We start from the raw sequence: 46,956 nt of genomic DNA on the forward strand, positions 1-46,956 counted from the left end.
CAGATCGTCGTATTTACGCATATGTACCAATGGATTGGTATGAGTGTCATATTCCTTATTCCATTACTCTTATTAATCAAAGTAAAAAAATAAGGCTTGGCTTAATTTAATAATAAACAAAAATCAATCTTTAATTTTCTTAAAAAATATAAAATGCGCATGTGAATGACAATCCAATAATAAATTAGTTGTTAGTATCTTCTTCGTTGATTGGCTAGAAACATCAACATGAAATTAACTAATTAAAAATAAGGAAACATGTTATGAAACATACAAAAAAATTACTTTTTGTAACGACACTACTGGCAAGTAATATTGCTTTCGCAGGAAGTATTATTAGTCAAGAGCAAGGTGATGGCTTAGTTCAGGCACTAACAAAAGATTACAACCAATCTGATTCAAGTTGTGGCGGAGATGGCAGTCCATCATTCCTTTGTACCGGCATTATGCTTCATGGTTCAGAACCAACGAAAAACCATGTATGGAACCCAACAAAGGCTGAAAAAAAATCAGATGGCGTATCATTCTCTTATCTGCGTCATGACTCCAAATACTCTGAATTGGCTTACCGCTTTGACAGTGGCTACATCGTATATCAAATCTTTGGCTCACCAAGTGATAAAATTGATTTAGAATATAACTGTTTCTTCCCTGTTGATGGCTCAACAGATGGACGTGAACTTGCAGGTTGTGGCGCTCATGAAAATTACCCAAGTGAGAGTGGTTCATGTGAATCACAAGGTATACATACAGCATATGAATGGAAAAAACATTACCAATCTACATCAGGTTCTAAGTCTGAGCACCAATGTTCATTTGATGTAAGAGACGGCTCTAGCAGTACCTCATACAACTTTGCACAAGGCTTAGCTGCAATGAAACTGATCTCTGATGAATCTATGCACATTCAAAATGAAGTTCGTGCTTCATTATGGCAGGACGATATCGGTGATGAACTTCCAATCCAAGCGTTTTTCTACCTTGAAGGTTCAAAGTCTGTTGGCTTAAAAGAAGCTAAAAGTTACCAAGAGGATTATTATAATACGACGGGAATCGCTATCCCAGTGATTAAACTAACGCTTCCTAACAAACCATCTGAAGATGCTAAGTTTAAGTTCTCACGTAAAGAACAAGCAATCTAATCGTCATCATTAAGTTTAGACCACGACAATTTGTTCGTGGTCTTTTTTTGTCAAAACAGTAATCTTACATTACTCACAAAGGCCATTAAATTCTGTTTTGTTTCCGATATGATGTTTTTATCAATAGTTAATGAATATTTTAGCCGGAGCCACGCATGAAAAAAATCGTCCCATTTATTTTACTCGCCTTTTTCAGCTTGCGTTTATTTGCTTCTGTCGGTCCTCATATTCAACAGCTAGAACATGATGGTTTTACTATTCTACGTTCAGCTCTTATTGTTGGGGCGGTCTGTTTTGCCATTTCATTAATCATTAAAAAGTTTAAAAAACCGACTCAGATAGAAACCAAATCAGAAGATAATCTAGATTAGAGTCCATAAAAAAAGAGTGACCATTTGGCCACTCTTTTTTGTTTCTGCAATTTATGCTTCGTGTTTATAAATATGCAGGTCACGTTGTGGGAATGGAATGCTCACACCTTCCGCATCCAAACGTTTTTTAACGGTTTCAGTTACTTCCCAGTACACATCCCAGTAATCATCAGTCTTAACCCAAGGACGAACAATAAAGTCCACAGATGATTCATTTAAAGTATGCAATTTAACCATAGGCTCTGGCGTTTTTAATACTGCTGGGTGGCTTTCTAAAATATCAGTAAAGATAGCTTTTGCTTTTTCAATATCGTCTTGATAACCAATACCAAACACCATGTCTACACGACGTTCAGTTTCAATAGTTACGTTCTTAATTACGTCACCCCAAATCTTATTATTAGGGAAAATTAAGTTTTGGTTATCAACGGTTTTAATCGTTGTTGATACCAAGTTCATGCGATTAACTTTACCGACAATACCACCGATATCAACCAAATCACCCACATCAAACGGACGATAAATCAGGATCATCATGCCAGATGCAAAGTTAGATAACGTGTCTTTTAATGCAAAACCAATAACAACACCAGCAACACCAAAACCAGTTAATAGTGGGCCTAAGTTAATACCAATTTGAGATAGAGCAATTAAGATACCAATCATCATGACGAACTTTGAGCCCATAGACACAAAGAACTCTTGCATTAGCTTACTGAATTTCATTTTTGAATGAGAAACACTTCTCTTAATTGCACTCTTCGCAAGACGAGAAAGGAAATTCGTAATCCAAAGAATAACGGCAAAAATGATTAACTTAACAATGATAGATGGTGCATTTTCTACCGCCCAATCTTTAAAGCGAGTAACCCACTCTTCAGTTAGACCATATGCTACGCTGATATCCAATACATCGCTGTTAATATCACCTGTCACAGAGAAGATAAGCTGTTTATACTCTGTAATATCAATGTTATTTTGTTCCATTAATGCGGTAGTTACTTCTAAACTCGCAATCATTAATGAAATACGTTCAGTCAAGTTAGTCGCATTTTGCGTAAGAAGCTCTTTCTTCTCAGCAGATGCATATTGCATACGCTTAGCAATATCTGACTTTTGTGACTCAAGGTAGTGAATAATATTAGACAGTAAATCAGCACGATTTGTTAACTCTTTTAAAATCGCTGTTTTTTCTTTAGTGAAATCAATATTTAGCGTTTCACCCCATGACAGTGTTTTGAATGCTTCTTCATAATATACATCCATAATGCCAAGGCGTTTTTGTGCAGCAAATTCTAGATCGTCTTTCTCTTCACCTTTTGCTTTACGAACCGCTTTAGTTAACTCAACCAGATCTTGATGGCTTAACTTCAATAGGTTCCCCATAAGCGTCATCTCAGAGCGAACAACACCGTCCAGCCCTTTAGCGCTTGGATCATCTTGAAGCTGTAGTTCAATATCAGCTCGGATCTTGTCATTTTTACGACGCAATACATCTTCAAAAAACAATTTATCAGCTGGATCAGCCGTTGATAGCTGAACTAATCTTTCTTTTAACTCTTGTTGAACCGTAACCATGCTATCAATAGATTGAGCATAGGCAGAAGCCATCATACTCATCATTAATAACAACGCGGCAAAATACTTTTTAATCATAAAAAACGTCCTATATAAATCATGACCATATAATAATTGATACCAAGCTATTCTCATCTATAACAATTACAAATAACAGTGACGAATGATGAAAGCTTGCTCATTTGTTGGAATTTTGTGAGATTAAAAGTATCTATTTGAATTTATAAATTAGTTTTTTTGTTTTCAATCTACGATTTTCTTGTATAAAAAAAGGCGCACCCATTAAATGGATACGCCTCTATTTTCATGAAAACTTATAATACTGACATGATTGTTTTTAACTCAGCAATCAATGCTTCATTACGCAGTTCGCCTTTTTCCATATCAAAGTTATCGTAAAAACTTGGAACAGATAGTGAACCTTTAACATCTGCTGCAAAGTAAGGCGCTGAGCCTGTAGCTGCTGCTAATACCGTTGCAGCACCACCAGGACCTGGAGATGTAGCTAACATCACAACAGGTTTACCTTGGTACACTTTCATATCAATACGAGAAGTCCAGTCAAACACATTCTTAAACGCTGTAGCATAAGAGCCATTATGTTCAGCATAAGAAATGATAACCGCATCCGCTTCACCAATTTTTTGGAAGAAGCGCTTCGCTTGCTCTGGTTGACCGATTTCTTTTTCTTTATCTTCACTAAAGATAGGCATTTCATAATCATTAATGTCTAACACTTCTACTTCAGCACCGGCAACCAAACCTGCTGCATACGTTGCTAGTTGTTTGTTAATTGATGTTGAACTGCTGCTTGCTGCTAATGCTAAAATTTTCATCGGGATACCTTCATATTCTATTTAAGTAAAAAGAGCAGTTAATGCTCTGCTCTTTTCAAATCTATTGTTCTTGTTTGCGATGGAATAACTATAATTCATTCACAAATATTGATTAATAGCCTAAATGTGCAATGATTGTTTCCATATGACTCTTAATAAACTTAAAGAAACGTAATATGGCATTTAATTCAGCATTGTTTGATGGCATGGTCATTTTCTCAGAAGTAGTGACCAGTGGTAGCTTTACTCAGGCCGCTCTTAATAGTGGGCACTCAACCTCTTACATCAGTAAAGAGATTGGAAAATTAGAAGAGCGCTTAGGTGTCCGCTTACTTCATCGCACCACTCGAACGTTACGATTGACTCCTGAAGGCGAACTTTATTTTCAGCAATGCCAACAGCTAATTGAAGATGCTCAAATGGCAGAAAATGCCATTACGGGACAACAAGAAAAACCTAAAGGTCGATTAAAAGTCAGCTGTCCTGTTGGCTTTGCACTTTCACGCTTACGTCCAATACTAGGGAAATTTAATGATTTATATCCAGATATCACACTGGAGTTAGATTTAAATGATAGAAAGATTGATATTGTTGCAGAAGGATTTGATATGGCGATCCGTGCATCGCATCAACTTGAAGATTCTAGTTTGATCAGCCGCCGATTTTTACGCTCAAAAGCCATCACCATTGCTTCACCAGATTATTTGAAAAAGCACGGGGCACCACTGCACCCTAATGAACTCTCAATGCATAAAACCATTGGTTATGCGTATGTAAAACAAGGAGCGATTTGGGATTTTGTAGATAAAGACAACCAACCTATTGCGGTTCCATTGCAATGTCAGGTCATCACTAATAATTCATTTATGGAGTTATCATTATGTTTGGCAGGACAAGGAATAACACGTATCCCTCATTTTCATTTAACCGATGAATTAGAAACCGGTAAGTTAGTTGAGTTGTTTGCGGATTATCCTAAATTAACCATTGATATCTTTATGGTTTATCCAAGCCGAAAACATATGTCAGCCAAGGTACGATGCTTTATGGATTTCATCTCTGAGCACCTTGGCGACTAATATTATACCAATGTAATTAGAGGATTACTGGAATGGGTATTACTCTTCTAATAGAGTTTCAAAGCGTTCTAAACCTCTTAGGGGATCAAAATCAGGCTCTTCTAATACAAGCTCACGCATAGACGTACTTGCTTCAATAGAACGCTGCAAATCATCAATGGCTTGTACCTCTGCCCCTAATTGCGCATACGCACACGCACGTTGGAATAATGCGTGTGCATTTTGATCATCCACTTCTAAAACACGATTACATAAATTCAGTGCCCAATGGAATTCACGCATCTCCATTGCCGCATCCGCTTTATACGTTAACGCTTCTAAATCACCCGGTCTTACTTTTAAAATCTCATCATAAATATCCATTTTTTGCTCAGGAATTTGTACACTTTGAGCACGAAGCCACAAATTATGCACTTCATTGATGATCTCAATTTCACGATTATTCTCAGTAATAATTCGCGTTTTACGTTTTAAATCACGCTCTAATGCTACGAATTTTTTCTCATAGTCTTGCGCTATTTTATTGAGCTGTTTATCTGCCATTTCTTTGGTGTTTTGTTTCATCTCTCTTAATGATTGCCAGCCAATCAACGCAATCAAAGACGCCACCGCCGCAATGACATAGAAAAAATAAGTTACGGTTGTATTAGAATAATTTAATGATTTATCTGCTACCGCAAGTTCGCGATCGGTAATTTGAATGGTTAAACGTCGCTCTAGATCTTGTTGCTCAGTTCTTAATGACTTCAACTCATCAAGAATATAACGCTCCATTAGTGGACGATCTAAATACTCTTGTTCGGAATACGTCACTTCTTCTGCTTGTAATGACAGTGAAGTAAAAAGAGTGAAGAGAAGTAAAAAGAGGTGTCGATACATAGGGATACCCTTGTTAATCGTGTATTTAGAAGTGATATACATAAAGATAACACATCCAAAGCAGCAACACCCAATTAACAAGAAAACCAATTAAAATCCCATCACCATAGAACCGACAAGTAAACCTGCCATACTGTAGTTAAAAAACTTTAAATGCTTCGGTGTTTTTAATCTCTTTTGTAATTCTTTACCTGCAACGGTCCAAAAACTCACAGTCGGAACATTAATACAAATAAAGACCAATGCGATTAAAAATACACTGACCATATCCGAGCTTGTTGCATAGATACTCATTACTGACAGTGCCATTGACCACCCTTTTGGGTTAACCCACTGAAAACTTGCCGCCGCTAAAAAAGACATGGGTTTATAATCGCTATTGTCACTGTTTATCGGTTCACTTCTCGCAATTTTATATGCTAAATAACTCAAATAAATCGCACTAAGAATCTGCAAAATAAATTCCAACTGAGGGTAAGTTTGGAAGATTTGAATTAACCCAAACCCGACCAATATCAGCATAAAAGCAAAGCCAAATATCACCCCAAGCATGTGAGGAATAGTACGAACAAATCCAACATTAGCTCCAGATGTCATCAACATAATGTTATTTGGCCCAGGAGTAAACGCGCCCACAAATGCAAAGGTAATTAACGCAAATAAGTAAGTGTAATCCATCATAACCATCTTAAAATTAAATTCTGCTTGTATCTTAATGCGAGACTGAGTAAATTTTCTGTCTATATTTGTTTAAAATTAAAATAATTCGCAAGGTATTGTCACTATGGATAGGTTTGACGAAAGAATATTGCAAGAGCTGAAATTAAATGGACGATTAACCAATGTTGAGTTATCTGAACGCATTGGATTATCACCTTCAGCAACATTACGTCGTGTACAAGAATTAGAGCGGAATGGAACGATTCAAGGCTATCGTGCGGTATTAAATCCAAATAAGTGTGGAATAGGATTTGTTGCTTATGTAACTATCGGGCTATCGGATCACAGTAAAAAATCACAAAAAGATTTCGAAGCACAGATAATGGAATCAAATGAAGTAACAGAATGCCATAATATTACGGGAGCGAATGAGTATCTATTGCGGGTTGAGACTGAGAGTCTATCCTCATATAAGCAGTTTCATTCAAACGTACTTGGAGAGATCTCTCAGGTCAACTCAATTGGCACCTTAGTGGTGATGGACACGCCTAAAGATGAACGAACTTAGGCGTGTGAATACTTTGCTAAAACACCATCTCGATTTAATTGGTGTAACTGTTTTGATGAACTAATAATCATTTTAACTGGCACAATAATAAAATAGATAGATGCCATTACAACCATGATTGGGTCAGCAAGTTGTGCATAATGCGCATATGATGTTAGTAGCAATACTTTTGCAATCATAAAGCCAACAAATACAGCAGCACTAATCACGGTATCCATTAACCATTGTTTTGCTTCTGCATCAACAAGAGCCGAGTTGACTTCACGACCTTGAGTTTTCATTACCCAATAACTTGTATAACAACCTATCATGCTAAAAACACCAAAGGCTAATGCGATACCGGTATTCACTTCTCGGCCACCTTCCATTATTGCTTGAACAGCTGCAACAAATGAAAGTACACACATTAAGGTAATTGCGATCCCTTTAAGCAAAATTACTGAAGATTCAATTACCTTAACACGCTTGATATTCTTCGAAACATCTTCTTTTCGAATATACAGCACTGTCACTAACGAAACTAGGGTTAAACCTAAACTCACTAATGAGTAAACACCATCAAAAATAATAACTAATGAATGAATCAGCGTACCTAATACAATACCTAACATTGCAAACAGTAAAGCTGAAAACGTTGAAACCAGTAATAATTGCCTTTCTTTTCTAATTGAATACGACATATTTTCCTCCATCGACTTATTTTTCGTCTTTTTTATGTATACAGATCATCATATAGAGAAAATTGGTGATAGGATAATCAGTCAGCGTCAATTAATTCGTCGCTTAACATTAAACAGCATAAATTAACGAGAAAAAGATCATGAAAACCAGTCAAATTGAAATGCTCTTATATACGGTTGAATTGGGTTCTATTGCAGAAGCAGCTCGTAAACTTCAAAAAAGTCGAACCACCGTCAGTGCTGCGTTAAGTACTCTTGAAGATGAACTTGGAGTGACTTTATTGGTCCGCACAGGTAACCGTATTACTCCAACAGAAATTGGCGAGTCGATTGTGAATGATTGCCAACGTATGATGGTCATTAGCAATGACATTGTTAGTAAGTGCTTACAATATAACGAAGGCATAGCTTCAACCATTCGCGTGGTTCGAGATGACTCACTGCCTGAACCCATTTGGCGTGATATTTTGACTCGCATGAACCGTAAATTCCCAAACACCAGTATTTCAATTTACGTCGCCCCATCACCAGAACTTGAAGAAATGGTAGAGCAAAACGTCGTTGATGTGGCTTATGGGATATTACCTATCAATAGTCAGCTTCTGCATGTTCAACAAAACGAGTTAGGCCAAATTCGCATGATGTCAGTAGCACATAGAGAACATCCATTAAGCCAGCTAAGAAAAGTAAGCCCTACAGATCTAGAAAGCCACACAGAAATCATTCTTAACTACATTGATGATGATGAATTAATGGTGTTTGAGCCAACATCCAGTAAGTACATTGCTCTTACATTTTATGAGCACCTACGTGATGCAGTCTTGGATAAAACAGGCTGGTCATCCGTTCCCGCATTATTAATCAATGAGCATTTACGCGATGGCACCTTAAAGGTTCTTAAACATAATCGAGCGATGAACTGGCAGTCTTTTGCAGAAATGACCAAAACTACTATGCCCCGTGGTGTGATCATTGATTGGTTATCAGAACAAGTTGAAGACTATTTATTAGAAGTCTCAGAATAATGATTTCTTTCGTTTAAAATAAACAGTAAATTACTCCTAACCCCATATGAAAAGGGCTTAATCATAGTCCTTAATATCAAATGCAGCAGTACATGGAATTATTTATGAGCATTGAAACTTACCTTCTTTTTATCGCAGGAATGTTCGCCTTTTGTGCGATGCCTGGCGCTGATTTCTTTTACGTTCTTTCAAGAGCCTTAGGCGGTGGTGCAAAAACAGGAATTTATGCCGCAGTGGGTATCGCCACTGGTGTTCTTTTTCATACCTTTTTAGCCGTTGTTGGCTTAAGTGCACTACTGCTCTCTTCTGCAACGGCTTTTATGGTAATTAAATACATAGGTGCCGCTTACCTGTGTTATATCGGATTTAAAATGTTCACAGCAAAAGGCGGTTTTGGCCAAGTAGAAACCACCAATCGTACATCTGATATAAAAGTTTTCCGTCAAGGTATTTTAACCAATGCCCTCAACCCAAAAGTGTGTTTGACCTTTGTTGCTTTTATTCCTCAATTTTTAACTCCAGAGACATCATCACCTTTAATGCTCGGAATGCTTGGTATCACAACCGCTATTATCGCTTTGCTATGGTTTACTTGCGTTGCCGTTTTCGCTGCAAAATTCAGAACGGTAATTGCGGAGAGCAAAGCATTCTCAAACCTCTTAAAATACGGTTTAAGCTCTTTATTAATGGGCTTTGGCGCTAAGTTAGCAATGACTAACTAATTACAAACCTAAAGCCTAAAAAGGGTTGAAGATATCGTATCTTCAACCCTTTTTTTAACTTAAAATCGTGAACGATAACTACGATGGCATCCATTACAGGTATCCTGCGCTTGCTCTAAACCCGCTTCTGCCGCCTCTTTGTCTTGTTGTTGGCTTGCTTGATATAGCAAAGCAAAACCACTATCCATCTCTTTCATCAGTTGATTAAACTTTTCCGGTTTATCCCACACCACTTTCTTTGCTTTACTGCCTTCTTGACTCCCTTCAGTAAAAGCCGTATTTAATAATTGACTATGTTGAACCAATTGTTGACTGATCGATTCAATTTCGCTCCAATGTAATACATTTTCATCCATCATCTCTTCTACTTGCTCTGATTGATTTTCAATATGTACAAAAGCCTGTTGTCTTGCGTTAATTAGGTCAGCACTCGCTTGAGCAAATGCAATATTTGGTAATAAAACACATAAACTAATTACTAATTTCTTCACTACGTTCTCTCTTAATAGATGTCTGTCTCGCTTCGAGTTGCATTTAATTTACATCACAATAGTTGCACGTGCAACTATTGTGATGTAAATTATTTCTCAGTTAGTTAAAACATCCATTAATTAGGAACAAGAAAATGAAGATTTGGGATTTACCAACACGCATATATCATTGGCTTCAAGCACTGCTTTTTATCGGATTAGCCGCAAGTGGTTTTAATGGAGAAGGACCACATATCTATTTAGGTTTGGCTCTTTTTACTCTTATTTTATGGCGTATTGTTTGGGGCTTTATCGGAAGTGACACGAGCCGTTTTAAACAATTTATTTCTTCTCCAAAACGTACTATTTCTTATTTATTAGGAAAAGAACCATCAAAAGCAGGTCATAATCCAGCGGGATCTTGGATGGTTATTGGGTTAATTTCCACCTTATTTATTCAATGCATTACTGGAATTGCATTAGCAGGATTATTCGATCACATCCCTTATGCCGATATTGTATTAAATGACAATGTCTTTGATGTTTTTGTTACTCTGCATGGAATATGTGCACACTTATTACCTGTATTAGTCGTATTGCATTTAGTCGCCATTCTCTTTTATAAATTACGCTCAAAGCCACTTGTTTGGGCAATGATCACTGGCGTGCAAAAGACACTTACAGAACATCAAATGTCATCAAATCTAGTGTTTGTATCAAATATACGTGCATTATTAGTGCTAATTGCAATAGGATTAGTTACCATTGCAATAGTTGTAAGTGCAGGAGTTTGAACACAATGGAAGAATTTGATCGTCAAAGTAGCTTTGGTTGGATGATAAATGTTATTGCTAATCAAGCATCAAAACATTTCGAAACGGAATTAAAACAGCACGGTTTAACCGTTGCGCTGTGGCCAACCATGATGTGCCTATGGGAAGAAGAAGGGGTAACTCAGCGTGATATTGCTGAAAAGTCAAAAGTGGAAAACTCCACAACCACTCGAACATTAGATAAGTTAGAAAAACTTGGCCTTGTTGAACGACAAGCTGATCCCAATAGTCGTCGTTCCTTTCGAATTTACTTAACTAATGAAGGTCGAGCATTAAAAGAAACCCTTTTGCCGATCCCTATTAAAGTAAATAAAGAAATACTTAGCTCTCTTGATCTAAATGAGCAAAAAGAGATGATTCGACTACTGCAAAAAATGGTCGCTGCTGTATAAATATTACTCTTTTAAACTAATAAATAGCCCAAATTATCATGGGCTATTTTTGTATCTACGCCACCTTCATATCCAAATCAAAGCCCTCACAGATACTAAGAGAACTAATCTATTTTTCTCTATTTATTATTTTAGCAATCGAACTTAAATGTGATTTAGATCGCATTTAATTAGACTTAATCGTCTTTTTTGCGCCATTAATTTGCTTTTCAACTGATAAAAATGCCCATAATAAAAAGGAATTTAATTAGAGTACAAAGGATATGTATTTACATATGGCTATCGCAGCGCCCAGAATCTTGTGTCCAGATATGGATTCTGACACAACAAAAAAATGGATTTTTCGAGAACCTTCGAGGACAGACGGTGACGATGTTTACGCATTGATCACCGAGTGTCCTCCTCTTGATATAAACTCTTCATACTGCAACTTTCTTCAAGCTACTCATTTCAGTAAAACCTGCGTTTTGGCAGAGAAAGATGGCGATCTCGCTGGCTTTATCTCTGGGTACCAAAAACCTGATGAACCGAATACGCTGTTCATATGGCAAGTCGCCGTCTCCCCACATTACCGAGGTAAAGGTTTAGCGTTTTCAATGCTAACCACGCTTTTAGAGCGAAAAAACCTTCTGCATATCGAATTTATAGAAACCACAATAACCAAGGCAAATAACGCCTCTTGGTCATTATTTAAAAAAATTGATGCCCAATATGGAAATCAAGGGCAAGTCACTACGTTTCTAGATAAAGAATCACACTTTAAAGGCAAGCACGATACAGAGTATTTGTATCGTATCCCTCTAAAATCTTCACAAAAATAGGAATCATAAACGGACTCATCATGAATATTTTCAAGAAGCAAGAATCACAAGTGCGCTCATACTCAAACAATTTCCCAGTTGTTTTTCAAAAAGCAAAAGGCAGCTGGCTAGAAACTGAAAATGGAGAGCGTTACCTAGACTTCCTTGCCGGAGCCGGATCACTTAACTACGGTCACAACAACCCAGTCTTAAAGCAAGCTTTACTTGAATACATCGAAAACGACGGTATCACTCATGGCTTAGACATGCACTCTAGTGCAAAAGCCACATTTTTAAATGCCCTGAGCCGTTATATTCTCGAACCAAGAAGCCTAGAATACAAGGTACAGTTCACGGGACCTACAGGTACCAATGCTGTTGAGGCCGCTTTAAAACTGGCACGAAAAGTCACTAACCGAACCAATATTGTCGCGTTCACTAATGGCTTTCATGGTTGTACAGCCGGAGCACTGGCGGCAACGGGGAATCAACACCATCGCCAAGGTGCCGGTGTTAGCTTAAGCAATATTACACGCATTCCTTTTGAAGGTTATGCTGATATCGATGGACTTAACCTGTTTGAGACCATGCTATCTGACAATTCAAGCGGTTTAGATAAACCCGCTGCGGTACTTTTAGAAACCGTACAAGGTGAAGGCGGTTTAAACGTCGCTTCAAATGAATGGCTACAACGTCTAAGTAAGATCTGTAAAGCCAACGACATTCTAATGATTGTTGATGATATTCAAGCGGGTTGTGGACGTACTGGTACTTTCTTTAGTTTTGAGTCATCTGGCATTAAACCAGACATGGTAACTCTATCAAAATCCATTGGTGGCTACGGCTTACCAATGGCAGTTGTCTTACTAAAACCTGAATTAGATGAATGGAAACCTGGTGAACATAACGGTACTTTCCGTGGTAACAACCATGCCTTTATTACTGCAGCAAAAGCGCTTGAAATTTATTGGGCGAACGATAACTTTGAAAACCACATAAAACAATCGTCTAGCAAAGTAAGCGACGTAATTCTTCGCACCATTAAACGTCACCCTAAATTATTTGTTCAACAAAAAGGCCGTGGCATGATGATTGGCATTAAATGTAAAGACGGCATCATCTCAAGTGATATCGCAAAAACCTGCTTTGAAAACGGAATGGTAATTGAAACCGCGGGTCCTGATGACGAAGTAGTTAAATTCTTCTGTCCATTAACCATTACTGAATCAGAGTTAGATCAAGGATTGGCTATCTTTGAAGACGCTGTTGATAGTATTGCAGCAAAACATTTTAAAAAAGCATCTTAATCAAGGAAAATACGATGATAGTAAGAACATTAGATGAATGTCGCGGCAGCGAACGACGTGTAGCATCTGAAACATGGGAAAGCGTAAGAATGTTGTTGAAAAATGACAACATGGGCTTCTCTTTTCATATCACGACCATCTATCAAGATACTGAAACACACATCCATTACAAAAACCATTTAGAGTCAGTCTATTGCATGAGTGGTGAGGGGGAGATTCAAGTGGTTGGAGGGGAGACTTATCCAATAAAACCAGGAACATTATACATTCTTGATAAACACGACGAGCATTATTTACGAGCGTATAAAGATAAAGAAATGGTCATGGCGTGCGTTTTCAACCCGCCAATTACGGGTGCCGAAGTTCATGATGAAAACGGTGTTTATCCTATTCTCGATTAAGTTGCATAACAATCTCAGCAACTGTAGATATGCTCATTATTTTTCATCACTATTAATAATGAGCTGTTTTACTTAACTCTTGCAGTGATGACAATAGATCCTCTAATACGGGTCCAAATGCGTGACGCCGAGAGACCAAGCAACCCATAGGCGTTAGCCAACCATGAAACTCATGAGCAATCGGTAGCGCAACTAACTTTTTCTGCTCAATGAGACTTGTCACTGTATGTTCTGGAACGATACTCCAACCCACACCACGGCACGCTAACTCTATTAAGGCTTGATGAGTATTGGCGTACCATAGTTTTGAACTGATCCCGTAACTGAACCATAACTCTTTCCCCTTCGAGCTACGATGTACTAACTGTCGATGTCCTTTCAATGCCGCATCATTCACCATTTGTAAAGCCGCTAATTCATGATCTGGCGCAGCCACAGTAAGAAAACGTATTTGTCCTAAGGTGAAAAAATCCATATCAACTTTAAGCTCGCCATCAGCATAGACGATACCTACTTGTGCTTTTCCCTTTCTAACCAGATCTTCAACATCAAAGGTTGAGGTCGTAATAATTTCAACATCAGTAACGGGAAACTTATCCGCCAATGTCGCTAAAATTTGCAATAAATCATCATTAATTAAGCTCTCATCAATCGCAATAACCAACTCATATTCATGCTCTCTTTCTAACGACTCAACCTTTTGATCAAAGTATTTCTGTTGGTGCAAAATAGACTGAGCAATCGGCAATAAAGCCTTACCCTTCTCTGTCAGTACTGGCGTATTTTTCTCACGATTAAACAGCTCTTGGTTAATCGAGATCTCTAAATTAGCAATGGCCTGACTCACGCCTGATTGAGCACGTTTTAATTGACGAGCCGCAGCCGAGAAAGAACCGCACTCACACACGGTGACAAAGATTTTTAATTGCTCAAAACTGTACATAACATTTAACTCAAGTAAGTAGACCCGCGCTTAAGCTATCACGATTTGTGATGGCTGTTAACTTTATCTCTTTTACTCACTCTTTATAATCGCGCTTCTTTATTTTAGAACTGCCCCATTTTTTTGAGAATACACCAATGAAGATGAAAACCAATGAGCGCATTTTTCATGCCGTTTTATTTGAAGTATTAGCCGTTAGCTTATCTATTATTGGATTAGCTATTTTTACTGATCATGATGTTACGGCACTATCAGGAACCATGATAGTCGTTGCTACTATCGCAATGATTTGGAATTTCATTTATAACTGGATTTTCGATCAATTTTTCACAGGTGAAAAAACACAACGCACGCTTTCATTACGCGTTTTCCACGTTATCTTATTTGAAGTTGGGTTACTGTTTGTCACAGTGCCAGTAATGGCTTACTTATTAAGCGTTGGGATCTGGGAAGCCTTTATGATGGATATCGGCGTAACTATCTTTATCACCATTTACGCCTTTGCTTTTAATCTTATATACGACAAGGTAAGAGCGCTATTAGTAAAAAGAATGACGAGAGATGAGTCAGTCACCGCGTGATAGATTAAATATGAGAGCTAGATAGTAAACAACCCGCTGATTGGCGGGTTGTTTATTTTTTAGTTGATCGGCATCTGAACTGAATTATTTTCAGTCCATTCGTGTAATAAAGGTTTGCTCGTCATCCACAAAAGCCACAAAGCCGCCATGATAGATAAATACTCTACCACGCCCCTCAACTAGGCAAGCAAGCTGTGGAAGCAAATCTTCTTCGTTATTCTGACGTTGAAATGTACCAGTATCGGTAATTACACCACTGAGTGCAGGCAAATACCCATAAGTGCGCTTGGCTTGATCAATCAGGCTCAATTCACTACTGATAGAGAAGCAAGATGGAATCGCACCGGCTTCTTCGATAAACATAGTTTTCAGTTCTTCAAAAGCTGTAATCACTAGCCAGTCGATGTCGTTAACATGATGGATAAACATAGGATTTCTCGGTTATTCTGATATGGCGATTTTATCATTATTAAGGGATAATCTAGTAGAGATTTGGTTGGTAAAGTTATTTCTGGAGATTCATTAAGCTAACTTGAAACACAACGTTATTCATTTCCTAAACCAATCTCCTATTTTCAGCATCAGTTCTTATATTCTCAAACTCCCTCGCACAAGCACTCTTCTTTCAAAAAACATATTTACACGATTTATTTAGATCACTCACAACCCAGTACCTTTTCACACATTTCTTAAAATAAACCACTAATCTAATACCATCAGAGACAATGAGCACTCGTTCATTGTTTAGATTTACATCAAAACTTGTGCACACCATGATTGTGCGTTACTCTTTCACTTATTAGGTGCACAATAGTATTGTGCAATGAAAATGTCATTAAAATTTAAAGAGCAATGGTTAGAACAATTTTATGAACAGGACAAACGACATCGTTTAATTCCGAAAAGTATTGAAAATGCTCTATATAGAAAGCTAGAAATCTTAGATGCCGCCCACTCTGAATCTGATTTACGTGTACCTCCGGGAAATCGTTTCGAGTACTTAACTGGTAACTTAATTGAATGGTGCTCTATCAGAGTAAATAAACAATATCGATTAATTTTTCGATGGGATAATGGTGTAGCTAAAGATACCTATTTAGATCCTCATAAATACTAAGGTAAGCAATATGCGTAAAACTAAACGTCGCCCAATAAGCGTTGGGGAAATGCTGAAAGTCGAATTTCTCGATCCACTAAAAATTACATCTAAAACATTAGCTGAAGCTATGGGTGTTCACAGAAATACGGTAAGCAACCTAATTAACGGTGGGATCTTAACGGCACCTATTGCGATAAAACTGGCTGCTGCACTGGGTAACACTCCTGAGTTTTGGCTTAATATCCAACATGCTGTTGATTTGTGGGACACTCGAAATCGCTATCAAGACGAAGCAAAATTCGTAAAACCACTAAATATTAATTTTGAACAACAAACACAAGATTAACGCCATAAGTTAACATTCTTTATATTCAACTTATGGCATTTACTGTAAAAACAACAAAGAAAAGAACATTTATCTACATATTCACTCACTGCAGTTCAATATACCAGCAAGCCACCATATACAACTTATCAACCTAAGAAACAACTGGTTACATATATTTCTCATTTACGAGATAAATACGGTGCGTTGCTGATATTTCCAGTATAGAATCCCCGCTCAATGTCCAGTCTGTGTATTCGTAGAACCTTTTCTGACTAAGTAAGGGAATACTGAACACAATAGATTTGTGATAAATGGACGCTGGCCAAATAGAGATAAAAATAAATCTCTATTTAGCGATAACAGCACTAATGTGGCATTGAGAAAATTTAAAATGAGTCGTACAACAATGAAACCAACAATTGTTATTGCCCTAGGTGGCAATGCACTATTGCGTCGTGGTCAGGTTCTTTCTTATGAAAATCAACTTGAAAACGTAAAGGTAGCGGCAGAGTCTATTGCGAAATTAAGCAAAGAGTACCGTATTGCTATTGTTCATGGAAATGGCCCACAAGTTGGTTTATTAAGCCAACAAAATGATGCCTTTGATGCTGTTCCTTCTTATCCTCTTAGTTGTTTAGTTGCTGAATCTCAAGGGATGATAGCAACTATGCTTGCGCAAGAATTACGTAACCGTGTTGATTGTAACGTAACGACAATTCTTACCCATGTCGATGTTGATAAAGCCGACCCCGCTTTTAATGACCCTACCAAGTTCATTGGCCAAGTGTATTCTGAAAAAGAAGCGTACGATCTTGCTGAAGAGTTTGGCTGGTCTATTCGCCAAGATGGTGACTACTTTAGACGCGTTGTTGCTTCCCCTGCTCCTAAAAACATCCGTGAGAGTGAATTAATTTCATTGGCTTTGCAGCACGATAATATTGTTATATGTTGCGGCGGAGGTGGTATTCCTGTTTGTACTGACAACCACGGTATCACTACAAATATCGATTGTGTTATTGATAAAGACTCAACGGCATCACTGCTTTCTCAGCAGATCTCAGCTGACTACTTCTTAATTTTGACCGATGGTGATGGGGTATTTTTCCATTACGGCAAGCCAAACCAAATCAAACTAGACATTGCTACTACCGAAGAATTAAAAGGCTACTCTTTTGATAAAGGCTCTATGCAGCCCAAAATTGATTCGATGATCAACTACGTTGAAAATGTCGATATCTCTATCGGTATCATTGCGGATTTGCACTTAGCTTTAGATGCGCTAAATGGCACGGCTGGTACAAAAATCGTAAAAAATAAGTTCTATGATGACTCTATTTCTCATCAACAAAATGATGGCGAATTAACACCAGCATAGCAGTTTTACCGCTTATAAAACAAAAAGCCCTAACGTGTTGTTAGGGCTTTTTAATATCGAGTATACGATAAGTAAACGCTTACAACACCTGCTCTTTAATCACGGTAAATACCCCTGCATCTTTATTACTTGGAGCCATAAAGCGTGCTGTCTCTTTTACTTTTTGATGTGCATTTTCCATCGCATAAGAGTAATAACTCTCTTGCAGCATTTCTAAATCATTTAAGTAATCACCAAAGCTCATTGTCTCTTCAAAACTAAAGCTCAGTGTGTTTTGTAGGTGTTTGATCGCCGCCCCTTTAGAAGCAACCGCATTCATTACATCAAGCCAGATCTTAGCACTCACCACCACTTGATGACTCTCACCAAAATTGGCATCAAAAGATGGGAAAACGAACTCTTCTGTTCCATCAAAATGACAAATCGCCACTTTAATAAACTCGTCATCTACCGCAAGTAAATCTTCGACATATTCACAACGTTGGTAGTATTTTGAAAATTCTGCCAATGCTTTTGGATCTTGTGTTTCAATGTATGCAGAACGTTTTCCACAAAGCACAATGTGTGTACCTTCAATCGCACGAGCAGTTTTAATGATATTGATTACCGATGGTGTATCCATTGAACAGCTATAAAGTTCTTCACCTTTATACATCACTAACGTGCCGTTTTCAGCAATAAACATCATTCGATCTTTTACTGGCTCAAACGTTTCTAACAAGCTGTAGTATTGACGCCCAGAGGCAGCGGCAAAAATGATGTTTTTATCTTCTAATTGCTGATAAAGATCGAAAAAACTTGGATCTAATTGGCTATGTTCATTAAGCAGTGTGCCGTCCATATCAGCAGCAATAAATTTTACGTTATGTTTTTGCATTAATTGGTACTCAGAGATAATTTAAATTCAATAAACACCCAGAAGTATATACTGTTCAGGACGTTACACCGAACAACTCCACCGTAAAATGAGAGGCTACTGCCCCTTTTTCACTGGATATAAAGAGGCAAAATTTGGAATGTGTTGCTCCCACAACGGAGGATGACCAATGTGCTTTTGCACGGCACTAATGAACTCTCTAACCAATGCGGTCTGTTTTCGATGCGGATAAAGTGCGTATACCGCTAAGCCTTGATTACATAACGGGTAATCCGTAAGTAACGTTGTTAATCCCATGCTTTCGATAGAACGCTCAAGGTTTGATGAGGCAACCACTGCATAACCTAAACCATCTTGAACAGCTGACAATAAGGTTCGAACATCATTTACCTTATAGTTACCTTTCATTTTATAGCTTTTAAATTGAGATGAATCTGGGCTTTCACCTAATCGAACGGTATCTACCGTTAATGTGCCATTGCTGTAAATAACAGAGGGTAAATTTACCAATTCTTCTGGTGTACTTGGCTCTCCAAAGCGTTCAATAAATGAATGTGAAGCGAGGATCACTCCTCGAATATCTGCCACTTTTTTCGCTATTAAACTTGAATCATCTAATCGACCTAATCGAAAAGCGACATCAAAGTGCTCTGAAATAATATCGGAGCGCTTATCATCCATCATCAGAACCACCTCAACATCGGGATAAGTGGCCATAAACTGACTGATAACAGGTTGTAAATACCCTTGCCCAATATGCAATGGAGCTGTAATTCTAATTCGCCCTTTTGGTACTGCTTGATATGAGTCTGCAATGGATTTCACATTATCTAATGAGCCAACTAACTGATGGGCTTGCTCTAAGATCTCTTCGCCTGCTGGTGTTAATGAGAAAGTACGAGTCGAGCGGTTAAGTAACTGAACACCTAGCTCTGCTTCTAATTTTTTGATCTGTTTTGAAAGCGCTGAATTATCCATATCATGCAATGCGGCCGCTTTAGTGAATGAGCCTTGTTGCACCACATCGATAAATAGAGAAAGTTGATTAACCAGAGACATACCTTTACCTAAAACACCCGTCGATTTGATTTAAAGTGAAACCAATCCAAATACATTGTGATATTAAACCTTAATTTTAGTGCGAATACGAAAATTATTCAGACTATTCGGTTATGGTACGTATAAAAAAGGAGCCACATAGGCTCCTTCTAACAGTGGTGAACTAAAAATTAAATTAGCTTTTTACTTTCTCAACAATTTCTCTTGTTAATCGTGCAATGGTATCCCAATCTTTATTTTCAATTAGTTTTTTATCTACCATCCATGTACCACCACACGCTAAAACCTGAGGTATTGCTAAATAGTCTTTAATGTTTGATGCTGTGATTCCACCCGTTGGCATTAGTCGAATATCACCATAAGGACCCACTAAAGATTTAACCATATTAAGGCCACCAGATGCTTCTGCCGGGAAAAACTTCAGCGTAGTTAACCCCATTTCTAATGCCGCTTCTACTGTACTTGGGTTATTTACGCCTGGAACAATATCAATCCCAATTTCTTGGCATGCTTTAACTGTATTTGGATTGAAACCAGGAGACACAACGAAACTTGCTCCTGCCTCTTTTGCTGCAAGTGCTTGCTCACCATTTAAAATTGTTCCAGCACCAATCAGCATGTGAGGCTGTGATTGCTTTAAAAGGCGAATGGCTTCTACTGCTGCATCTGAGCGAAAAGTAATTTCAGCCGCAGGCAGTCCATTATCAGATAACACCTTACCTAACGGAATGATGTCTTCAGCATTATCCAATGCAATAACTGGAATGACTTTTAGCGATTGAAGTTGTTCATTAATTGTCGACATTTTATATTCCTACTCTGGTATTAAAGTGTGTCTGTAATGTGTTTAGGGATAATTGCCCCATGATGTTGAATAACAAGGCCAGCTAATGCATTACCTCGACGACACGCTTCAACCACTGAGCCGCCAGTAAGGTAACAAGATAAGAATCCACCATTAAATGAGTCACCTGCAGAAGTGGTATCTACAACCGTTTCGACTTGTTTCGTTGCGATTAATGTTGGCTGATGATCTGAGCTTTCGCTCATCAGGCAACCTTTAGAACCCAATTTTACAACAACGGTTTTCACTCCTAATTGATGAAGCCTTAGAATGGTTTGTGTTGGATCTTGGTCTGCCCATAAAAGCTGTTCATCTTCATATGTCACCAATGCGACATCAGTCGTTTGATACGCTTGCTGATAAGCCTCTTTTGTTTTTATTTCTGAATCCCATAACTTTGGTCGATAATTACTATCAAAAATAATCGTAATCCCTTGTTGATGTAAGTCATTTAACAAAGCTAATAACGTGCATCGGTCTTCATCAGGTAAAATAGCCAAACTGATACCACTAACAAAAATGGCATCAACTCTCTCAAGGCCCTTACGAATTTTTCCAAAATCAGGGTGCTGAATCATATAACGTGCAGCGGAGCCATTACGCCAATACAAAAATGTTCGCTCACCTTGCTCATCCACTTGTATCAAATAAAGCCCCGGAGAATGATGAGAGTCTTGAAGAGTAAAATCTGTTGATATTCCTTCCTCTTTCCAGCGTTTCATTATCTCTTGACTAATAGCATCAGTTCCTAAAGAAGTAACATAACTGGTTTGAACTGCATGAGTTTCTTTCGATGATCTTGATAGGCTTCGATTCAAATATATCGCAGCATTTAAGGTATCCCCACCGTAATTCTGCTGCATTTGTCCAAAGGGGTCGCCATTTAATTCAATCATACATTCACCAATAATAGCGATGTGACTCATATATATTTCCTTTAATGTTACGACTTAAAAATGAAAGTGAGCCATTATTTGCTAGCAATTAACGGCTCACTTATATGACTAACTAAGAGAGGTTACTTATCATCAAGTTTAACGAATAATAACGTTAGAATATAAGAGAGAACAAACACACCACACACACCCAAAATCGCTTGAATAAAGTTTTGTGTTCCGCCTGATAGATACGCAGGTAAACTGAATACAGACGATAATATGTAGCTGTTTAAATGAGTATCAATAGTGACTGATATAGCACCAAATACGCCCGCAGCCAAACTTGCTGTCATTAACGCTTTCGTATACTTAGTCAGAACACCAAATAACGCCGGTTCTGTAATACCTAGAATTGCAGTAACACCTGAACCTAATGTGATAGACGACTCTTCTTTAGATACGTATTTACGTTGCTTATGCCATACTGCCATAGTTGCACCAGCTATCGCCAAGTTACCTAAACACATGATTGGCATTAATAAATCTTTTCCGTATAGCGCAAAGTTATTTAAACTGATTGGCGTCATACTGTGGTGAATACCAAATACAATAGTAATTGGGCGAGTTAGGCCAAAGACAAAACCTGTCAGCGTTGGAGATATCTCAAGTAACGAGCCAACCACCCATCCAGCGCCATTACTCAACCAAATACCTGCAGGGCCTACAAACGATAGCGTAATGGTCGAGGTTACCGTAAAGGCTAAAAGTGGCGTAAATACAGGTTTTGCTGATGAAGGAACCAACTTATCAACTAAAGGCGTTACTTTCGACAACACCCAAATAGCCAATATCGCAGGGACAATCGCACCGCCATAATTTAGCAACTCAATAGGAACAACGCCAAGCACCGTTAACTCAGGCACTGCACCAACATCTTTTAACTGCGCTGCTTTCTCTATTAATTTAGGCGCAAGCATTGCTGATGAAACAGCCAAAGCAATGTATTCATTAACTTTAAACACCTTCGCCGCTGAGAATGAAACCAACATAGGTAAAAAGAAAAATACAGCAACAGAGATAGAACGGAAAAAATACACCGTATCTGAGGACTCAGAAATCACATTGGTTGCAATAAGACCAGAAAGCAGCCCCATCAACATACCAGCACCAGCAATCGCAGGAACTACTGGGCCAAAGATACCCGCAACAATTCGCATGACACCTTGAAATAGTTTACCTTTTTCAAGGCTATTTGATTCCGTTGATGACGTTGTGTTGCTGGAAATATTTGAAATCGCATTATACCACTTTTCAACCTCAACCCCGATAATGACTTGAGTTTGTCCTTGTTGTAAAACAACCCCTTTTACGCCTTTTATTTTTTTGATTTCATCTTGATTAACAAGCGACTCATCCACTAACTTAAATCGTAAGCGAGTCATGCAGTGAGTCGTACTATTTATATTATTTTCACTGCCAAGAGCTTTAATTAATAACTGTAAATTCTCCTCAAAGCTCAGTTCTTTAGATGTCGAGTCTATATCTCTTGGGATCTCGTTATTTGTGTCAATGCTTTGCATAACATACCTGTTTTTGGGAATGACTAAGTTGGAGATATCATAACGACAACCCATATTAATCCAACTCTAGAAAAAGAGAGTTATCTCACATTTAAACTCAGTAAAATTATTTTTTCGGCCTTTTTTCAGGATTGGTCTGTTTTATTAATCAATTAAAAAACCTTTTCAGACCAATTATTTTCACCCTAAAATTAGGGCTTGAAATGTTACTTTTAACACGGTTATATAATAGAAGTTATTATTAATTTAGGTTGTTTAATTGTGAAAAAAACCATCATCACCAACATCGATTGTATAATTACAAAGCCAGACCGACATAACTTAATTACTGTTGTCGTTGAAACTGATCATGGAGTAACTGGTTTTGGTTGTGCGACTTTTCAGCAACGACCATTAGCGGTAAAAACTATGGTTGACGAATATCTCAAACCACTTCTTATCGGTAAAGATGCGAATAATATTGAAGATATTTGGCAAATGATGATGGTTAACGCATATTGGCGTAATGGACCTGTTATTAATAATGCCATTTCTGGTGTAGACATGGCGTTATGGGATATTAAAGCAAAATTAGCAAGCATGCCTTTACATCAATTATTTGGTGGGAAATCAAGAGATGCGATCCCTGTATACACCCACGCAACCAGCGATACTATGGAAGGTATTTATGACTTGGTCGACTCATTTCTAAATAAGGGTTACAAGCATATACGTTGTCAATTGGGCTTTTATGGTGGTGTTCCAAGCCAGTTAAACACAGCGCAAAACCCAACAGAAGGCTCATACTACGATCAAGATCAATACATGGATAATACCTTAACCATGTTCCGACTTTTGAGAGAAAAATACGGTAATACATTTCACATTTTGCATGATGTTCATGAGCGCTTATTCCCCAATCAAGCCGTTCAATTTGCAAAAGAGGTAGAGCAGTTTAAGCCATATTTTATTGAAGATATTTTGCCGCCTAACCAAACTGAATGGTTAGATAATATCAGAAGCCAATCCTCGGTTTCATTGGGATTAGGAGAGCTATTTAATAATCCTGAAGAGTGGAAAGCACTGATCATTAATCGACGAATTGATTTTATTCGTTGTCATGTTTCTCAAATTGGTGGGATAACTCCAGCTCTAAAACTTGCTCACTTGTGCCAAACCTTTGGGGTTCGTCTGGCTTGGCATTGCCCACCAGATATGACTCCTATTGGTGCTGCTGTAAATACACACTTAAACGTACATTTACATAATGCGGCGATTCAAGAGCATGTTGAATATAACGAGAATACCAAGCGTGTTTTCCCTAATGCTGCAGAGCCGATTAATGGTTACCTTTACGCATCAGAAACCAATGGGATTGGCGTCGAAATCAATAGAGAAGCAGCGACTGAATTCCCGGTAATGTATCGTCCCCATGAATGGACTCAAAGTAGGCTCCCTGATGGGTCTATTCACACCCCTTAAAAACGATAGCCGCTTATAACTAAGCGGCTATTTTTTATCTCGATAATCTATACTCTCACTATTAAATGGGGTGTGATACGTACATTGATAATTGATATCTATAATATTACTGACGATGAATAACTCACCATTTTTTAAAAAACCACGATTTGTAATATTCATTGCTGCTGTATTTTTTTTACAATCAAGAAGTTCTGAATCTTCCCTTGATACACTAATCGCTTGGTAACTAGTTAAATAACTATCTATGTCTAAACCTATCGCTAATGCATGCTTTTGAATCGAGTTCTCAATAATCTGCTCATTCATTTCCGGAAATAATCTAACCGGAATTTTAGCTTCTTCAATTTGAATAACTTTATTATGAATCAGCCTTAATCTTCTTATATTCCATATATAATCATCATCACTAATTGAGAATATTTGCTTATCCTGTTGGTCTGGTAGTTTTTTATTAAGCTTTATTTTCTTATATGACATTTCATCAAAACTGTTTTCAGTAATGGAATTATAAATTAATGGCGTACCCATTACTGATGTATTAACAAAATACCCTGAGCCTAACTTAGCTTTTACAATGCCAATCGCTTCTAATTTAGCTAATGCCTTTCTTATCGTAAATCGAGAAAGTCCATATATTTCAGATAAATCTCTTTCAGGTGGTAATTTATGATTAATACTATGCTGACAAATCTTACTAATAATATCTTGTACTACTAATTCGTATTTTTTCATATCATTCCGTCATACATGGTCGCAATTCACGTAATAAGTATAACACCAATAATGACTATCACCGATATGAATCACTCTAAAATAAAAATATAAAAAAGGAACCACATAGGCCCCTTTAAATTTATATTTAATCGCTTAATGCGTTAGCTTCTTGCAAAATTACTCATCATCTAAAGGAATAAGTTTGGTGCTTCCGCCGTGCAGCTTTTCACGACGACGTTGTACCATTGCATAGAAGCCTGGGATAAGTAGCGTACCCACTAATAACACACATAGTAGACCGCCAATCAGTGACACACCCAGAGAGTTTTGACTGATGTAGCCTGCACCCGATGCAAACACCAATGGCAGAATACCTAAGATGAATGACCACGATGTCATGTTTACCGCGCGGAATCGTAAACGACCACCATTCACTGACGCATCATCTAAGCCTACCTCTTTCTCTTCACGCTCATTTTTCGCAAATTCAACAATCAAAATGGCATTTTTGGCGGCCAGTGCGATTAAGAGAACCAGACCGATTTGTGCGTATAAATTCAACGGCATCCCCGTTAAATTAAGCGCAAGGAAAGATCCAAAGGTTGCCACTGGCACCACAAGAATAATCGCAAGTGGAATACTCCAACTCTCGTATTGTGCCACCATGAATAGATAGATAAAGATCAACGCTAACGCAAACGCATAAATCGCTTGGTTACCCGCTTTCACTTCTTGATACGCCATACCTGTCCATTCATATTGGTAACCATGTGGAAGCACTTCAGCTGCAACACGTTCCATCGCTGCAATGGCATCACCACTTGAATACCCCGCCGCTGGCTGTCCTTGGATCACCGCTGAACGATACATGTTGTAACGCCACGCTACATCAGGTTCAAATACCGTGTCATAAGTGACTAATGTACTTAATGGTACCATTTGACCAGAGCTTGCACGAACGTGGAATTTATCCAAATCATCCATGCTGCTACGATACTGCCCATCAGCTTGCATAGTGACTCGGAAGTTCTTACCAAACATAGTAAAGTCATTCACATACATTGAACCTAAGTTACCTTGCAGTGTTTGGAAAATAGAGCCTAATGAAACACCTAATTGTTTTGCTTTTTCACGGTCAATATCCACATAGTAGTGTGGGACATTGGCACGGAACGTACTGAATGTATATTGAATTTCAGGCTGTTGATTGGCGGTTTGAATCACTTGATTCATCACATTAGCCAAATCAGTACGACTACGACCTAATGTATCTTCAAGAACAAATTCAAAACCAGACGCTGCACCCATTCCCGGAACCGCTGGCGCACCCATGGCAAAAATAACCGCTTCAGGTAACTCCATCGCTGCACGCCCGTTAATACGGTTGGTAATTGCAAATGAAGAGTTATCTCCATCCATGTCATTACGCTCACCCCAAGGCTTTAATTTCACAAACAGTGACGCACCATTTGATGCTGCAGCACCTGTTAAGAACGCATAACCATTAGCTACGGTAACTCCATCAACACCTTGCTCTTGCTCGATGATCTCAAGCACCTTGGCAGACACTTCTTCAGTACGAGAAAGTGAAGCTGAATCAGGCAGTTGAACGTTAACCAGTAAAATACCTTTATCTTCTTGTGGTACAAACGCCGTTGATGTGGTCTTTGCAAAGAAGGTTACTGCACCTAAAGCAATCACAAAGAATGTCATCAAGATCATGGTTTTTCGTACAAAGAAACCCGCAATCTCACCGTATTTATCCGTTACTTTATCTAAGCCACGGTTAAAGGCTTTAAACCAACGAGCCGTATTATCCCCTCCCTGTTTTAGAACCAGAGAACACAATGCAGGCGACAATGTCAGTGCATTAATGGATGAAATAATTACCGCAATACAGATGGTTAATGCGAACTGACGATACATGATGCCGGTGATCCCCGGAAGCATGGCAACAGGAATGAATACCGCAAGCAGTACCAGAGTCGACGTAATGATTGGCCCTGTTACTTCTTTCATCGCAATCAAAGTGGCTTTTCTTGGGCTTAATGAAGGGTCACGCTTCATAATAGTATCGACGTTTTCGATAACCAAAATGGCATCATCCACCACAATACCGATGGCAAGAATAAGTCCAAATAGCGTCACGGTATTAATGGTGAACCCTGTCATCAGCATAACAGCAAAGGTACCAATTAACGACACTGGAATCGCAACCACTGGGATTAACGTCGCACGAGCACTGCCTAAGAACAGATACGTTACAGCAATAACCAGTAGAATCGCTTCAATTAAGGTTTTTACTACCCCTTTAATGGACTCTGCAACAAACAGTGTGGTGTCATAGCTGGTTTCATACGCCAGACCTTCAGGGAAAGTCGCACTTAACTTTTCAAGCATATCCATGACCGCTTTTCCACTCTCCAATGCGTTCGCATCAGACTGCAAAGAAAGGGTGACGATAGAGGCGTCTTTTCCTCTGAATTGGCCATTACCATCGTAAAATTTCTTACCTAACTCAACACGGGCAATGTCTTTTAAATAAACAGAAGATCCATCGTTGTTTGCTCGAAGTACCACATTTTCAAACTCTTCAACCGACTCTAAACGCCCTTTAGTTACCAAGTTAAACTGCACATCTTGCGCACTTGCATAAGGTGCAGCACCAATTTTACCCGCTGCAACTTGTACGTTTTGTTCTGCTAAAGCGGCATGAACATCGGATGTGGTTAAACCTAAGTTGGTCATTTTGTCTGGATCAAGCCAAACACGCATGGCGTATTCACCACCACCAAGCACTCCAACTTCACTGATGCCAGTAACACGAGCAAGTTGATCTTTGATATTTAGGTTTACGTAGTTAATTAAGAATTGATCGTCATATTTCCCATCAGGTGAGTAGAAGTTCAATACCATCAAAAGGTCTGGAGAACGCTTCTTAACAGTAACCCCGACCATACGCACTTCTTGTGGCAATTTAGATTCAATCTGCGCCACACGGTTCTGAACGTTAACCTGTGCCATGTCAGGATCGGTGCCCACATCAAAGGTGACATTTAATGAATATGAACCGTCGTTGGCACTTTTTGAAGACATGTAAATCATGTTCTCTACGCCATTGACGGAAGTTTCTATGGGATCAGCAATTGCCTGTTCAACCACCTCAGCACTTGCCCCTGTGTAATAAGCACTTACGCTGACAGATGGCGGACTGATTTTTGGGTATTCAGCAACAGGTAACACCGCTAATGCAATGGCTCCGGCAAGAGTGAGGATAATAGAAATAACCAGAGCAAATTTAGGACGCTGTATAAAAAATCGACTTAGCATATTAAGACTCCGTGTTCTCTAAACGAACCTGAACTCCATTTCTTACACGTTGCAATCCTTTTACTAACACTTGTTCATTAGCGTTTATTCCTGAACTGATGATCACACCTTCAGGTAATTGCTTGCCTAGAATGACATTACGACGCTCAGCAATATTGCCCTCCGTTAATACCATGACGAAATCGCCTTCTAAATCACTTTGTACAGCACGTCTTGGAGCAACTAAAACTTCTGTAGGTGTCTTCTCTCTAAGATTTACATTGATGTGCTGACCAGGAAGCAACGTATGCTCAGGGTTATCAACCAAAGCACGTAATGTTAATGTACCGGTTGTTTTGTCGATACGGTTACCAATGAAATCGACTTTACCAAGGTGTTTATACTCTTTGCCATTTTCAAGGTTCAATACCACTTCCACTTGGCTTGATGCACCTTTTCCATCCCCTTCAATCGCATCAATTCCCATCATCAAACGCTCACGTTCACTGATGGTAAAACGAGTATGAATTGGGTCTAGGCTAACTAAAGTGGTTAATACACCAGATGCAGGAGAAACTAAATCACCTATGCTGGCTTTACTGTCACTGATTCGTCCAGTAAATGGAGCGGTAATGGTGGTGTAAGACAGGTTAACTTGTGCCAACTTCAATTGCGCTTGAGCAGCCTCAACTTGTGCTTCCGCACTCAATAATTGCGCGGTTAGACCATCAAATTCAGCTTGGCTAATATTGCCTTTCGGTAATAGATTTTTGCCACGATTAAAATCTAACTGTGCTTTTTTAAGCGCTGCATTAGCTTGAGTAATTCCGGCTTTTGCGTTGGCAACTTGGGCTTCAAAAGAGGAAGGATCAATTTGGAAAAGTACATCACCCTTCTCAACCATTTGGCCTTCTTTAAACTGGCGAGACTGAATGTATCCTGAAACTTGAGCTGAGATAGAAGCATCTTCCATGGCTTCGATTCGACCGATGTAGGTTTTTCCTTGTTGGTACGAAATAGGCTCAACGGTGTAAGTTCCAACAAGTGGGGCTTGCGGAGCTCGTTGAGCAGTTGATTCATCACTACAGCCAACGAGTAAAGCTGCACTAATGATTGAAGCAAGAAGCGTTTTGGATTTCATAATATAACCATTTAACTGTTGAATTACCTATATTCTGACAGTTAAATGGTTAAAATTATTAATCTAAATAAAACGAGTATGTTACTGAATGTGTCTGTAATTTACGTTGATGTTTATTGATAATGAGATAATTAATAAGTTCTTTATTATCAACAACTAACAATCAAACCTAAAAGCTTACAAATTTACATTCGCTTGGTAAGTCCAAGCCACAAAACGACTGATTTTTTGCCCTTGAGCCATTTCAATCGTTTTAATCGTTTTAACGCCGATCTTTTCTAATTCTTTATACAGCTCAGCTACGTTTTCTTTCTTAGAAATCAATGTAGTAAACCATTGTACTTGTAGTGAAAATTCACGACTTTGCTGAGCCATTTTAAGAATAAAGGCTAATTCACCACCTTCACACCACAATTCTGCTTTTTGACCACCAAAGTTCAATGCTTTTGCATTCTGCATCTCTTGGAAAGCGTGGCCTTTTTTCGCTTTATTTGCTGCTAGATTTTTTTGCTTACGCTCAGTTCCTGCTGTCGCTTCTGCTTCTGATGCATGGAAAGGAGGATTACACATAGTAAAGTCAAAAAACTCAGTTGGCTTGATAATGCCTTTAAAAATGTTCTCTTCATTCTTTTGCAGACGACACTCAATGCCTTTTAGACTTGGGTTATTATTGGCAATGAACGAGGCCATTTTAATCGATTGAGGATCAATATCTGAGCCAACAAAACTCCACTGATATTCACGATTACCAATAATTGGGTAAACACAGTTTGCGCCCACACCTACATCTAAGCCTTTTACTTTCTTACCTGTTGGGATTGTCCCTTCATTAGTAATAGCAAGTAAATCAGCAATATTGTGAATATAATCAGCACGCCCAGGAATCGGTGGGCACAGGTAGCCCTGCGGAATATCCCAAAATGGTACATTGTAGAAATGCGCTAATAACGCTTTATTTAGCGCTTTAACCGCTTGAGGGTCTGAAAAATTAATCGATTCATTACCGTATTGATTGGTCTCAACAAACGGTTTTAATTCTGCACACGCCTTAATCAGAGCGGGAAAATCATAGTTTCCTGTGTGTTTATTACGTGGGTGTAATGATTTCTTAGTAACGTTTGATTTAGTATTTGTCATATCAACTTACGAGTAATACCAATCACAATCTGTGATCAGAAATAGCGAAAAAAGAAAAAGGCACCGAATGAACTGACACCCGATGCCTTCTAAACTGAATACACTCTATAATTAGAATGCTTGTGGTGCATAACCTGTCATTTCTTTAATGCCAAGCTCTTTACCTAGTGCCGTCATTGGGTGAACAACAACTAAGCCACGAACTGATTTTTTAAGTTTACCCATATCAGCTTGTTCTGCTTTAGTGATTGCACGCTTGAAAGGAAGGTTACGTACTTCAGTACCTTTGTTACCTGTTTCAAACTGTTGCTTACCTTTAAGCTTTGTTAATTTTTTTTCAAGCGTTTGAATTTCATGCAAGAATTGCTTAACGACGGGTTGATCATCACGCTTTTGCGCAGCCGCTAAACGGTGCTTACAACGATCTAAACGGTTATGAATTTTTTGCAGTTCTTCTTTTACACTCATGAAATTACCTTTGTATTGAAAATGGTGCGCATTGACGCTAACTGGTAGTATACCCTCTATTAGAACAACGATCATAGGTTTATTACATGCTAACCATCTCAAACCAAGTCGAATTAGCCGATTGGGAAATTGAACTTACTGCAATTCGAGCACAAGGTGCTGGTGGTCAGAATGTAAATAAAGTCTCTAGTGCCATTCACCTTCGCTTTGATATTAACCGTTCGACGCTTCCTGCTTTCTACAAAGAGCGTTTACTGAAAATGCGTGATCACCGTATCACCAAGGAAGGTATTATCATCATTAAGGCGCAACAATTTCGGACACAGGAGAAAAATCGAGAAGATGCTCTTGATCGTTTAAAGCAACTCATTCAATCTGCTACTGAGACTCAAAAAGCACGTAAAGAGACCAAACCAACACGAAGCTCACAGCATAAGCGTATGGATAAAAAATCGCAGCGCGGTCAAACAAAGAGCATGAGAAAGAAGGTAGATTACTAATGTATCAACAAACGTTAAAAGAAACATTTGGCTTTGATTCTCTAAGAGGCGGTCAACAGCAAGTGATTGAGAAAGTGCTAAATGGTCACTCATCTGCTGCTATTTTTCCAACTGGATCAGGTAAATCTCTTTGTTACCAACTGCCTGCGCTTATTTTGCCAAATCTTACCTTAGTTATTTCCCCACTTTTGGCTTTAATGAAGGATCAAATCGCTTTTTTAAAAAGTAAAGGTATCGCTGCGGCTTCAATCGATTCAACTCAAACGAGAGAAGAAACTCAAGCCATTTTACAAGGCGTAAGAAACGGTGAAATTAAAATATTAATGATCTCTGTTGAACGCTTGAAGAATGAGCGCTTTCGTCAATTTATCGCTCAAATTAATATTTCATTATTAGTGGTGGATGAAGCACACTGTATTTCGGAATGGGGTCACAATTTCAGACCCGATTACCTAAAACTACCACAAGATCGCGAAGCTCTGAATATTCCTCAGGTATTACTTCTAACTGCTACAGCAACACCTGCGGTTATTGAAGATATGAGTAAAAAATTCAATATTGCTCAAGATGATATTGTAATCACAGGCTTCTACCGTTCAAATCTAGATATCTCTATAATTCCGGTTGAAGAAGAGCAAAAACGCTCAGCGCTATTTGCAACATTAAAACAACGACCAGACCAACCAAGTATTATTTATGTCACGCTGCAACAAACCGCTGAAAACGTTGCTCAGTGGCTACAAAGTAATGGCATTCAAGCTAAGGCTTATCACGCTGGTTTAAAAAATGACGTCCGAGAAACGATTCAACATCAATTTATGCATGGTGAAATAAATTGTATCGTTGCCACCATAGCATTTGGTATGGGAGTCGATAAATCGGATATTCGACAGGTCATTCATTTTGATTTACCTAAATCTATTGAAAACTATTCACAAGAAATCGGCCGTGCAGGTCGTGATGGTTTACCCTCTTTTTGTACTGTATTAGCCAACACCTCTGGCTTAAATGTATTAGAGAACTTTGTGTATGGCGATACACCAGACAGAGAAGCAATCCAATATGTATTGGATGACATTTACCAAGCGAATGAAACGTGGGAGACACAACTACTGCGTTTATCTAAAGACAGCAATGTTCGTCAATTACCCTTAAAAACGCTACTCGTTTATTTAGAATTGAAAAAAATCATTCAAGCTAAATACAGCTACTATGCCGATTATCGTTTTAAAACACTTATTCCTATAAACGACATTATTGCTAGGTTTCAAACGGAACGTCAGCAATTCGTATCAACTATTTTTCAGTGTTCACCAAAAGCAAAAACCTGGCATACAGTCGATTTTGATGCTTTATGGATGGGGTTTCGAGGTGAGCGAAAACGCGTGATCGCGGCATTAGATTATTTTAATGAACAAGGTTGGATAGAGCTTGAAAGTAAGCAAATGACTGAGGTTTATCAGGTTTTAAACAAAGTTGAAAGTACGCATGTTCTCTCTCAAGAGCAACATCAACTATTCAAAAATAAAGAACAGAGTGAAATAAATCGAATTCACGCCATGTTGGATTTCTTTGAAACCAAAAGCTGTTTAAGCCATGCCCTTGCTCATTACTTTGCTGATTTTAATGCGCCTGAAAAATGTGGTCACTGCTCTGCTTGTCGATCTGAAGCTGCTATTTTACCTCGCAGTTCGTCTCACTTTATTGCGGATGACGAAAATGTAAAAATATGGTGCCAAGAGCTTCAAAACAGCAGCAAAGAGCCATTAGCCAATGCCGTTTTTGCTCGGTTTTTATGTGGTATTCCAACCCCATTAACCAGCAAAATTAGAGCAAATAAAATGCAAGGATTTGGAAAATTTGAGTCTCAACCTTTTTTTGAAGTGCTTGAATTAGTCGGAAAATTGAACGGATAATTTATAAAGTGTGAGCGTGTTTACATTTAATCAACACCATGTGAACCCCATACGCTATAAATGATAATATCATCCTATACTAATGAAAATTCATTACTTGGGAAAAAGGATGATTGAAAAGTTTTTAGCGTTTTCAGAAAAAAAATCTGCTGTACATTTTGTGATCCCAGAAGATACGTCACTTACCTCTCCTATTGATTACTCAGACATAGATAATGCATTGAGTGCAATGGGAGTGGGTCATTATTACCAATATCAAAGTAATATTGATGAAATTACTGCTGCAATTAACAATGGCGATATTACCGCACTTAATAATGTCATGATTGCTCAATGCTTAGATGCTCAACTCGTCGTTCATATGCAAGATGATGAAATGAAGGCATCAATGACAGTGACTGGAGCTTATGGCGGTCATCCTGTTCGTGGTCCTGAAATCATTCAAGCATTAACAGAAAATGGCATCACTAAAGGCGTGAAAAAAGAGGCCTTAAAAGTTCTCTTGCTCAAAGGAAAAGATCTTGCTCCGGGAGAAACCTACTCAGATGTTATTGCCGTTGGACGCGAAGCCGTCGAAGGACAAGATACACAGTTTGAAGCCTTAGTACCCAACATTCATGAACGTGTACTTCAGCCACAAGAAACCGATGATGGCCATGTAGATATGCGCGATCTAGGCAATGTCATTAGCGTTAAACAAAATACACCACTAATGAGGCGGATCCCTGCAACACAAGGGATAAATGGCAAAACCATTACTGGAAAAATCATTACTGCTACACCAGGAACGGACATTCCTTTCCAACTTTATCCTGGCTCCTCTCTTGCTCCTACCGATCCAAACTTACTGATTGCGGATATTGATGGTAGCCCATTAATCAATAAATCTGGTGTCGGTATTGATAACTTACTGACATTAAAAACCGTTAACGCTACATCCGGTCATGTCTCTTTTGAAGGCAGTATTTTCATTCAACAAGATATTGAATCAGGTATGAAAGTTACCGCTACAGGGAGTATTACTGTCGGTGGTTTTATCGAAAATGCAGAAGTAACGGCAAAACACGATATCACCGTCATGCATGGTATTATCGGTCGTCCTGTTCAAGATGGAGAGCCGTTGACCTGCATAGTGAGTTCAGAAGGTACTATCACATCAAAACTAGCTCAGAATGCGCATTTAATGGCGCATCAGGATGTTCATATTACACTCCATGCTAATCATTGCTTAATTGAGTCGTTAGGTTCTATTTTTGTTATTGATAAAGCCGAAAGAAATGGAACCATCAGCGGTGGTAACTTAGTTGCAAATGGGGCAATTAAAACCGCTAACCTTGGTATCGAAGGTGGCGCATATACTAAAGTTCAGGCTTTTCATGATTTTGAAACTCAAAAAGAGAACCTTCATTTACTTCAAAAGCAAATAAATGAAGTTAAAACTCAATTAATTAAAATTTCAAATATTCATATGGAACAACAACCAAATGAACTGGCTGAAAAAATTCTACGTTCAAAAGAAAAATCTGAGCAAGACTTGCAAGTTTTAGGTTCAAAACTTCAACGAGAGCAGATCACATTTAATAATGGTTTAAAAGAGAATACGATCTTTGTAACCAATAAGATTTTCCCTAGAGTAGACGTTCAATTTAACACCCATCACTTAGTTACAAAGAGAGAATATAGTCCAAGTAAAATCTCTTATTCGGGTTATGAAATCGATGTAGAACCTATTATGATCAAAAAGAAATAATTCTCTTTTCTTCAGATAAAAAAATAGCATTGGCAATAATGCTCAATGCTATTTTTATTCACCAATATATTGATTGGTTACTGAGTAACAAGTGCCGCTCTTTCTTCTTTATTTACTTTGAATACCATAACAGCACCAATAAATAAGAACACAAGTTGCAATAACATAATGCTACCCATAGAGATTGCACCTAGGTAACTAATGCTTGAAACCATTGCACTTGCTGCTACACAGAAAAGCATTTGTAAAAAGTTAAGTAGGCCAGAAGCTACTGCACTGCCTTCTTTAAAATCCACCAATGCGTTATTTACTACGATTGGGTAGATTGCACCATTTGCAGCCGCTAAGAAGCAGAACGGAATTAGCATTGGGATAATAGAAGACACATCCATTCTCCATGATACTAAGAACACAGTACCCACACTTGCAATAGACAGTTTTAAAATCCACGGTAGTACTTTTTGTGCATCAAAACGCTCTAATGCCCAACGACAACCATAACCACCAACGATGAACGCAATAGTTTGAGGAACATAGCTTAAACCAATATCAGCACCAGAGTAACCCATTTGCGTCATTACGAACGGTGAGCCAGTTAACCACGCAAAGAAAATTGCTGAACTTGCTGCGTAAATTAGCATGTTACCTGTGAATTTTTTTGACTTGATAACATCACGAAATGTGATGCTTTTTGTTGAAGTCGCTTTTTCTTGTTTTGGCTCTTTATCTACAAAAGTACGTAATGCTAGACCAACACCAATCACTGTTAGTGTTACAAAAATCATTGACCAACCGTAGAACTTTTCAATCGCAGCACCCAATAATGGTGCTAACGCAGGAGAAAGAGCAACAAGTGGCATGATGGTAGCGAAAACACGTTGTGATGTTTTTGCATCATAACGTTGAATTACCATTGCTTGCCAAATAACGTTTGCACTACACGCACCTAACGCTTGAAAAAAACGAGCAACTAATAACATTTCTACACTGGTTGAAAATGAAGCAGCTAAACTGCTGATAGCAAAAATACTTAGACCAATGATTAATGATTTTTTCGTACCTAATTTTTGAGTTAATCGACCGTAAAAAAGTTGACCAATCGCCATACCTAACAAGAAAATACTTAGGGTTAAACCAATCATATTTTCTGTCGTACCTAAATCACCACGGATGATATCGAATGCAGGTAAATACATATCTGTTGCTAAGAAACCAAGCATACTTAGGCCAGCAAGCCAAATATAAGGAATCGATTGTTGTTTATTTTCCATGTTCTTCTCCAAAGCTGAACATTTTTAAAATTCGTTGCATTCTATGTGCTAGTTGCTACTCTTGTGAAACGATATAATTTGCACTTTGCATCAAATTATTTGATGCGAATAAATAACCATCAGGTATTTTATGTTTTCATATCATGAATTAATCACTATTGAGTCCGTTGCTCGACTGGGCAGCTTTAGCCAAGCAGCAGATGAATTACACAAAGTACCCAGTGCGATTAGCTATACGATTAAATCAGTAGAAGATCGCTTAACGGTCGTTTTATTTACTCGACTTCATCGGCGGGTAGAGCTCACAGCCGCAGGTACTTATTTTGTAGACCAAGCAAGAAAATTATTAAAAGATATGGAAGACATTCGCTTTAATACTCAGCGAGTTGCTAATGGTTGGCAACAAAGTGTTTCGGTTGCATTAGATAATGTGGTTCGAGAAAACAGTGTAAATCAACTCGTACGTGATTTTTACGCGACTTTTCCTGATATCGAACTTCAGCTAACTATGGAAGTGTTTAACGGTGTGTGGGATGCATTAATGACGGGTAGAGCAGATATAGGTATAGGTGCAACAGCAACCATTCCTATTGGTGGAGACTTTTCTTATCGTCCTATGGGAGAGTTGGCATGGGATTTTATCGTTAGTATCAATCATCCTCTGGCTAATTTTGAACATGACATCCCTAATGAAGAATTAGTTAAATACCCTGCGATTTGCCTTGAAGATACCTCTCAAATCCTACCTAAGCGTTCAACGTGGCTATTAGATAATCAACGTCGATTAATCGTTCCCAACTGGCACAGTGCTGAACAGTGTTTTATTGATGGCTTAGGAGTTGGGGTTATTCCTAATCACAGAGCCAAGCGATTATTAGAAACTGGACAGGTGATCAGTAAGAAAATTGAACACCATATTGCTCCTAGTCCATGCTGTTTAGCTTGGAATAATAATAATCAGTCTGTTGCGATTCAGTGGTTACTAGATTATTTAGGCGATAGCGACAAACTTAATAGTGAGTGGCTAAAAGAATTTTAGGTTATGAAAAAAGGATGAACACAAGATCATCCTTTTTTTACGGTTTAATACTAGATAAATAACGACAAGATCATGGCGCTAAACGATCGATTTGCCAATCATTTTGATCTTTACTGTATAAGAATCGATCATGAAGTCGATGATCCCCTCCTTGCCAAAACTCAATAGAATCAATCTTAATTCTAAATCCCCCCCAAAACTTCGGAACAGGGATCTCTCCTTTTGCAAACTTTTGTTTTAGCTCGAGGTACTTTCCTTCAAGTGCAGCTCTTGCGGTTAAACGACTGCTCTGCTTGCTTGCCCATGCTGCTATCTGACTTTCTTTCGGTCTTGATGTGAAGTATTTCATATTCTCAAGAGCCGTTAATTTCTCAGCAGTACCCGTGATATGAACCTGACGCTCAAGTGGGTGCCATGGAAAATGCAGTGATATTTTGCTGTGGTGTTCTAATTGTTGCGCCTTACGAGAGCCCAAATTGGTATAAAACACAAAACCTGTCTTATCAAAATGCTTTAACAACACTATGCGCTGAAATGGCTGTCCATTCTCATCCACCGTAGCTACTGTCATCGCTGTAGGATCAGTTAATTTAGCTTCTACTGCTTGCTTTAACCATAACTCAAATAAGTCTACAGGTTCTTGAGGTAAATCGGCTCTACGTAAACCACCAAGGCTGTAATCACGACGAATATCTTCTAATTCCATGTAAATCCCACTTCGACTTCTTTAATTCCAATCCATATAAATTGTGCTCTTTTGAAACGAGCTAAACAAGAGGTGATATAAAAAAAGGGTCTAATTAGACCCTAAATTTCGTATTAACAACAACTTAGATAGTATCATCTAATTTAAAAAGCTGCTCATCAAGTAGTTTAGTTAGGATCTCAGCTTGATTTGAGAAATTAGCATTATCCAATCCAAATGAACCAACACCTCCTTCAACAACAATCGTATGATCTTTACCTGCATCATCTGTAATAGAGAGCGTTAAATCATCACCGTCTTCAGATATAGTAATATGCTCAAGCAAATCATTAAGATCATTTTGATGAACATCATCATTCAGGATTTCAGTAATATCAATTAAGTCTTCACCTTTAGTGAAATCTTTAATGGTATCAATTCCTGAATCAGCACCTTGATCAACCCATTTGAAGATATCATCACCAATGCCTCCGACTAAGATATCGTCTCCAAGACCACCTATTAAAATATCGTTTCCTTGATGAGCAAAGATAACGTCATCTTCATTGCTACCAATAACCACATCATTATTGGTTGAGCCACTTAATGAATGGTTTATCTGTATATTTGCTTCATCAGAAGGACTCACATTAAGCGTTGCTTGCTGTAAATGTTCAATACCTTCGCCATCAATGACTGTATAGGCAAGTTCATATGTAACCGATTTACCACTATCAATGAGAGTCGGGTTATCGATAGGTTGGAATAAGTAACTTCCATCTTTATTAATCAATAAATTACCGTAATCAGTTACAAGCTGAAGCTTCTCTTCATAAAGATTAATATCCACACTTTCTGAAGATACATTTCCATCTTGATCTATAACTTTTAATACATTGATTTTAGATGTCTCAATAACAATCTCTGAGTTAACTATTCCGGTTAAAGAACCGGTAAGCGCTCCTTGCTGCCCAATGGTAGGTTTAAGCTGAGGGAGTACGGTATATAACTCTTTATCTTCGATATAAATAACATTATCACTAATATCAGTTAGCCCACCTAAATATGGATTATTCGTACCATCATTTATGACACCTACCGCTTTAACGTCTTTATCTTCAATAAACTCATTCCATTGAACTAAAAGGTCTGCTGGTATCTCTTCGTTATTGTGCCCATCACTAATAAAGTAAATCACATCATTTGTATTCGATAAATCAACGTCATTCGGGATCTTATCATTTGAATAACCATCAAATATTGCATAAATGGCTTCATTATAATCAGTTCCTCCTCCAATATGGTAAGGATCTGAAAGTGCCTCAATCTCAATGGCATCTTGTAGATGAGTAATTGCATCGGTAACAGAATACCACCCTAAAGAAGTGGCAGTGCCATTTTCATCATCATAATAACGATTATCAAAATCAATAAGTTGAACTTTCACGGTTCCTGAGTTTGGCTGGTTTTGAATATCTTCTAATAGCTTAATAGATGATTCCAAGACTAGTTGCATCCTTTCTTTATCATCAACTTCTACATCTCCCATGCTTCCAGATGAATCAAGAGCAAGAGTAATTAATGTTGTCGGTAATGAACCACCCTGATCAACTAAAATATCTTGTGGTAAAGTTGCTTCAGCATCCCCAGTAGAAATATCAGAATTTGATGCTTCAATCGCTGTTGCTGTCGCCTTTAATGTGAAGTCAGATTCAGACTTAGGAACTTGAATACTTAAGTTACTGAAATCAACGGTCTGATTTCCCGTACCAACAGGAAGAATCCAATTACCCGTAGCCTCATCATAAGTACCAATCGGCTGCCTATTCTCATCTAAAATTACTGCATTTTCACTTAATCCAGACAACACTAATGATTCAAGTGATTCACTTCCATCGAGGTCTGTAACACTTGCAGATAGATCTAATGGGATCTCAACATTTTGTATGATCGTATAACTACCATCAGGATTTAACTCAACGATCGCATCAGAAAACACAAGTCGTTCAATTTGATATAACTGATCTCCATTATCTTCTGGTGCTGTATGATCGTAGCCTGTATCACGTCCCAATGTATCTGTAACTACCCAGTGATCAACACCTCCACCATGTGCTCCACCTTGGTTAGTAATTAAATATTCATCGATACTTCCGCTATAAATAACGGCATCAACACCAGAATCAAGAGGACCTGTGCCACCATAAATAGAGTCATTTAACCCGCCACCAACAAAAACATCATTACCTGTTCCGTGGATAGAATCACCAATTAAATTATCACCTAGAGGAGTACCTATGATTAAGTTATTTCCATCATCGGCAACAACCATCGCAGCGTTGTAAGTTACATTGCCAACTCCAGGAATAGTGCCGCCATTTTCAAAATATTCTTTAATCGCTTCAACGTCACTTGTATCAAAACTAGGTGCTGAATTAGTAATAACTGGCTCACCTAAAACTAAAGAAACGGTTGGTTTATCTGCTTGAGCATTAACAATCATTTCAGCAGTTCCCGTTGAGGTTTTATGCCCATCACTCACCGTAACCGTAAACTCAACAGGTGAATTACTATCGAAATGTTTATTTTCAACTGGAGTAAATGTGGCCCCAATGACTTCATTACCATTGAAAATAAGTTCTAAAGAACCAAATGCTGGATCAACGGTAATATTAGTTAGAGTGACATCATCACCATCCAAATCACTTATCAGTAACTCACTTAAATTTAGTGGAATAGCTACATCTTCATACGTTTCACTAAATACTGAGTTATCAACAATTGGAGCATTATTCGTGGCTTTATCAGTACTATCGGTAGAAATAGTAATAACACCAGTATCAATCGCATCATCGCTGTCTGTAGCTTGATAATGAATATCTTCACTTACCATGGCATCAATTACTTCAACACCTTGTAGGGTCAAATTAGAATTTGATGATGTCGAACCTTCACCATGAATGGTATAAACTCTAATTTGGTCAAAACCGCTATCAAGCTGAATATTGGCGGTAAATTCGCCACTACCATCATAAATACCGTTATTTTCATCATCAAAGGTATAAGGACTTTCACCAACTAAAACCCCATCTTTGAAAAGCAATACTTGAACTTTGGCATCCGCACTGCTGTTTTCTGAATAATTTCCCCAAACACTACCAAAGTCCATATTAACTTCAGTTATTACTACCTCTGTGGTATTTGGTGACCCAACATTGCTGAAATCAATTTCAACATAATCTTTTGTTTTTACATCGATTTCGCTGTTACCAACACCTAAACCAGTTTCTTGAGCAACGTTATCATAATAAAGCGTTTCAGGGGTTAGCGTACTGGTATTATCAGGGCTATCTCCGGTAAATTGTCCACCAGAAATAATAACGCCACTTGCTAATGTAAATGAGTTAACACTTCCATTTGAGTAATTTGGAGCAAAGTCTTCTTGAGCATTAAAACTTAAATCGTCATTGATCGAACTATCCAGAACATATTCAATTTGATCTGACTCCGTTAATACTGTCGAAGATGTAATTTCAGTTCGGGTGCCTCCATCAACAACATAAAGCGTACCAAACTCTGGCGAATCAGTTATCGTAATGTCTACATACTTGTTATCTGTATCGTTTTCGTCATCTTCAAGATCACTGACATATGCGTCAAAACTAAATTGAGTGCTAATATCATCAACTAACTGAATGTCAAAATCATTAGCAATAGGATCTGCATTGATAGTGACATCTTGTATTACTTCAGTCTTATTACCTGCAATATCTATTGCTGTTACGGTTAATGCATTTGCTCCTTCATTTAACTGATAAGGAAGAGATATGGTGTATTCACCATTCTGATTTGCTGTCACTTCGTCGGTGGTATGAATAACACCATCTTTATCGGTATAAGTAATAGTAACCTTAGCACCAGCTTCAGTTACACCTGTGATATCTGGCGTTGTATTATTCGTTACGGTATCAGAGTTTGAACCTGTATTAGTATTATCTGTAATATCAGAAGTAATACCTAAGTCACTATCACCAGCCGTTTCTGTCAGTACTTTAGTATCAACCGTTACATCTTGTGTAGTTGATACGGTATTTCCTGCTGAATCGACGGCAACAATATCAATAAGGTTAGAACCTTCCGCTAAAGCGTGCAAAATTGCGATGGTATAAACACCATTAGCACTTGCTGTACTCGTAGCTGTGCGTAACGTATCCGATGCGTCTCTATAGGTAATAGTTACCTTAGCTCCCGCTTCTGTTACGCCCGTAATATCAGGCGTTGCATCATTAGTGATTGTGTCATCATTAGAACCACTATTTGTAGCATCAGTGATATCTGAAGTGATACCGGTATTACCATCGCCATCGGTTTCCGTCAGAACGTCAGTATCAACAGTATGTGTTGATGTCACCTTACTTTCTACGGTATTTCCTGCATCGTCACTTGAACTCACAACAACTTCAAACTCGGTATCTTCAGCCAAGTCACTACCCGCAACCTCAACACTCCAAGTACCATCCAGATTAACTGCCGTTTCGTAAGATTGGCCATTGATAATCATAGTAACAACATCATCTTTACTGATGTCACCACCAATTGCGGTGCCGGTAACTATTATGGTTTCGCCACTTTCGCTAGCATTAATAACATCATCTTCTGTAATATCAGCAACCGTAACAGCGCCAACTTCTGCTAAGGTATCAATTACCGCAACGTCTTCGCCACTCTCTGATTCATTTCCATATTGATCCGTTAGCGTTGCAGTAACTTTAATCTCATTACCTTCACCAGGACTTGGGAACGTTGTTGTTATAGTACCAGCGATTAAATGAGCAGCCGTTAAAGTGATCTCTTTTGTTGTGTTTCCATCACTTACGGTAATGATCTCACCTTCTAAAGCTCCTGTCGGCAAACCAATACTCACATCAATATCACCAACTAACTCAGAAGCACTAATTAAACCATCATTAGGACTAGTATCTTCCGTGATCACTACGGTTGGTGCAGCACCGTCAGTACCGGTCTGCGTATCAACAGTATGAAGCGATGTAACTTTACTCTCGACTATATTGCCCGCATCATCACTTGAGCTGACAGATACCTCAAATTCGGTATCTGCAGCTAAATCACCACCGTCAACAGCTACACTCCAACTACCATCTTGATTAACCGTAGTTTCATAAGATTGCCCATTGATAATCATGGTGACAACATCATCTTTATTTATATCACCACCTATTGCTGTACCTGATATCATGATGTTCTCGCCACTTTCGTTAGCATTAATTACATCATCTTCAGTGATATTATCTACAATCACAGTACCTGCATTTGCAGAAGTATCTAAAACAAAATCTAATGTACTCGAGCCAGACACATTACCTGCCGCATCAGTCTCTCGAACCGTAATAGAGTTGTCACCTTCAACTACTTCAGGAGGGGTTGTTGACCAACTGCCATCCGCTGCTTGATATTCAACTGTATTACCCACTTCGCTTGGCGTTACTGTGAATGAGCCGTCATTCGTAAGTAGATCACCATTACTAATACCCGAATCAACATTCAGAGTAATCGTAGGAGCATTTGGCGCTTGCGTATCAAGCACAAAATCCAGTGTATTTGAGCCAGAGACATTGCCAGCTGCATCAGTCTCTCGCACCGTAATTGAGTTAGCGCCTTCAGTAGCGGTTGGCGCATCAGTCGTCCACGAACCATTCACGAAGTACTCAACCGTATTGCCAACTTCATTTGGCGTTACTGTGAACGAGCCGTCATTAGTTAAAAAGTCGTTTCCTAACTTGCCACTGTCTATATCTAAAGTGATCGTCGGTGCATTTGGCGCTTGGGTATCCAGAACAAAATCTAGTGTATTTGAACCTGACACATTACCCGCTGCATCAGTTTCACGCACAACAATCGAATTATCACCTTCAACCACAGCAGGAGCAGTTGTTGACCAACTGCCATCTGCTGCTTGATATTCAACTGTATTACCATCTTCGCTTGGGGTTACCGTAAACGAGCCGTCATTAGTTAAGAAGTCGTTACCTAGTTTACCGCTGTCTGTATCTAAGGTGATCGTTGGTGCATTTGGTGCTTGGGTATCAAGTACAAAATCCAGTGTATTTGAGCCAGACACATTGCCAGCTGCATCAGTCTCACGAACCGTAATTGAATTATCACCTTCAACCACAGCAGGAGGTGTTGTTGACCAACTGCCATCCACCGCTTGATATTCAACCGTGTTACCAATTTCGCTTGGCGTTACTGTGAATGAACCATCATTCGTAAGTAGATCACCATTACTAATACCCGAATCAACATTCAGAGTAATCGTAGGAGCATTTGGAGCTTGCGTATCAAGCACAAAATCCAGTGTATTTGAGCCAGAGACATTGCCTGCGGCATCAGTCTCACGAACTGTAATTGAGTTGTCGCCTTCAACTACTTCAGGAGGTGTTGTTGACCAACTGCCATCTGCTGCCTGATATTCAACTGTATTGCCAACTTCACTTGGCGTGACCGTAAATGAGCCGTCATTAGTTAAGAAGTCGTTTCCTAACTTGCCGCTGTCGGTATCTAAAGTGATCGTCGGTGCATTCGGTGCTTCCGTATCAAGTACAAAATCCAGTGTACTTGAACCAGAGACATTGCCTGCAGCATCAGTTTCTCGAACCGTAATTGAATTAGCACCTTCGGTAGCGGTTGGCGCATCAGTTGTCCATCCACCATTAACAAAGTATTCAACCGTATTGCCAACTTCACTTGGGGTTACTGTGAACGAGCCGTCATTAGTTAAGAAGTCATCACCCAACTTACCGCTGTCCGTATCAAGAGTAATTGTTGGTGCATTTGGTGCTTGGGTATCCAGAACAAAATCTAAAGTGTTTGAGCCAGACACATTACCCGCTGCATCAGTTTCTCGAATCGTAATTGAATTATCACCTTCAACTACTTCAGGAGGTGTTGTTGACCAACTACCATCCGCCGCTTGATACTCAACCGTATTACCAACTTCACTTGGCGTGACCGTAAATGAGCCATCGTTAGTTAGGAAGTCATTACCTAGTTTGCCACTGTCGGTATCTAAAGTGATGGTTGGAGCATTCGGTGCTTTCGTATCAAGCACAAAATCCAGTGTGTTTGAGCCAGACACATTGCCTGCCGCATCAGTCTCACGAATCGTAATTGAATTATCACCTTCAACTACTTCAGGAGGTGTTGTTGACCAACTACCATCCGCCGCTTGATACTCAACCGTATTACCAACTTCACTTGGCGTGACCGTAAATGAGCCATCGTTAGTTAGGAAGTCATTACCTAGTTTGCCGCTGTCGGTATCAAGAGTAATTGTTGGTGCATTTGGCGCTTGGGTATCTAAAACAAAATCTAGTGTATTTGAGCCAGACACATTGCCAGCTGCATCAGTCTCTCGCACCGTAATTGAGTTAGCGCCTTCAGTAGCGGTTGGCGCATCAGTTGTCCATCCACCATTAACAAAGTATTCAACCGTATTGCCAACTTCGCTTGGGGTGACAGTAAACGAACCATCGTTAGTTAGGAAGTCATTACCCATCTTGCCGCTGTCGGTATCAAGAGTAATTGTTGGTGCATTTGGCGCTTGGGTATCTAAAACAAAATCTAGTGTATTTGAGCCAGACACATTACCTGCTGCATCAGTCTCACGAACCGTAATTGAGTTAGCACCTTCGGTAGCGGTTGGCGCATCAGTCGTCCACGAACCATTCACGAAGTACTCAACCGTATTGCCAACTTCGCTTGGGGTGACAGTAAACGAACCATCGTTAGTTAAGAAGTCATCACCCAACTTACCGCTGTCGATATCTAAAGTAATCGTCGGTGGATTCGGTGGGATTTCATCGATATCTGTTACCGTAATATCAAAACTTTCTTGGCTTGTTGATCCATCAGTTGAAGTGGCAATGATGGTGATAGAGTGAGAATCGGCGACTTCATGATCAAGATTGCCAATCAATGTCACGACCCCTGTAGTAGCATCGATAGCAAACAGACCTTTTGCAATATCTGCATCTGAGAGTTTATAACTAACGTTATCCCCATCTGGATCTGTCGCGAGGCCAGTGATATTTACAACCGTGCCAATCTCAGCATTCTCTGACAAGGTATTCTCTGCTGCATTTGAATCTGTAACAGGGCCCACATCATTATCCGTATCACCGCCGCCCGGTGTCGAACCATCTGCATTCGTTACCGTAATATCAAAACTTTCTTGG

At 38.7% G+C, this 46,956-nt stretch carries 42 protein-coding genes (1 of these 42 cut by a window edge); 21 read left to right on the forward strand and 21 right to left on the reverse strand.

Annotation, left to right across the window (positions count from 1 at the left end; translation table 11 throughout):
- The 3 genes from GNP81_RS15415 to GNP81_RS15425 form a co-directional block, all read left to right on the forward strand.
- Nucleotides 1–93: the final stretch of an MDR family MFS transporter gene (locus tag GNP81_RS15415; protein WP_005423785.1), read on the forward strand. The gene continues 1,377 nt to the left of window position 1, outside the view; 93 of the gene's 1,470 nt are visible here — the last part of the coding sequence; its start codon lies off the left edge, out of view; its stop codon occupies nt 91–93.
- Nucleotides 94–263: 170 nt separating this feature from the next.
- Entirely contained in the window at nt 264–1,142 is an 879-nt protein-coding gene (locus tag GNP81_RS15420; RefSeq protein ID WP_065623289.1) for a halovibrin HvnA, read from the forward strand.
- Between the two features lie 155 nt (nt 1,143–1,297).
- Nucleotides 1,298–1,513, forward strand: a complete 216-nt coding sequence (locus GNP81_RS15425; RefSeq protein ID WP_005423787.1) for a hypothetical protein — start codon at nt 1,298–1,300, stop codon at nt 1,511–1,513.
- A gap of 51 nt (nt 1,514–1,564) precedes the next feature.
- Here GNP81_RS15425 and GNP81_RS15430 read toward each other — a convergent pair whose 3' ends face one another.
- Together GNP81_RS15430 and GNP81_RS15435 are read right to left on the reverse strand one after the other, a co-directional pair.
- On the reverse strand, nt 1,565–3,169 hold the full coding sequence (locus tag GNP81_RS15430; protein WP_065623288.1) for a mechanosensitive ion channel family protein: 1,605 nt from the start codon (nt 3,167–3,169) through the stop codon (nt 1,565–1,567).
- A gap of 236 nt (nt 3,170–3,405) precedes the next feature.
- Nucleotides 3,406–3,927, reverse strand: coding sequence for an NADPH-dependent FMN reductase (locus tag GNP81_RS15435; protein WP_155673957.1), 522 nt, complete (start codon nt 3,925–3,927; stop codon nt 3,406–3,408).
- Between the two features lie 176 nt (nt 3,928–4,103).
- Here GNP81_RS15435 and GNP81_RS15445 point away from each other — a divergent pair, with 176 nt between their 5' ends.
- Nucleotides 4,104–5,006 (forward strand): LysR family transcriptional regulator, encoded by a 903-nt coding sequence (locus tag GNP81_RS15445; protein WP_155673959.1) that lies wholly within the window; start codon nt 4,104–4,106, stop codon nt 5,004–5,006.
- A 39-nt stretch (nt 5,007–5,045) separates the two neighbouring features.
- On the opposite strand, the gene GNP81_RS15450 is transcribed toward GNP81_RS15445, so the two are convergent.
- Both GNP81_RS15450 and GNP81_RS15455 read right to left on the reverse strand, forming a co-directional pair.
- Nucleotides 5,046–5,885, reverse strand: a complete 840-nt coding sequence (locus GNP81_RS15450; protein WP_155673960.1) for a TPR end-of-group domain-containing protein — start codon at nt 5,883–5,885, stop codon at nt 5,046–5,048.
- A 90-nt stretch (nt 5,886–5,975) separates the two neighbouring features.
- A complete protein-coding gene (locus tag GNP81_RS15455) occupies nt 5,976–6,563 on the reverse strand; it encodes a LysE family translocator (RefSeq protein ID WP_155673989.1) in 588 nt (195 codons plus the stop codon).
- 106 nt (nt 6,564–6,669) lie between these two features.
- Here GNP81_RS15455 and GNP81_RS15460 point away from each other — a divergent pair, with 106 nt between their 5' ends.
- A complete protein-coding gene (locus tag GNP81_RS15460) occupies nt 6,670–7,113 on the forward strand; it encodes an Lrp/AsnC family transcriptional regulator (RefSeq protein WP_012535118.1) in 444 nt (147 codons plus the stop codon).
- On the opposite strand, the gene GNP81_RS15465 is transcribed toward GNP81_RS15460, so the two are convergent.
- Nucleotides 7,110–7,793 carry a cation efflux transmembrane domain-containing protein gene (locus GNP81_RS15465; RefSeq protein WP_146865300.1) on the reverse strand — a complete coding sequence of 228 codons (684 nt, stop codon included), beginning with the start codon at nt 7,791–7,793 and terminating at the stop codon, nt 7,110–7,112. The genes GNP81_RS15460 and GNP81_RS15465 overlap by 4 nt on opposite strands.
- 140 nt (nt 7,794–7,933) lie before the next feature.
- On the opposite strand from GNP81_RS15465, the gene GNP81_RS15470 reads away from it, so the two are divergent.
- Together GNP81_RS15470 and GNP81_RS15475 are read left to right on the forward strand one after the other, a co-directional pair.
- Nucleotides 7,934–8,818 carry a LysR family transcriptional regulator gene (locus GNP81_RS15470; protein WP_155673961.1) on the forward strand — a complete coding sequence of 295 codons (885 nt, stop codon included), beginning with the start codon at nt 7,934–7,936 and terminating at the stop codon, nt 8,816–8,818.
- A 104-nt stretch (nt 8,819–8,922) separates the two neighbouring features.
- Nucleotides 8,923–9,540 carry a LysE family translocator gene (locus tag GNP81_RS15475; protein WP_186809445.1) on the forward strand — a complete coding sequence of 206 codons (618 nt, stop codon included), beginning with the start codon at nt 8,923–8,925 and terminating at the stop codon, nt 9,538–9,540.
- Between the two features lie 59 nt (nt 9,541–9,599).
- On the opposite strand, the gene GNP81_RS15480 is transcribed toward GNP81_RS15475, so the two are convergent.
- Nucleotides 9,600–10,031, reverse strand: coding sequence for a c-type cytochrome (locus GNP81_RS15480; protein ID WP_336495477.1), 432 nt, complete (start codon nt 10,029–10,031; stop codon nt 9,600–9,602).
- Between the two features lie 134 nt (nt 10,032–10,165).
- Here GNP81_RS15480 and GNP81_RS15485 point away from each other — a divergent pair, with 134 nt between their 5' ends.
- From GNP81_RS15485 to GNP81_RS15505, 5 genes are all read left to right on the forward strand, one after another.
- Entirely contained in the window at nt 10,166–10,804 is a 639-nt protein-coding gene (locus GNP81_RS15485; RefSeq protein WP_146865290.1) for a cytochrome b/b6 domain-containing protein, read from the forward strand.
- 5 nt (nt 10,805–10,809) lie between these two features.
- On the forward strand, nt 10,810–11,235 hold the full coding sequence (locus tag GNP81_RS15490; protein ID WP_146865288.1) for a MarR family winged helix-turn-helix transcriptional regulator: 426 nt from the start codon (nt 10,810–10,812) through the stop codon (nt 11,233–11,235).
- A 275-nt stretch (nt 11,236–11,510) separates the two neighbouring features.
- Entirely contained in the window at nt 11,511–12,056 is a 546-nt protein-coding gene (gene ectA, locus GNP81_RS15495) for a diaminobutyrate acetyltransferase (protein WP_196587375.1), read from the forward strand.
- Nucleotides 12,057–12,076: 20 nt separating this feature from the next.
- Entirely contained in the window at nt 12,077–13,342 is a 1,266-nt protein-coding gene (ectB, locus tag GNP81_RS15500) for a diaminobutyrate--2-oxoglutarate transaminase (RefSeq protein WP_155673963.1), read from the forward strand.
- A 14-nt stretch (nt 13,343–13,356) separates the two neighbouring features.
- Nucleotides 13,357–13,743 (forward strand): ectoine synthase, encoded by a 387-nt coding sequence (locus GNP81_RS15505; protein WP_155673964.1) that lies wholly within the window; start codon nt 13,357–13,359, stop codon nt 13,741–13,743.
- 52 nt (nt 13,744–13,795) lie between these two features.
- Here GNP81_RS15505 and GNP81_RS15510 read toward each other — a convergent pair whose 3' ends face one another.
- Entirely contained in the window at nt 13,796–14,686 is an 891-nt protein-coding gene (locus GNP81_RS15510) for a LysR family transcriptional regulator (RefSeq protein WP_155673965.1), read from the reverse strand.
- A gap of 143 nt (nt 14,687–14,829) precedes the next feature.
- Here GNP81_RS15510 and GNP81_RS15515 point away from each other — a divergent pair, with 143 nt between their 5' ends.
- Entirely contained in the window at nt 14,830–15,267 is a 438-nt protein-coding gene (locus tag GNP81_RS15515; RefSeq protein ID WP_196587379.1) for a PACE efflux transporter, read from the forward strand.
- Between the two features lie 90 nt (nt 15,268–15,357).
- On the opposite strand, the gene GNP81_RS15520 is transcribed toward GNP81_RS15515, so the two are convergent.
- Nucleotides 15,358–15,696 carry a cytosolic protein gene (locus GNP81_RS15520; protein WP_155673967.1) on the reverse strand — a complete coding sequence of 113 codons (339 nt, stop codon included), beginning with the start codon at nt 15,694–15,696 and terminating at the stop codon, nt 15,358–15,360.
- Nucleotides 15,697–16,096: 400 nt separating this feature from the next.
- Here GNP81_RS15520 and GNP81_RS15525 point away from each other — a divergent pair, with 400 nt between their 5' ends.
- The 3 genes from GNP81_RS15525 (at nt 16,097) to GNP81_RS15535 (ending at nt 18,069) form a co-directional block, all read left to right on the forward strand.
- A complete protein-coding gene (locus tag GNP81_RS15525; RefSeq protein WP_155673968.1) occupies nt 16,097–16,384 on the forward strand; it encodes a type II toxin-antitoxin system RelE/ParE family toxin in 288 nt (95 codons plus the stop codon).
- A 10-nt stretch (nt 16,385–16,394) separates the two neighbouring features.
- Nucleotides 16,395–16,712 carry a HigA family addiction module antitoxin gene (locus GNP81_RS15530; protein WP_155673969.1) on the forward strand — a complete coding sequence of 106 codons (318 nt, stop codon included), beginning with the start codon at nt 16,395–16,397 and terminating at the stop codon, nt 16,710–16,712.
- 373 nt (nt 16,713–17,085) lie between these two features.
- Entirely contained in the window at nt 17,086–18,069 is a 984-nt protein-coding gene (locus GNP81_RS15535) for a carbamate kinase (RefSeq protein WP_063645993.1), read from the forward strand.
- Nucleotides 18,070–18,148: 79 nt separating this feature from the next.
- Here GNP81_RS15535 and GNP81_RS15540 read toward each other — a convergent pair whose 3' ends face one another.
- The 5 genes from GNP81_RS15540 to GNP81_RS15560 all read right to left on the reverse strand — a co-directional run bounded on the left by GNP81_RS15540 (nt 18,149) and on the right by GNP81_RS15560 (nt 23,307).
- Nucleotides 18,149–18,946: a Cof-type HAD-IIB family hydrolase gene (locus tag GNP81_RS15540; protein ID WP_155673970.1), complete on the reverse strand. Its 798-nt coding sequence runs from the start codon at nt 18,944–18,946 to the stop codon at nt 18,149–18,151.
- Between the two features lie 96 nt (nt 18,947–19,042).
- Nucleotides 19,043–20,005, reverse strand: a complete 963-nt coding sequence (locus tag GNP81_RS15545) for a LysR family transcriptional regulator (protein ID WP_063663180.1) — start codon at nt 20,003–20,005, stop codon at nt 19,043–19,045.
- Between the two features lie 175 nt (nt 20,006–20,180).
- On the reverse strand, nt 20,181–20,810 hold the full coding sequence (locus tag GNP81_RS15550) for a bifunctional 4-hydroxy-2-oxoglutarate aldolase/2-dehydro-3-deoxy-phosphogluconate aldolase (protein ID WP_155673971.1): 630 nt from the start codon (nt 20,808–20,810) through the stop codon (nt 20,181–20,183).
- A 20-nt stretch (nt 20,811–20,830) separates the two neighbouring features.
- Complete coding sequence (locus tag GNP81_RS15555; RefSeq protein WP_155673972.1) at nt 20,831–21,775, reverse strand: sugar kinase; 945 nt, start codon at nt 21,773–21,775, stop codon at nt 20,831–20,833.
- A gap of 92 nt (nt 21,776–21,867) precedes the next feature.
- Nucleotides 21,868–23,307 carry a PTS transporter subunit EIIC gene (locus tag GNP81_RS15560; RefSeq protein WP_155673973.1) on the reverse strand — a complete coding sequence of 480 codons (1,440 nt, stop codon included), beginning with the start codon at nt 23,305–23,307 and terminating at the stop codon, nt 21,868–21,870.
- Between the two features lie 261 nt (nt 23,308–23,568).
- Here GNP81_RS15560 and GNP81_RS15565 point away from each other — a divergent pair, with 261 nt between their 5' ends.
- Nucleotides 23,569–24,768, forward strand: coding sequence for an enolase C-terminal domain-like protein (locus GNP81_RS15565; RefSeq protein ID WP_336495476.1), 1,200 nt, complete (start codon nt 23,569–23,571; stop codon nt 24,766–24,768).
- A gap of 27 nt (nt 24,769–24,795) precedes the next feature.
- On the opposite strand, the gene GNP81_RS15570 is transcribed toward GNP81_RS15565, so the two are convergent.
- From GNP81_RS15570 to GNP81_RS15590, 5 genes are all read right to left on the reverse strand, one after another.
- Nucleotides 24,796–25,503, reverse strand: a complete 708-nt coding sequence (locus tag GNP81_RS15570) for a GntR family transcriptional regulator (RefSeq protein WP_155673974.1) — start codon at nt 25,501–25,503, stop codon at nt 24,796–24,798.
- A 159-nt stretch (nt 25,504–25,662) separates the two neighbouring features.
- Nucleotides 25,663–28,815, reverse strand: a complete 3,153-nt coding sequence (locus GNP81_RS15575) for an efflux RND transporter permease subunit (RefSeq protein WP_155673975.1) — start codon at nt 28,813–28,815, stop codon at nt 25,663–25,665.
- A 1-nt stretch (nt 28,816) separates the two neighbouring features.
- Nucleotides 28,817–29,935: an efflux RND transporter periplasmic adaptor subunit gene (locus GNP81_RS15580; protein ID WP_155669538.1), complete on the reverse strand. Its 1,119-nt coding sequence runs from the start codon at nt 29,933–29,935 to the stop codon at nt 28,817–28,819.
- Nucleotides 29,936–30,112: 177 nt separating this feature from the next.
- Nucleotides 30,113–31,072, reverse strand: a complete 960-nt coding sequence (gene rlmF, locus GNP81_RS15585) for a 23S rRNA (adenine(1618)-N(6))-methyltransferase RlmF (RefSeq protein WP_005423879.1) — start codon at nt 31,070–31,072, stop codon at nt 30,113–30,115.
- Nucleotides 31,073–31,183: 111 nt separating this feature from the next.
- Nucleotides 31,184–31,540: a YibL family ribosome-associated protein gene (locus GNP81_RS15590; protein ID WP_005423881.1), complete on the reverse strand. Its 357-nt coding sequence runs from the start codon at nt 31,538–31,540 to the stop codon at nt 31,184–31,186.
- Between the two features lie 86 nt (nt 31,541–31,626).
- Between GNP81_RS15590 and arfB the strand changes: the two genes are divergently transcribed.
- The 3 genes from arfB to GNP81_RS15605 all read left to right on the forward strand — a co-directional run bounded on the left by arfB (nt 31,627) and on the right by GNP81_RS15605 (nt 35,706).
- Nucleotides 31,627–32,040 (forward strand): alternative ribosome rescue aminoacyl-tRNA hydrolase ArfB, encoded by a 414-nt coding sequence (arfB, locus tag GNP81_RS15595; protein ID WP_155673976.1) that lies wholly within the window; start codon nt 31,627–31,629, stop codon nt 32,038–32,040.
- On the forward strand, nt 32,040–33,956 hold the full coding sequence (locus GNP81_RS15600) for a RecQ family ATP-dependent DNA helicase (protein ID WP_155673977.1): 1,917 nt from the start codon (nt 32,040–32,042) through the stop codon (nt 33,954–33,956). The genes arfB and GNP81_RS15600 overlap by 1 nt, the downstream gene beginning before the upstream one ends.
- A gap of 109 nt (nt 33,957–34,065) precedes the next feature.
- Nucleotides 34,066–35,706, forward strand: coding sequence for a DUF342 domain-containing protein (locus tag GNP81_RS15605; protein ID WP_155669530.1), 1,641 nt, complete (start codon nt 34,066–34,068; stop codon nt 35,704–35,706).
- A gap of 77 nt (nt 35,707–35,783) precedes the next feature.
- On the opposite strand, the gene punC is transcribed toward GNP81_RS15605, so the two are convergent.
- Complete coding sequence (gene punC / locus GNP81_RS15610) at nt 35,784–36,977, reverse strand: purine nucleoside transporter PunC (protein WP_155669528.1); 1,194 nt, start codon at nt 36,975–36,977, stop codon at nt 35,784–35,786.
- A gap of 130 nt (nt 36,978–37,107) precedes the next feature.
- Between punC and punR the strand changes: the two genes are divergently transcribed.
- On the forward strand, nt 37,108–38,016 hold the full coding sequence (gene punR, locus GNP81_RS15615; RefSeq protein WP_155669526.1) for a DNA-binding transcriptional activator PunR: 909 nt from the start codon (nt 37,108–37,110) through the stop codon (nt 38,014–38,016).
- Between the two features lie 70 nt (nt 38,017–38,086).
- Here the strand turns inward: punR and pdxH are convergent, their stop codons facing one another.
- Nucleotides 38,087–38,722, reverse strand: coding sequence for a pyridoxamine 5'-phosphate oxidase (gene pdxH / locus GNP81_RS15620; protein ID WP_065595997.1), 636 nt, complete (start codon nt 38,720–38,722; stop codon nt 38,087–38,089).
- Nucleotides 38,723–38,846: 124 nt separating this feature from the next.
- Nucleotides 38,847–46,883 carry an Ig-like domain-containing protein gene (locus GNP81_RS15625; RefSeq protein ID WP_336503045.1) on the reverse strand — a complete coding sequence of 2,679 codons (8,037 nt, stop codon included), beginning with the start codon at nt 46,881–46,883 and terminating at the stop codon, nt 38,847–38,849.
- Nucleotides 46,884–46,956: the final 73 nt, after the last annotated feature.

Source organism: Aliivibrio fischeri, from assembly GCF_009727955.1.
Lineage (GTDB): Bacteria > Pseudomonadota > Gammaproteobacteria > Enterobacterales > Vibrionaceae > Aliivibrio > Aliivibrio fischeri_A.

Bases quoted from the DNA above. Each gene is read 5' to 3' on its own strand.
- GNP81_RS15420 (WP_065623289.1), top strand. From the start codon at position 264: ATGAAACATACAAAAAAATTACTTTTTGTAACGACACTACTGGCAAGT.
- GNP81_RS15425 (WP_005423787.1), top strand. From the start codon at position 1,298: ATGAAAAAAATCGTCCCATTTATTTTACTCGCCTTTTTCAGCTTGCGT.
- GNP81_RS15430 (WP_065623288.1), bottom strand. From the start codon at position 3,169: ATGATTAAAAAGTATTTTGCCGCGTTGTTATTAATGATGAGTATGATG.
- GNP81_RS15435 (WP_155673957.1), bottom strand. From the start codon at position 3,927: ATGAAAATTTTAGCATTAGCAGCAAGCAGCAGTTCAACATCAATTAAC.
- GNP81_RS15445 (WP_155673959.1), top strand. From the start codon at position 4,104: ATGGCATTTAATTCAGCATTGTTTGATGGCATGGTCATTTTCTCAGAA.
- GNP81_RS15450 (WP_155673960.1), bottom strand. From the start codon at position 5,885: ATGTATCGACACCTCTTTTTACTTCTCTTCACTCTTTTTACTTCACTG.
- GNP81_RS15455 (WP_155673989.1), bottom strand. From the start codon at position 6,563: ATGGATTACACTTACTTATTTGCGTTAATTACCTTTGCATTTGTGGGC.
- GNP81_RS15460 (WP_012535118.1), top strand. From the start codon at position 6,670: ATGGATAGGTTTGACGAAAGAATATTGCAAGAGCTGAAATTAAATGGA.
- GNP81_RS15465 (WP_146865300.1), bottom strand. From the start codon at position 7,793: ATGTCGTATTCAATTAGAAAAGAAAGGCAATTATTACTGGTTTCAACG.
- GNP81_RS15470 (WP_155673961.1), top strand. From the start codon at position 7,934: ATGAAAACCAGTCAAATTGAAATGCTCTTATATACGGTTGAATTGGGT.
- GNP81_RS15475 (WP_186809445.1), top strand. From the start codon at position 8,923: ATGAGCATTGAAACTTACCTTCTTTTTATCGCAGGAATGTTCGCCTTT.
- GNP81_RS15485 (WP_146865290.1), top strand. From the start codon at position 10,166: ATGAAGATTTGGGATTTACCAACACGCATATATCATTGGCTTCAAGCA.
- GNP81_RS15490 (WP_146865288.1), top strand. From the start codon at position 10,810: ATGGAAGAATTTGATCGTCAAAGTAGCTTTGGTTGGATGATAAATGTT.
- ectA (WP_196587375.1), top strand. From the start codon at position 11,511: ATGGCTATCGCAGCGCCCAGAATCTTGTGTCCAGATATGGATTCTGAC.
- ectB (WP_155673963.1), top strand. From the start codon at position 12,077: ATGAATATTTTCAAGAAGCAAGAATCACAAGTGCGCTCATACTCAAAC.
- GNP81_RS15505 (WP_155673964.1), top strand. From the start codon at position 13,357: ATGATAGTAAGAACATTAGATGAATGTCGCGGCAGCGAACGACGTGTA.
- GNP81_RS15510 (WP_155673965.1), bottom strand. From the start codon at position 14,686: ATGTACAGTTTTGAGCAATTAAAAATCTTTGTCACCGTGTGTGAGTGC.
- GNP81_RS15515 (WP_196587379.1), top strand. From the start codon at position 14,830: ATGAAAACCAATGAGCGCATTTTTCATGCCGTTTTATTTGAAGTATTA.
- GNP81_RS15520 (WP_155673967.1), bottom strand. From the start codon at position 15,696: ATGTTTATCCATCATGTTAACGACATCGACTGGCTAGTGATTACAGCT.
- GNP81_RS15525 (WP_155673968.1), top strand. From the start codon at position 16,097: ATGTCATTAAAATTTAAAGAGCAATGGTTAGAACAATTTTATGAACAG.
- GNP81_RS15530 (WP_155673969.1), top strand. From the start codon at position 16,395: ATGCGTAAAACTAAACGTCGCCCAATAAGCGTTGGGGAAATGCTGAAA.
- GNP81_RS15535 (WP_063645993.1), top strand. From the start codon at position 17,086: ATGAGTCGTACAACAATGAAACCAACAATTGTTATTGCCCTAGGTGGC.
- GNP81_RS15540 (WP_155673970.1), bottom strand. From the start codon at position 18,946: ATGCAAAAACATAACGTAAAATTTATTGCTGCTGATATGGACGGCACA.
- GNP81_RS15545 (WP_063663180.1), bottom strand. From the start codon at position 20,005: ATGTCTCTGGTTAATCAACTTTCTCTATTTATCGATGTGGTGCAACAA.
- GNP81_RS15550 (WP_155673971.1), bottom strand. From the start codon at position 20,810: ATGTCGACAATTAATGAACAACTTCAATCGCTAAAAGTCATTCCAGTT.
- GNP81_RS15555 (WP_155673972.1), bottom strand. From the start codon at position 21,775: ATGAGTCACATCGCTATTATTGGTGAATGTATGATTGAATTAAATGGC.
- GNP81_RS15560 (WP_155673973.1), bottom strand. From the start codon at position 23,307: ATGCAAAGCATTGACACAAATAACGAGATCCCAAGAGATATAGACTCG.
- GNP81_RS15570 (WP_155673974.1), bottom strand. From the start codon at position 25,503: ATGAAAAAATACGAATTAGTAGTACAAGATATTATTAGTAAGATTTGT.
- GNP81_RS15575 (WP_155673975.1), bottom strand. From the start codon at position 28,815: ATGCTAAGTCGATTTTTTATACAGCGTCCTAAATTTGCTCTGGTTATT.
- GNP81_RS15580 (WP_155669538.1), bottom strand. From the start codon at position 29,935: ATGAAATCCAAAACGCTTCTTGCTTCAATCATTAGTGCAGCTTTACTC.
- rlmF (WP_005423879.1), bottom strand. From the start codon at position 31,072: ATGACAAATACTAAATCAAACGTTACTAAGAAATCATTACACCCACGT.
- GNP81_RS15590 (WP_005423881.1), bottom strand. From the start codon at position 31,540: ATGAGTGTAAAAGAAGAACTGCAAAAAATTCATAACCGTTTAGATCGT.
- arfB (WP_155673976.1), top strand. From the start codon at position 31,627: ATGCTAACCATCTCAAACCAAGTCGAATTAGCCGATTGGGAAATTGAA.
- GNP81_RS15600 (WP_155673977.1), top strand. From the start codon at position 32,040: ATGTATCAACAAACGTTAAAAGAAACATTTGGCTTTGATTCTCTAAGA.
- GNP81_RS15605 (WP_155669530.1), top strand. From the start codon at position 34,066: ATGATTGAAAAGTTTTTAGCGTTTTCAGAAAAAAAATCTGCTGTACAT.
- punC (WP_155669528.1), bottom strand. From the start codon at position 36,977: ATGGAAAATAAACAACAATCGATTCCTTATATTTGGCTTGCTGGCCTA.
- punR (WP_155669526.1), top strand. From the start codon at position 37,108: ATGTTTTCATATCATGAATTAATCACTATTGAGTCCGTTGCTCGACTG.
- pdxH (WP_065595997.1), bottom strand. From the start codon at position 38,722: ATGGAATTAGAAGATATTCGTCGTGATTACAGCCTTGGTGGTTTACGT.